A 57671-nucleotide genomic window follows, 5' to 3' on the forward strand; every position below is an offset into this window, starting at 1 on the left:
TCAGTCTCTTTCGTCGATGCAGATATAAAGGAAGTTATTAATACAGTGAGTAAAAACATAAATAAGACGATAATTATAGATCCTAAAGTCCAAGGTTTGGTCAGTGTCCGTAGCTATATGTTATTAGATGAAGAAAAGTATTATCAATTCTTCCTTAATTTACTTGATGTCTACGGATACACACTGGTAGAGATGCCTAATGATATCTTAAAAGTGATACCATCAAAACGCGCTAAAGGTTCGATTGTTCCCATGCTAAAGGAGAACGGAGAGATTCATGGTGATGAGATAATTAATAGAGTTTTTACGCTTAAACATATCTCAGCAAAAACCCTGGTTCCACTGTTACGCCAGCTAAATGATAATGCTGAATTTGGCACTATTATTCATTATGAACCCTCAAATGCGATATTAATTACAGGTCGTGCCGCTGTAGTTAATCATCTCCATTCAATTATTAATACATTTGACCATGCTGGAGATACTGAGGTTGAACTCTATAAGCTAAACCATGCAGTGGCAACTGAAGTTGCTAAACTGGTTAATGAACTCATCACTTCAATTAATAACAGCAAGAAAGAGACATTTAATATAGGAAAAATTATTGCTGATAACAGAACCAATTCAATATTGGTGAGTGGCGATAGTAGTGTCAGAAAAAAAGCCATTCAAATGATAAAGGATCTTGATCATGAAGAAAGTAGCTTTGAGAATACAAAAGTTATTTATATGAAGTATGCCCAAGCATCTAAGTTATTGGATGTGTTAAATGGGATTAGCCAAGGTCAGCGGAGTGATAAAAAAGCAAGTGTGGTAAGTAAGAGTCAGAGTGGGAATATTGCTATTAAGGCATATGATCAGACCAACGCTTTAGTTATTACGGCAGATCCAAGGATGATGAAAGAGCTTGAGCAGGTTATCGAAAAACTAGATGTCAGACGTGCACAAGTATTAGTTGAAGCTATTATTGTTGAGACCCAAAACGCCGAAGGATTGAATCTTGGTATCCAATGGGCGAATAAATATTCTGGAGGTATTAATCTTCTTCCTCGTCCTGGTCATGCAAGAAGCCACAGTGAACAGCCAATGCCCACGGTTATAGCTGGGTTAACCGCTGGTTTTTACAAAGGAAATTGGAACGGACTATTTACTGCACTAGCCACTAATTCTAATAACAATATCCTTGCTACACCGAGTATTGTCACATTAGATAATATGGAAGCTGAGTTTAATGTAGGGCAGGAAGTTCCAGTACTGACATCGACACAAACAACAGCGACAGATAAAGTATATAACTCCATTTCAAGGCAATCTGTTGGTATTATGCTGAAAGTAAAACCACAGATCAATAAAGGTGACTCAGTTCTTCTTGAAATCAGGCAAGAAGTATCCAGTGTGGCTGACAGTTCTAATACTAATACCAATAATTTAGGCTTTATCTTTAATAAAAGAGCCATAAATAATGCAGTTTTAGTTAAAAGTGGTGAAACTGTTGTGGTCGGTGGACTATTAGATGAAAAATTAAGCAAAACGGTGAACAAAATACCGTTGCTGGGTGATATTCCATTTATAGGCGGGTTATTCAGACAGAGCAAAGAGAAGGTCGACAAAAGTAATCTTATTTTATTTATTAAGCCAACGATACTGAGAGAAACGAATGACTATAGTGTAGTAACAATAGATAAGCATACTAAATATAAAGATAGTAATTCCCAGGAGAATACTATTAATAATAACAGACTCTATCATGATCTCTTAGCAACTGAAATTAAGAGTGATAGTTATAATCAGATTAAAAAAGACATTATGAGTTTTTATGATAATGCTGAGATGCGCTTATGATTAAGGAGCAAATAGAATCAACCTTATTAAGTTTCACATGGGTGAGGGATAATGGTGTTGTTTTATTACCAGTAGATCAAGGTTATCAAATTATTTGCCGCCATACAGCCTCCCTTGAGGCAATTCTTGAAGGTAACAGAATCGCTAATCAAGCAACAGGACTTGATTTTGTTACTGATGATGAGTTTGATACCTACCTTGTGACTGTATATCAGAATAGCTCCCAGAGATCACATACCATAATTAATGCAATCAGTGATGAAATTGAAAATTATTCATTTTCAGGTGAACTACCGGATAGTGAAGACTTACTAGATACGAGTAATGAGGCTCCTGTAATTAGATTAATAAATACAATATTAGCAGAAGCAATTAAAGAGTTGGCCTCAGATATCCATATCGAATCCTTCGAAAAAAAACTGATCATAAGATTTCGTATCGATGGTGTATTAAAGAATATATTAGAGCTACAGAGAGGTGTTGCGCTATTATTGATTTCACGAATTAAAGTTATGGCAAAGCTGGATATTGCAGAAAAACGCACACCACAAGATGGGCGAATTGCTCTGAATTTAGCAGGACGGGCGCTAGATGTACGTGTTTCTGTATTACCGTCAAATCATGGCGAACGAGTCGTTATGCGATTACTGGATAAAAACAGTATTAAGTTGGATTTGCTGTCTTTGGGTATGTCGAAAATAAACTGTGATGCTATGAAAAAAGTTGTACTTAAGCCCCATGGAATCGTGCTAATTGTCGGCCCAACTGGGGCGGGGAAAAGTACCACTCTTTACGCAGCCTTAATGGAAATAAATTCACATGAACGGAATATTATGACAGTAGAGGACCCTATAGAGTTTGATATTGATAGAATTTCTCAGACACAAGTTAACTCAAAGATTGGTATGACATTTTCCCGTAGTCTAAGAGCTATATTGAGACAAGATCCCGATGTTATTCTGATTGGTGAGATACGAGACGTAGAGACGGCTCAAATAGCAGTACAAGCTTCGTTAACTGGGCACCTAGTTTTATCAACGCTACATGCTAACAGCGCAGTAGGTGCGGTAACCAGGCTAAAGGATATGGGCATTGAACCCTTTATGCTGGCAAGCTCATTATTAGCTGTGCTATCTCAGCGACTGATCCGAAAATTATGTTGTGAGTGTCGACAGAAGTATTTATTGACACAAGATGCGCTAAAGGATTTAGAGATAAATTATCGGATAATGATGAAACCATATGGGTATCGGGCACTGGGTTGTAGCCACTGTAATACAACAGGTTACCATGGACGAATAGCGTTGCATGAACTCTTGGTAGTAGACAATACTTTACGTGAAGGAATATATAAAGGCGCCAGCGAATTCGATTTGGCCAATTTGGCTCAGAGAACGATGTGCAGCATTAAGCAAGATGGAGTAAGTAAAATCATTGCTGGCTTAACCACTATTGAGGAGGTGATCAAAATAGGTTTAGAGGATAAATATGACACTATTTAAGTATGTCGCGATAAGCCATAATGGGATGAAAATAAGAGGTAATGTTGAAGCTGAAAACATACGGGAAGCTAGATATATTCTCTACCAAAGAAAAATAAGTATATTAAGCATTAAAGTAAGAAGAGCAACAGATAACTCAATGGTTATGAGTTTTTTTAAAACAGTTAATAGCGCTGATTTAGTATTACTTACCAGACAAATGTCTATATTAGTAAGTTCTGACATACCATTAGATGAGACACTCAAGATAATTGAGAAGCAAAGTAAGAAGAGATATGTCAGTACAGTGATTCATGATGTAAGAAAAAAGGTTGTTGAGGGATACTCATTATCTGATTCTCTCTCATATTTCCCTAGAGTATTTAATGTGTTATATAGATCCATGATTGCTGCTGGTGAGTTATCAGGTCATCTGGGGCTAGTGCTATCACAGCTTGCTGAACATATTGAACAGACACAACGATTACAAAGAAAAATAGTTCAGGCGCTTATCTATCCTGCAATATTAATTTTTATATCCGCAGGTGTCATAATCATACTTTTATCTGTTGTAATACCGAACATAATAGAGAGTTTTTCTTTTGATAATCAAGAGTTGCCATTGTCGACTAGGGCCATTATGAATATTAGCTATTATTTGAAAAATAACATGTTACTAATAGTCATAATAGCAGTAGCACTCTGGATTGGATTGCGTAGGGCGTTGAAGATAAAAGCGGTAAGCTATCTATTTGAATGTTATTATTTGAAAATTCCAGTGTTAGGTAAAGCAATTTCCAGAGTCAATATATCACGATATCTGAAAACATTGACAGTTTTGACTTCTAACGGCATTAGCTTAATACCAGCCATGAAAATTAGCAATCAAGTTATAACTAACTACTTCATTAAAGAAAAGTTAGTTAATTCGACTAAATTGGTTGGTGAAGGAAATAGCTTATCCTCATCACTCTCTTTAAGCCGGGTGTTTTCACCCATGATACTGCATATTATTTCATCAGGTGAGTGTAGCGGAAAACTAGACGTAATGTTAAAGAAAGTTACCTCCATTCAAGAAGAGGAGCTTGTCACTCAGATTAATATTTTCATAACATTATTAGAACCAATAGTAATGATTATCATGGCCGTTTTTATATTTATTATTGTCTTGGCTGTTTTTGAGCCAATACTACAAATTAGTAGTTTAACTATTTGACTATTATCAACGGGGTTTTATGAATGATACCAAGGTCAGTGGATTTACATTGTTGGAAATTATGATTGTTATTATCATACTCGGGCTTCTTGCTAGCCTAACAGTTCCTAGTTTGATGTCCAATAAAAATAGAGCTGATAGGCAGAAAGCACTGAGTGATATCGCCGCCCTGGAAAATGCATTGGATCTGTATAAATTGGATAATGGATATTATCCCACCGAACAGCAAGGTATTGATTCGTTGATTATCAAACCAACAGTGTTACCTATCCCGAAAAACTACCCTCAACATGGGTATATTCGTCGGCTACCACAAGATCCATGGGGGAGTTCATATCAGTTAACTAACCCCGGAAAATATGGAGAGATAGATATATTCTCTTCTGGGCCAGATAAAATCGTTGGAACTGAAGATGACATTAATAATTGGTTGGAGCCATCGGCAGCAGAGAAATAGACAGTGGCACTTGGGATTTTTTATATTATGAAAAATAATTAGGTGAGCACTTGTGTAATAATAAAGGGTTTACTTTATTTGAACTTATGGTTTCATTGGCTATTTTTGCATTTTCTGCCATTGGTGTTATGAAGGTTATCAGTGAAAAATTAGTATTGGCAAAAAACTTAGAAAATAGAATGGTATCTTCTTGGGTAGCAGAAAACATTTTGTCTGAAATTAAAATTATGAGAATAGCTCAAACCGACAACTGGCTGAAAGGGCAAGAGTTCATGATGGACAAATTATGGTATTGGCAATCGAAAGAAATTAAATACCAAGAAGATACTATTATCACTATTATTGTTGAAGTTCGGGAACGGGAGGATAAAATAACACCTGATTTTATATTAGCAGGATATCGTGTTATTAATAAGTAAAACCACACATTGTGGTTTTACTCTACTTGAAATGTTACTTTCTGTGGCTATTTTTACTATGATGAGTTTGATGGCGTATCAGGTTCTTATGATTGTGACTAAGAGTAGTGTTGCTATAAATAAAAAATATAAGCAAATTAGTGAATTGGAAAGTGTAATTAATAAGCTAGATCACGATATATCACATATCACAATCCACCAGAACTCCTCGAGTAATCATAATGATTATCTTGATATAAGAAATAAGCTACTGGAGAGTGATGAGTTTGGGCTGTATTTGTTATGTGAAGATAATAATAGTGAGGAGATTCTGTTTCACTATCAATCAAATACTTTAGGTTATAGATTGAAAAATAAAAAATTAGAGAGAATATCAGCTAGTAATTCAGATGATTTGAACATATCGGATCCTGAGGTTTTTACTATGGTCAATAGCATTGTAGGGTTTCGTATGCGTATTTATCATAAGGGTAAGTGGGTAAATGAATGGAATAGTGGATCTATTCTGCCTCGCGCTGTAGAAGTGACGATTGAGTTTGAAGGTATAGGCACAATAAGGCGTGTTATTATATTATTAAATAGTCAAACAGAGCTTTTGAGTTGAGGATGTTAGTGAAACAGTGTGGTATTGCTTTACTGCTTGTTCTTGGTGTTCTACTGTTGATGGGGGGAGTAGTAATAGCATCGAAATATCATTGGTCAGTAATATATATCTTGTCAGAAAATAGCAAACAAAGAAAATCAGAGAAGTTGTTGCTACTTGGTGCGGAAGAAAGTCTATTGTCTGAAATGATGAGAGAGAAGAGCATCAGTAATGATGTAGCCGATATATCAGCAGGGGTATTTAACAAACCTAGATCTATAAAAATAAATAATATAGATGTACATTATAAAATAATCGATCAAACAAACTGTTTCAATGTTAAGTCATTACAGTCATCTTTATCTTTTAATAAAGATAGTGAAATATATTATCTGACAGTTTTAAATAATATAGCGGGTGATTTAAATTTGTTATTTTCTGATGTTGATGAAATCAAAGATGTTATTTTGAGTTACTTTAAGAAAAAATCAAATTGGGATGCTATCAATAGTGATATCTATTCTAAAATGACCCCATTGTTATGTGTCAGATATGATAATTTATTAGTCATAAATATCAATGCACTCGGAATTCAACATAGTAAGCTCATACAGGAAATTCTTATGAATTTAGTCGATGAAGAAAACATTATGAGGACCATCTTGTCTAAACCTGATAGTGGTTGGGGGGATGTTCAAATTTTTCTGGATACATTGATAGATAGCTCTGAAATAAAAATTGAGAACGTACAGAGAGTAAAAGATATTGTCATGTCAATATTTTCCCATGATAGATATTTTATATTATTGGTCTTTTGGTTGAGTAATGAGTATAGACATTATCAATTAACGAGTTTACTTGATGTAAGGGCGAGGGGAATTACGGTGCTTCACCGAAGGTTTGGTATTAGTGATAAATATATTAAACAGATCAACCACTCAAAATAACCTCATCATCAGGCTGGGTAGTTATGCAACAGATCCTATTTACTGGTGCATGGAGATACAAGGTTCTGAGGGAATAACTCATGGTAAACTAGACAATCACTGTGAATTGATTAAAATTGCAGCATATGATTATACTAGAGTTAAAGTAATAGTCTCATCAAACAGAGTTGTTTTTCGTAAAGTTGATGTCAAGAATATAAAGATAAGAAATATAATTAAGGCTATTGCATTCACTATCGAGCAATCAATAGTAGGTAATATAGATGACTTTCACATCATCATATTGAAGCGCGATGATGATTTCTGCTATGTAGCGGCCGTCGAGCACTCACTGATAAAAGTTTGGCTGGGATGGTTACAAAATGCAGGGATATATACAGAAATTATCATGCCTGATGTTTTGATATTACCATTTAACCCAGGGGAGTGGTATGCAGTTAATTTAGGCAATGAGTGGCTAATAAGAGACCATGAGTTTTCAGGCTTTTCAGTCCAGGAGGCGGTACTAAAAAAATTAGTTCTATCAAGGTTCATCTCTATATCTAAAGATCTATTTAGTACTTCTAATGATAAACCGATAGATCACCATCTTGTATCTTATTGCGATGTGCTGCGCATTATGTCCGAAAATATTGAAAATTGTAGTGCTAACTTTCTTCGTGGGAAGTATGCTTTCTGTCACAACCAGGGGAGTAAAAGTAACTATAACTTTAAGTTTATATGGCTATTGTTTTTACTCTCTACTTTGATATGTTCTGGTTACTTAATTGAGAACTATAAAATAGGAAAGAGTATTGATGCATTAACTTTGATGTCAGATGATTTTCATAATGACTTTTTCTGGAATAATAGAGTTGGTACCACTGAAATAATTGATTTTAGCTATTATACTTATAGTTACAATAGACGAGTTATGAATTTTAACTTAATTGCTCTGTTACATGACTCTAGCCACATAATTAATGATTTAGATTTAAGTATTAATAGTATTTATCTTGATAATGAGAGACAGACCATCTCTTTCAATGTCACCACAATAGTCGAGGAGAGTATTATAGGTGAGATGCTAAAAAAACGAGAGAAAGATTTTTCGACCTCAAACTTAAATGCAGTTACCATTGATAATGATAATGATAATGGAACCTATGACGTTATATTTAAGTGTTGCCAATGAATTGGATAATTCTCTTCATTTCCTCTATTAAAAATAGATTGGCTGTTTTTTCTCTACTATTTATGTTGATTGCTACTGTTTTTTACTTAATCACACTGGTGCTGGATAGTGTTCTATTGACACAAAAAAATGACTGGTTAGCTAGCAAGATTACATATTACTCATTTGTGACTGAAAAGCTAAAAATGAGGAAAACCCCGAAAGTATGGAACAACCATGGCTCAAATGAAGGAGTTGATAATGAAGTGACTGATCTTCTCATTGAAGATGATACCGTGTTTAATATTTCCATGTTAGATGATGAGAGTATATTAATTGATATTAAAAATGTAAGTTTCTCTAGGCTGTTGGATGTTGTTCTTATTCTATCTTATTATCAGGATGTAGAGATTAATAATATTAATATCTATAGAGCGAACAGTGATGCGAACAGTGACGATAGTGGCGATCTTCTAAGTGGTATTATTTGTATCAAACACTTATCTAAAGGGATGTAATAAAATCATGATGGATGTGTATAGCTTAGGATGTATGTTGTTTTATATTATTATTGGATCGTGTGTAGGGAGTTTTTTAAACGTCATAATATATCGACTACCCATTATGTTGACTAGTGTGATGTTGAAAAACCCAGTGAAGTATAAAGAAGCTGAAGTATTTAACCGTAAGATTACACTATGCTATCCAAGATCATTTTGTCCAAAATGTTATAACCCTTTGCGGGCCTGGCATAATATACCTGTTTTTAGCTGGTTATTTTTAAGAGGCATAACACATTGTTGTAATCAAAAAATAAGCCCTCGCTATTTAATTGTGGAGATAATAACAGCTGTATTAACACTGGCAGTTATATACTGCATAAAAAATGATTATATAATGATTGCTAGCCTGTTTTTGGTTTGGGCACTTGTTGCACTCTCTTTTATAGATCTTGAGTGTTATCTTCTTCCTGATTGTATTACATTTCCATTATTATGGGCTGGGTTGCTATTTAATATAAATAATGGGCTATCCTCTTTGTCTTTTGCTGTAATTGGTGCAGTGACTGGCTATCTTATTCTATGGATGCCCTATTGGTTACTTAAGTTTTTTAAGGGTGTTGAGGGGATGGGACATGGTGACTTTAAATTAATGTCTGCGTTGGGAGCGTGGTTTGGTTTGTCTGCCATTCCTGTTTTGGTTTTACTATCTTCCTGTCTCGGTATTATGGCTTATATTATTCTTCATAAAATATCAAAAAAGAGGGAGAAGTACATCGCATTTGGTCCCCATATTGCTCTGGCAGGTGTTATTTATCTGTTCTTAAATGGGTAAATGACAGTTTTTTGAACCAAGAAAAGTTAAAAAATTAGCTGTATTTTATACTTATAACTCTCCTATGCTATAAAATTGATGTCTATGTATTTTTCTATGGATAATATTTTTTTATTGATAGATTTTTACTTAATTGAGTTTGTTTTTGATGATGCTTATTAGATTTCCATAGAAACTATTACTTTTAATTTTATTAATGTTTGTAGGTAACACACTCTTAGTGCTATCTCTGTTACTCTAATCAGCGATAACTGTAGGGTAAGAGGATGGATGAGATAATTATTGGCAACATTATATTTACTCCGACAAAAAGAGCAATTAATAAAGGGGGGGCTATTGTAAAAATAAGAAATAAAGAATCTGAGGTGCTCTCTTTATTGTGTCACCACTATCCTTCATCACTCTCTCGTGAGGATATTGAGAGGGAAATATGGGGCGAGAGTTATGTCACTGATAATACATTAACACAAACCATTAGTAATTTACGTAATGCACTTGATGATAAAGATCATGAGATAGTGACGACAATCCCTAAAAAAGGATACTCTATTGGTATTAAGCCTAGCTTCATCTCATCTGGCTCTCCGCAAGATTTGAGATTCACCCATGCTGATTCAACAGTAGGTGTTAAGCCTAAATCTATCTCTTTATCCCTCAGGTTTCTAAGTTTTCGTTATAAAGCTATTATGCTGGTAGTCTCTGTTGTTTTATTTTTTATTTCATTTGAACTAACATCAAATTACTATCAAATTAAAATTAACGAGGTGAAATCTTTACCCATATTAGTTGGTTTAGATAAGGTTCGAGATAAGGAGTTTTTATCCTTATATCAAAAAGACCCCTATGTTTTTTTGAAAAGAAGGAGTCATGGTGAATATATTGCATGCAAATATTGTGAGGGAGAGTTAATTTGCGAAAAGAAATAGTGGTTCCTGCGCTTCTTTTTTTATTTTTAGGTCTGTGTACCGGATATGTTTCAGGGCGAGTGTATTCTTATATTCACCCAATGAAAGATATTGAAGGCTATTGGGAGGTGAATAGTCGACTTAGTCATGGGCTTAGTGCTTATCATATATATTCTCGGATAAGTATTATAAATAGAGAGGTCAATTCATCTGTTGATGTTTATGATGATAATCACTATATAAAAGCAAGGCGTAATATTGTTTTTGATGTTATGGATACGGGTAGTAATATTTTAACTGGCAAGATATTATCTGTATCAATCATGAATGATGATGATCGTGACTTAAATGATTTTCTTAATACCCCTTACACGATAAGTCATCCGTCTATCTATAGGTTAAATGAAAATACTATTTTTATAGAGCAATCCCAAGGGCATCCTGTAAATAGTTTGCGATTATTGACACGTATTAATACATGATTATATATTTTTATCATTTCATTTTGCTATCAGGTGACAGTAAACTACTTGTTTTATAAGTAATAGCTGCATTTTTTGAAATATTTTATCCTAATTGATAGGTAATGTTGATATATCAACCATAACTAATTGTGAAAATAGTGTTCAACATATTTTTGTTTGCTTGGCTATTACCCGTTGGATTATCAGATTACTCAATTATCTTATTTCACATATTAATGTTATTGCTGCCGGAGCTTTGCCGCATCAACATCCTGATAAGGAGGTCGCCATCAATTTTTAGAGCGCGATACTGTTTTGCAGCATCTCGGCCCAGGCGGATGGATTGCCATAGTAGTCACTTGCGGGTAGCACACTCATTTTTCCCTGTTGGTCTTGCAGTACAAATGTTGGAAATCCATGTCCGCGCACTTTCGCCAGTAGAGCGCGGCTTTCAGCAATATGCTGGGTGGATGTTGTCTGAGCGGTGTGAAATGCGTCGATAAACCCATCACTGCTCAGGCCAATATCCGAGGCAAGTTCAGCTAATACTTCTGGGGCAGCAATATGCCGGCCTTCTATATAATGCGCTTGCTGAATACGATGCAGCATATTGGCTCCGCGCCCAGCCAGTGCCTCTGCTGCCAGAATGGCAACAATAGGTGGCGTGGAGTCCATGACGGCTGAAGTATCATTCAGTAAATGATTATAGTAAGCGTCACCAAAGGTTTGCCCGGTTAACTGGGCAATCCGTTGGTCGTGGGGCATAACATAACCGCGCCATTGGCTATCAATCTGGCGGCGATTGGCCCCAGACATCATCCCGCCGCCGTGCAATACCAGTGTTAGATTAGCAATATTTTGCGCGGCTTGAACCAATGGAGCAGCACCATAGCACCAGCCACATAATGGGTCGAAAATGTAATGCAATTTTGTAGCGGCCATGATGGCTTCCTCTATTCTATTTACTGGCATATATGTTATTTAATGGAATATATGCTATTTGCTGGCATAGCAGTTCAGCGTCGATTAAATTTAGCTGCCTCTACTGAGGCCATTTCATCTCGTTTTTTAATACTTTGGCACTTAATTCCAGGCTGGATTTATCTTTTAGCTCAGGATAATGTTTTTCCATCGCCCCTATCAGCTCAGCGGAATCTTTTGCTTTAGGAATCTCTGCATTTAATGTGGTTAAATAGTTCTGAGTGAAGGTCACTGATGCCAATGTTTGTGGCGCATTATCCAGATAGTGCCCCGGAACCACAGTCACAGGTTTTAAAGCTTTAATCTTTTCTAATGTTGTCAGCCAGTGCTGGCGTGATTCTGCTGTTTGGGTATCGGCAACCCATAAGTGGATATTACCGGAGACCGCAACTCCGCCGACTACCGCTTTTAATGATGGGATCCAGACAAAGGTTTTTTCTGGTGATGGGCCGTCTAAGCCTTCAACCTCAATCTGGTGTCCATCAATGGTAAAACTCTTACCTTGCAGCGGTTGCGGAACAATCACTTGGGTCGGCGCGTTCTCTTTCAAAATTGGCCCCCAATAGGCCATTTTACCCGCCTGAGTGGCCTCTATCTCTTCGATAGTTTGCGGCGTCGCGAGCACTTTGGCGTGTGGGAACGCTTTGGTAATCACCTCCAGACCAAAGTAGAAGTCGGGATCTGCCTGGCTGATGTAGATGGTGGTCAGTTTTTTACCACTTTGCTGGATTTTCTTCACCAGCGCTTCGGCGTCATTGCGCTGAAATTGGGCATCAATTAAGGCCACTTCAGTTTTGCCGCTGATAATTTCCGACGACACCGGGAAGATACTTTTTTCTCCGGGATTGTAGACCTCCATTTTTAGGGTGTCAGCAGCATTAGCCGTTGATACCATAGCAAAAATAGCCATGCTGGCGAGGGTCATTTGTAATAGTTTTTTGTTTAACATGTTGCTTGTCCTGAGAGTGACTGGGTATGGGCTAGATAATAGATTGCATATATCGATAGAAAAACCCGATAATGGACAATTGTTTGTTGCGTAAATCGAGCTAATCATGGATAGAATCACCGCCGCAGAGGTCTTTGTCGCGATTGTTGAGCGGGGCAGTATGATTGCCGCCGCCGAGTCGTTGGCGATGTCACGCGCCATGGTGACACGCTATCTGGCGCAGATGGAGCAGTGGGCAGGGGTGAGATTACTGCACCGGACAACCCGAAAGTTGAGTCTGACTCACGCGGGGGAGACGACACTTGAGCGCTGCCGACGGATGCTGGAGTTTGCTCAGGATATGAATGCCGTGGTGGGGCCGGAGAGCGGCGGCCTGCATGGCTTATTGCGCATCAGTTGCTCTCAGTCACTCGGGCAGAGCGCGCTGGTGATTGCCGTCACTGACTATCTGCGCCGCTATCCGCAGGTTGCAGTTGATTTGCAAATGAATAATCGCGCGGTCAATTTAGTCGAAGAACGTATTGATCTGGCGTTACGTATTACCAATGAGCTAGATCCTAACCTGATAGCCCGGCCACTCGCTACTTGTCACTCAGTGGTCTGCGCCTCACCCGCTTATCTATCTGCCAAGGGTGTGCCGAAAGATCCATCTGACCTGGCGCTACACAACTGCCTGACCTACTCCTATTTCGGCAAAAGTTTATGGCATTTTGACCAGCAGGGCGTGAAGTCATCTGTTGCCGTCGGGGGGAATTTGAGCGCCAATGAGTCGGTCGTTTTACTTAGCGGGGCGCTAGAGGGGGCGGGTATCACCTTGCAGCCCAGCTACTCTGCCGCGCCTTATATTGCCCGTGGGGAGCTGATAAAGTTATTACCTGATTATCAACCGCAGGCTATGGGTATTTACGGTATCTATACTTCTCGGCGACAAATGCCCGCAACATTAAGGACAATGTTAGATTTTCTGGTGGAGTGGTTCGCCACACATCCGCTGCCTAACTAAAGTTACAGCGCTACTAACCATTACTGGTAATAATTTGATTTGCCTGCTACCTATATGGCGGGTGGATATTGTCTGACTGGGAGCTTCTATTATGCCTGTTGCGCTGTTGGCATTAGCACTGTGTGCCTTTGCTATTGGAACCACCGAATTTGTCATTATGGGGCTGCTGCCTCAGGTGGCGGATGATTTACACATCTCGATTCCGACCGCCGGTTGGTTAATCAGTGGTTATGCGCTGGGGGTGGCGATTGGCGCTCCTATCATGGCGGTGCTGACGGCTAAGTTACCGCGTAAAAAGACATTATTGCTGCTGATGGTGATCTTTATCATCGGTAACCTGATGTGCGCCATGGCATATAGCTATGATTTCCTGATGCTGGCGCGGGTGATTACCGCGTTGTGCCACGGGGCTTTTTTTGGTATTGGGGCGGTGGTGGCCGCCAATCTGGTCGCGCCCAATCGTCGAGCTTCAGCGGTAGCACTGATGTTTACTGGCTTAACCCTCGCCAATGTGCTCGGCGTACCATTGGGGACTGCGCTGGGGCAGACTTTTGGCTGGCGATCCACATTCTGGGTAGTTTCGGTTATCGGCTTATTCTCTCTGGCCGCGCTCTACCGCAAGTTACCCTCATCTTTGGAAGAGGCTCCGACCGAATTACGTAAGGAAATTGCCGCATTACGGGGCGGCGGGATCTGGCTCTCTCTGCTGATGACGGTCTTTTTTGCCGCCGCGATGTTTGCTCTCTTTACCTATATCGCGCCTATTTTGACCGAAGTGACACAGGTTTCTGAGCAGGGTGTCAGTTGGACACTATTGCTGATGGGGGTGGGCCTGACACTGGGGAATATTGTCGGTGGGCGGCTAGCCGACTGGCGCTTATCTGTCAGTTTGACGGTGACATTCTTGCTCATTGCGGTGCTATCAGCCCTGTTTAGTTGGACCAGTTACTCCTTATTAGCGGCGGAGGTGACACTGTTTCTCTGGTCAGCGGCGGCATTCTCGGCGGTGCCGGCCTTGCAAATTAACGTGGTCACCTATGGCAAAAAAGCGCCTAATTTGGTGTCGACACTGAATATTGCGGCGTTCAATGTCGGCAATGCATTGGGCGCGTGGGTGGGCGGTATGGTCATTGCGCGCGGACTCGGTTTGACGGCGGTTCCACTGGCAGCGGCAGGGCTGGCGGTTATCGGGCTGCTGCTGTGCCTGTTTACCTTTTCCCGCGCGCGGGCGGGTAAGATGAAGGCAGCTTAGTTAAGTCAGTATCAGTTGACTATTGCTGGGTGATCACCTTGGCCAGCCGCTGTTGGAAGGTGATTGCCTGCTGTTTTAAGTGCTCGATAAAGGTATCTACCAAGGTGGATGATGGCCGATGTATCGGCTGTATCAGGCTGATAGTAAAGGGGATCTCGACACTGAAAGGCCGCACGCAAACCCCTTCCTCCATCCCTTTGCTGATATAATCCAATGCCGTCAATGGGTTAACGATTGATACGCCCACCCCTTCCCGCACCATGGCACACACCGATGCGGCGCTGTGAGTCTCCAGCACTAGCCTGCGGCTAATACCTTGTTCAGTAAACAGATTATCCAGCAGTTGGCGATAACTATCGGTGACTGACAGACTGATAAAGTTTTCGCCATGAAAATCTTGTGGCGTCAGCACGGATTTTTCCCGCAATGGATGGTCGCCAGGCAATACACAGACCTCATTGACTGTCATCAGTGCATGGCGCAATGTTCCTGCTGGCGTCTGAGTATTCTCGGTCAGCCCCAAGTCATAGCGCTGGGCTGAAAGCCACTCCTCCAGTAAAGGGGACTCCTGCGGGATAACACTCAGACTCACTTCCGGGTAGCTTTCAATAAAGGGTTTGCACACGGCGGGTAGCAGTGATTGCGAAAACACCGGCAGACAGGCAATCGACAGCTGCGCCTGTTGAAATTGGCGGATCCCTTCGGCGGCTTGCCGGATGCGGTCAAGGCCGTAATAGGAGCGCTGTACCTCTTCAAATAGCCGCAAGCCTTGTACTGTTGGGTAAAGGCGGCCCCGCACGCGATCAAAGAGTTTTAGTTGGACTAATTGCTCGAAGCGGGCCAGTTCACGGCTGACCGTGGGTTGTGACGTTTGCAGTAGCAACGCCGCTTCCGTCAGGTTGCCAGTGGTCATCACACCATGGAATATCTCGATTTGTCGTAGGGAGATGGCGGGCATCACGGCGCTCCTGCGGTGGCGTAAAAATAGTCTAAGCCATATCATAAATGAATAGACTCTGGCTAAATAGATATTTTCATAACAAGAACAGGATTGTTAATAATAAGGTATCAGCGAAACCGTTTCTTTCGCTCAACATATTGATTGACCCAATTATTAGGAAAACCCTATGCCGCGCGCACTTAACGACACCTCTTCGGCCCTGACCGCCCAAAACCTGATTGCTCTGCCTGCGCGTTTTGGCTGCCCAGTGTGGGCCTATGATGGTGACATTATTACTCAGCGTATCAATCAATTACGCCACTTTGATGTGATCCGTTTTGCGCAAAAAGCCTGTTCGAATATTCATATTCTGCGCCTGATGCGTGAGCAGGGGGTCAAAGTGGATTCAGTCTCGTTGGGTGAAATTGAGCGCGCACTAATTGCTGGTTTCCAGCCGGGGCAAGAACCGGCCGAAATTGTGTTTACTGCTGATCTGCTGGATCAGGCCACCCTATTGCGGGTGACGGAGTTAGCTATTCCGGTCAATGCTGGCTCCATCGACATGCTGGATCAACTGGGGCAACAGGCGCCCGGCCATCCCGTTTGGCTGCGCGTCAACCCAGGTTTTGGTCATGGTCACAGCCAGAAAACCAATACGGGGGGGGAAAACAGCAAGCACGGTATCTGGTATCAAGATCTACCGCAGGCTATCGAGAAAATAGCGCAGTACGGTTTAACCCTGGTCGGTATTCACATGCACATTGGCTCGGGTGTTGACTACCAACATCTGGAGCAGGTCTGTGACGCGATGGTTGAGCAGGTGGTAACACTGGGGCAGGATATCAGCGCAATTTCGGCAGGCGGCGGCTTGTCGATCCCTTATCAGTTTGGCGATGATGAGATTGATACCGAGCATTACTACGGCTTATGGAACAGCGCCCGTGAGCGCATCGCCGCCCACTTGGGTCATCCGGTCAGCCTGGAAATTGAGCCGGGCCGTTTTCTGGTGGCGGAGTCTGGTGCGCTAATCGCGCAGGTGCGGGCGGTTAAAGAGATGGGTAGCCGTCACTATGTGTTGGTGGATGCGGGCTTTAACGATTTGATGCGCCCTGCGATGTACGGCAGCTACCACCATATTTCGCTGCTACCGGCGGATGGGCGCTCACTCAGCGCTGAACCGCTTATTGAGACGGTGGTCGGTGGCCCGCTTTGTGAGTCAGGTGATGTCTTTACTCAGGAAGCGGGGGGCGGGCTAGAGACGCGGCCACTGCCTGCGGCCCGAATTGGCGACTATCTGGTGTTCCATGATACCGGCGCTTATGGCGCGTCGATGTCATCTAACTACAACAGCCGCCCGCTATTGCCGGAAGTGCTGTTCGAGCAAGGGCAGCCGCGTTTAATCCGCCGTCGGCAAACCATCGAGGAGCTGATCGCGTTAGAGTTGGTTTAATGACGGCAGTCCACCGCTTCACTCCTCGACCACGGTTTGCGGGCTGGCGACAGAGTGGCGGCGCACCAGTGTCGGGCTAAACATATTGGTTATCTCTGGCAGCGGAGTATGGTTGGCCAGCGCCAGTGCTAACTCCGCCGCTTGTGTTGCCATCGCCACTACCGGGTAGCGGATGGTGGTCAGTCGTGGTCGCAAATAGCGAGAGATCAAAACATCGTCAAAACCGATCAGTGAGATCTCTTGCGGCACTTCGATGCTGTTATCACTGAGAACCGACAGGGCGCCTGCGGCCATGGAGTCGTTATAACAGGTGACGGCGGTGAAATGTTTGCCACGGCCAAGCAGGTCGGTCATGGCTTGTTCGCCACCGATCTCATCCGGTGTACCGTAAGAGATCAAACGATCATCAACGGCGATATCAAACTCTTTTAGTGCATCCAGATAGCCTTGCAGGCGGTCAATGGCATCGGAAATCTGATGGTTGGAGCAGATAATCGCTATCCGCTTATGGCCTTGCTGAATCAGATGGCGAGTGGCCAACCAGGCACCGTAACGATCATCTAATGCGACACAGCGGGTTTCGAAGCCGGGCAGAGTGCGATTGATCAGCACCATGCCGGGAATTTGTTCCATTAGTGAGGTCAATTCTTCATCAGATAATTTTTTGGCGTGAACCACCAGCGCGGCGCAACGATGGCGGATCAGTTGCTCGATAGCCTGGCGCTCTCTCTCCGCATCATGGTAACCGTTACCAATCAGCAGGAAATTACCGGTGGCATAGGCCACTTGTTCTACCGCTTTTACCATGGAGCCAAAGAAGGGATCTGACACATCAGAGACAATCATACCGACAGTTTCGGTGGATTGCTGGGCCAACGCGCGGGCATTGGCATTGGGGTGATACTGCAACTGCTCCATGGCGCTAGATACCGCCACACGTGATGCCTCACTGGCCTTAGGCGAATTATTGATAACACGAGATACCGTCGCGACGGAAACACCCGCCAGCTTGGCAACATCCTTAATAGTGGCCATTTTTCTTCCAGAAATTTTTAGGGTAATCGCTTACATCACTCAGTTTTGCGGAAAACCGCCTTGCCCGCAAGGGGGGATGATCGCAACTTGGTGAGAAAAAACTAAAGAAAAAGCAATTAGGCGTATTAGCGGTTGCTTTCGCGACTCCAGATGCACTATTGCCCCCTATCGCTGGCATTTTCCTTAGTACCAAAACATCATATTTAGTCGAAATTGTGCTTTGGTTTTATGACCTGATGGGTGTTAAGTTTACCTTCTAATCAATCGTCTGAGATACCCATGTCCATCATCCGTTACCCCCAGCTTGCCCACTGGGGCGCTTATACTGCTGTCGTCGAAGATGGTAAGTTAATCCGCTGTGAGCCTTTTGCCGATGACTCCAACCCTTCGCCACTACTGGCATCCATCACGCCGATGGTTTATTCCGACAAACGTATTCGCAAACCAGCAATACGGCGTTCATGGCTACAACAGCGGGAGAGAAGTGATCGCACCCTGCGCGGGCGGGAGGATTTTGTCGAGGTAGATTGGGATGTGGCGCTGGATTTAGTGGCCGAAGAGAGTCGCCGGGTGCGGGATCGCTATGGCCCTTCAGGGCTATTTACCGGCTCATACGGTTGGTCTTCTGCTGGGCGTTTACATCACGCACGCTCATTAGTCCGGCGTTTCTATTTCGCTGGCGGTGGTGGTGTCGATCAAATGGGCAATTACAGCTGGGGATCGGCACAGTTCTTCCTGCCCTATGTGATTGGGACTTTTAGCCCGCTGACTGGCAGGGTGACATCATGGCCGAGTGTGGTTGATCATTGCGAGCTGTTTATCGCCTTTGGTGGGCTGGCACTGAAAAATGCCCAAGTCTCTTCTGGCGGCTCGGCGGAACACTCACTAAAACCCTGGCTGGAGAAGCTGGCGCAAAAAGGCACGCCGGTTATCAACATCAGCCCGATGCGAGACGACTGCCCGGCTTTTGTCAATGCGGAGTGGATACCAATCCGCCCGAATACCGATGTGGCACTGATGCTGGCGCTGGCTTATGAAATCCAACGCTTTGATGGGCAGGATGAATCTTTCCTCGCCACCCACTGTGTGGGCTATGAGCAATTAGCGGATTACATCCGTGGCGTGAATGACGGTGTGGCGAAAACACCGGATTGGGCCAGTGAGATTACCGGCATTCCGGCGGCAAGAATTAGCCAATTAGCGCAGCAACTTATTGGTGTGCGCAGCTTTATGACCTGCTCCTATTCAGTACAGCGCGCCCATCGCGGCGAACAACCTTACTGGATGGTGATTGCGCTATCGGCCATGTTGGGGCAAGTGGGGCTGCCCGGCGGCGGCTTCTCATTTGGTCACGGCTCGATGAATGGGGTGGGTAACCCGCGTATCGACACCCCTGGGCCAACAATGCCTGTCGGCAAAAATCCCTCCGGGCTGGCGATCCCAGTGGCGCGGATTTGTGACATGCTGCTGCAACCGGGGCAGCCTTATCAGTTTCAGGGCGAAACCCACACCTATCCCGATATTCACCTGGTGCATTGGGCGGGCGGCAATCCATTCCACCATCATCAACAGCTGAATCGGCTGGTGGAGGGGTGGCAAAAGCCGGATACGGTGATTGTGCAGGATATCTGGTGGACACCGGCGGCTAAAATGGCGGATATCGTGCTGCCAGTGACCAGTTCGCTGGAGCGCAATGATATTGGCGGCTCATCACGGGATCGCTATGTTCTGGCAATGCATCAGGCGATTGCGCCACAGCATCAGGCCCGCAACGACTTTGATATCTTCGCCGATCTGGCTGAACGGCTGGGTTATCGCGACGACTTTACCGAGGGCCGCGATGAGATGGCGTGGATTCGGCATATCTACCAAGAGTGCGGTGTTGCCCAACAGCCGCATGGGGTTGAGTGGCCAGATTTTGCGACATTCTGGCAGCGGGGCCATGTTGATCTTCCGGCACCGCAACAAGAGTTCGTGTTCTTCGATAACTTCCGTAGCGATCCACAGGCGCATCCGCTACAGACACCCAGTGGCAAAATTGAGCTGTTTAGTGAGAAGATCGCCAGTTACCAATATGCCGATTTTGCGCCACATGCCGAGTGGAAACCGCCGGTAGAGTGGCTGGGCGCGCCCGAAGCTGGGCAGTGGCCGCTGCATTTGATCTCGATTCAACCGGCAGATCGCCTGCACAGTCAGCTCGATCCCGCGCCATTAGCGCAGGGCAATAAAACTGCGGGCCGTGAAACACTCTATATGCATCCACAAGATGCGGCCAGCCGCGAAATTACCGATGGCAGTCAGGTGCAAATCAGCAATTTACGTGGCAGCTGCCTGGCGGGGGTACGGATTACTGATGGTGTGACCCGTGGCGTGGTGCTGATGGCAACCGGTGCTTGGTTTGATCCCGGTTTTGGTGGCAAGCAGCATAAAGTTGAGCAATCGGGTAATCCTAATGTTCTGACTTTGGATATTGGAACCTCTCCCTTGACCCAGGGGCCGAATGCGATGAGTTGTTTAGTGGAGGTCGCACTTTGTGAATAGGGGCGCTACTGCAATGAATTACAAACCTTTTCGCCTTTTTGACAATGTTCACTGCTGGTTACACTTTGCACGCAAATGTTTCGATTGCTAGCTAGCTGTGGCAGCACACAAACGGCTATCCTGATTGTCCCAGAGGTATTAATTGGTGAGTAATCAACATACGCTGTGTGTTAAAAACCAGTTTTTGATTTGCACCGACCTACGCAGATGCGTAGGTTTTTTTTTATTTGTTCGCGCCCGCCACTTTCAGCTTCTCCCTACAGATAAATCCGCCACTATTATAGTATTCTCTCTTTATCGGATTCATTGACTTATAGAGAGACAGAGATGGTTTATCGCTTGCTGCGCACTCTTTTTCGTGGGTTATTTCGTGTCACCATTGAGGGGGTAACTGACCAGTTTACGCATCAGAAACTGATCATTACGCCCAATCATGTCTCCTTCCTCGATGGTATTTTGTTAGCACTCTTTCTGCCGATTAAGCCGGTTTTTGCGGTCTACTCCAGTGTCACCGAGAGCTGGTTTATGCGCACTCTCAAGCCATACGTCGATTTCGTCGCCCTCGATCCCACCAAACCCATGGCCATCAAACAGTTGGTCAGAATGGTCGAACAGGGCAGGCCGGTGGTGATATTCCCTGAAGGGCGCATCACCGTGACCGGTTCATTGATGAAAATCTATGATGGTGCTGCATTTGTTGCCGCGAAATCCGGTGCAGCGGTGGTTCCCATCCGGTTGGAAGGCCCCGAATTTAGCCGCTTTGGCCGATTAGCTGAGGTACTGAAAGTCCGCTGGTTCCCGAAAATCAGCATTTATGTCTTACCCGCCACCCATCTACCGATGCCGCAAGCGCCGCGCGCCCGTGAGCGCCGGGTTCTGGCTGGTGAGCGCTTACATGCCATTATGATGGCGGCCCGCATGGCTATTGTGCCACGAGAAACCCTGTTTGAAGCGCTGCTGGCGGCCCAAACTCGCTATGGGCGCTTTAAGCCCTGTATCGAAGATATCTCCTTTAAGGAGGATAGTTACCAAACGTTGCTGAAGAAGATCCTTGGTGTCAGCCGTATCTTGCAACGTTTTACCGCGCCGGGGGAGCACGTTGGCATGTTACTGCCAAACGCGACCATCACGGCGGCGGCTATTTTCGGGGCTTCAGTGCGCGGGCGCATTCCGGCGCTGCTAAATTACACCTCGGGTGCCAAGGGGCTGAAGAGTGCGATGACTGCGGCCTCATTGAAAACTATCGTCACATCGCGCCAGTTTCTGGAGAAAGGTAAGCTGACACATCTGCCGGAACAGGTGACTGAGGCCAGTTGGGTCTATCTGGAAGATCTCAAAGATACCGTGACACTCGCAGATAAATTATGGATTTTATTCCACTTATGCTGCCCGCGCCGGGCGATGCTGCCACAGCAGGCTGATGACAATGCCCTGATTTTGTTTACCTCCGGCTCTGAAGGCAATCCGAAAGGGGTGGTGCATTCGCACGCCAGTTTATTGGCGAATGTTGAACAAATCCGCACTATTGCCGACTTTACGCCCCGTGATCGCTTTATGTCGTCACTGCCGCTGTTCCATGCCTTTGGCTTGACCGTTGGGTTATTCACCCCGCTGATGACCGGTAGCCGCGTATTTCTTTACCCCAGCCCACTGCACTATCGTGTAGTCCCCGAGCTGGTGTATGACCGTAACTGTACCGTGCTGTTTGGCACCTCAACCTTCCTGGGCAACTATGCCCGCTTTGCGCACCCCTATGATTTTGCTCGCTTGCGCTATGTGGTGGCGGGAGCCGAGAAATTAGCCGATAGCACCAAGCAGATTTGGCAGGACAAATTCGGCATTCGCATTTTGGAAGGTTATGGCGTCACTGAGTGCGCGCCAGTGGTGGCAATAAACGTGCCGATGGCGGCGAAAGTGAATAGTGTCGGCCGCATTCTGCCGGGGATGGAGTCTCGATTGATTAAGGTGCCGGGCATCGATCAAGGGGGGCGTTTGCAGCTACGCGGCCCCAATATCATGCGCGGCTACCTGCGGGTAGAAAATCCCGCGGTACTGGAGCCGCCTTCGGCTGAAAATGCGCAGGGTGAACGGGAGGCCGGTTGGTATGACACCGGTGATATTGTTGCCATTGATGAGCAGGGGTTCTGCGCGATTCGTGGTCGAATGAAGCGTTTTGCCAAATTGGCGGGCGAAATGGTTTCACTAGAGAGCGTGGAGCAACTGGCACTGCGAATCTCGCCAGAGGGGCAACATGCTGCGGCGGCTAAAACCGACAGTGCCAAAGGTGAGGCCTTGGTGCTGTTTACCACCGACAGTGGGATGACCCGCGAGCAATTGATAAAAGCCGCGCGCGCGAGCGGCGTGCCTGAGCTGGCCGTCCCGCGGGATATTCGGGTGGTGAAAGCATTGCCACTGCTCGGCAGTGGTAAACCTGACTTTGTGACGTTAAGCAAAATGGCGGAAGATCCGGAGATGAGCGTATGAGTCAGCAAGCAATAGCCGATAAACCTTTGTTATCCCGAGGGATGATTGCGGTACTCTGCGCCCAGTTTTTCTCGGCATTTGGCGATAATGCGCTGCTTTTTGCCACCCTGGCGCTCATTAAGCAGCAGTTATATCCCGACTGGAGCCAGCCCATTTTGCAGATGGCTTTTGTCGCGACCTATATCATTCTGGCACCTTTTGTCGGGCAGTTTGCTGACAGTTTCGCGAAAGGGCGAGTGATGATGGTGGCGAACGGCTTGAAGTTAGCTGGCGCGCTGGTGATCTGCTTTGGTTTCAATCCCTTCTTGGGCTATAGCCTGGTGGGGGTTGGGGCTGCGGCTTATTCACCGGCTAAATATGGCATCTTGGGTGAGATCACCTCCGGCGAGCAACTAGTGAAAGCGAATGGCATGATGGAAGCCTCGACTATCGCCGCTATTTTACTGGGTTCAGTGGCCGGCGGTGTGCTGGCCGACTGGAATTTGATGGCCGCCTTAGGGGCCTGTGCGCTGGTGTACGCCATTGCGGTGGTCGCCAACTTATTTATTCCCCGCTTAGCGGCTGCCCGAGCGGGCAGCTCATGGCGGCCTCGGGCGATGACGAGCAGCTTTTTTACCGCGTGTCGACTCCTATGGCGTGACGGCGAAACTCGCTTCTCACTGGCGGGAACCAGCCTGTTTTGGGGGGCGGGGGTCACGCTGCGCTTTCTACTGGTACTCTGGGTGCCTATCGCGCTAGGGATTACCGATAACACCACGCCGACCTTACTCAATGCCATGGTGGCGATAGGGATTGTGGTTGGCGCTGGAGCAGCCGCGCGCTTTGTTACCCTTAAAACTGTGAAACGCTGCCTACCCGCAGGTGTGTTGATTGGGGTGGTGGTGGCCATTTTCGCCCTGCAACACAGTATGCCAATGGCTTATTTGCTGTTGATTATCATCGGGATTTTGGGCGGATTTTTTGTGGTGCCACTCAATGCCTTGCTACAAGAGCGCGGTAAACAGAGTGTTGGTACGGGTAATGCTATCGCCGTGCAGAATCTGGGTGAGAACACCGCCATGTTGCTAATGCTGGGTTTGTTCTCAATGGTGGTCAAACTTGGGGTGCCCGTGGTGGCAGTCGGCGTGGGGTTCGGTGTGATATTTGCACTGGCTATCGCACTACTTTGGGGCTGGCAGTGGTGGCAACTGCGGCATAAAACGGTGGAGTGACGACAGCCAAACCAAAGAGCGCATTAATGCTGCAGGTGAATGCAAGGGGCGGATCAATCAGGGAGTTTTGTCAGTATTGGCTCAGGGGTTAAAGCGCCCCGGAGCCAGATATTATTGGCCTTCAGGGGCGTCGGTTAATGGCCCTTGGCCGCCTCTTCAATCAATGCGATGATCTCATTGGGATGGGAAGCCAGAGAGGCATGGCTGGAGTCGAGACGAATGGTTTTCTTCGGTTTCATCCGCTCAGTAAACCACTGCTGAGTTTCTGGCGGGATCATATTGTCCTGATTGGAAATCTGATACCAACTGGGTTTAGTTTTCCACGCCGGTTCTGCCGAGACGTCTTCAAAGCAGTGGCCTGAGGTCGGTTTCTGCGCGACAGCCATCACGATGGCTTCGGTTTTGTCTAAGTCGTGACAGAAACTTTCGTGGAATTTATCCCGCTTAATCCAAAGAAAACCATCTTGATCCGGAACCAAATTGGCTGCACCGGAAGGGAGGTCGCGCAGTTGGAAAATAGAGCCGAGGCTTTCACCTTTATCTGGCGCAAAGGCGGCAATATAGACCAGCCCGACAACCTGCGGCAGGTCGCCAAGTTGCGAAATCACCATCCCGCCATAGGAGTGGCCTACCAGAATCGTGGGGCCTTCCAGTGATGCCGCCAACTTTTTCGTACGTTCCACGTCATCTGCTAATGATGTCAATGGGTTTTGTACCGCGTAGACAGGATAGCCCTTGTCGTGTAGCGCAGGAATAACATGACGCCAGTGAGAGCCATCACCCCATGCGCCGTGTACCAATAGGATATTCGGTTTTTTTGCCATTTTATGCCCTGTATTATCAGTAAAGAACATTAAATAGGGATGTGGATAGGCTGATATCAGCTCTACCACAGACCCCTAAAGTATAGTTCAGGCATAGCTTTCCTGGAAACGTCGGCCGATATCACGGGCGGATGGCCTCGTTGATCCGCGAAGCTGAGCGGCCTTCTGTCATTTGAATTCAGGCGCTTATGGTGCAGGAAAAGTGAAGCGAGTATGAATCTCTTCCAATGCATCTAACACTTCCTGACTCAACACCACATTCTGGCTATCAATATTACTTTTCAGCTGCTCCAGTGTGGTTGCACCTAACAGTGTGCTGGCTACAAAGGGTTGTTGCCGCACGAAGGCCAATGCCATCTGCGCCGGATCGAGGCCGTGACGTTTTGCCAGCGCCACGTATTCAGCGACAGCTAACTGAGGTTGGCTGCCGGTATAACGGGTGAAACGACTGAACAGAGTATTGCGTGCACCAGCAGGTTTTGCGCCATTAAGGTATTTGCCGCTCAGGGTGCCGAATGCGAGGCTGGAGTAGGCCAGTAGTTCAACTCCTTCGTGCTGGCTAATCTCAGCTAAACCCACTTCAAAGCTGCGGTTAAGCAGGCTGTAGGGGTTTTGAATCGACACAATGCGCGGGAGATCATGTTTCTCTGCCAGTTGCAGATAACGCATTACTCCCCACGGCGTTTCATTCGAGACACCAATATAACGAATTTTACCGGCCCGCACTTGCTCATTCAGCGCTTCCAGGGTTTCAAGCAGGGTCACAACGGCGGTTTGTTCGCTATAGCGATAGTTCAGCTTGCCAAAACAGTTGGTCTCCCGCTGTGGCCAATGTAATTGATAAATATCGAGATAATCGGTATTGAGCCGCCGAAGGCTATCTTCCAGTGCGATGCGAATGTTTTTCCGATCCAGCGCCATATTCGGACGAATCGGCTGATCGCTGCCGCGAGATGGCCCGGAGACCTTGCTGGCTAAGATGATTTTATCCCGGCTACCGCGTGCTTTTATCCAATTCCCGATGTATTGCTCGGTTAACCCTTGGGTTTCTGGCCTTGGGGGAACAGGGTACATCTCTGCGGTATCGATTAAGTTAATACCAGCTGCAACGGCATAATCCAGTTGAGCATGGGCATCGGCTTCACTGTTTTGCTCACCAAAAGTCATGGTGCCCAGACCCAACAGGCTGACTTCTAGTGAACTGTGGGGGATACGATGATATTGCATTGCCGACCTTCCTTAATGTCTAAAATTATCAGGCCATACCCTGGGGACTTGGCGTTGCTGTCCCGCCAATGATTTGGGTATAAGTCAAACCCGCCTTATTCGACTATAACGAAGCGCAGCAGTAGGGGGAAGCCTGTAAGGCGAAAGTGTAAAAAAAAGTGAGAAACGGGTGCGTTGAACCGCACCCGGAGGTGATTATGCTTTTTTATCAGCAGGCTTACTTTTCTTTCCGCGCATCAGATTCAGGGTTTCAACACCCATTGAGAAGAACATTGCGAAGTAGATGTAGCCTTTTGGAATGTGGATCTGGAAACTTTCCAGCATCAGCGTGAAACCGACCAGAATCAGGAAAGAGAGCGCCAACATTTTGACTGATGGGTGACGGTTTACAAATTCACCAATCGGTCTGGCAGCAAACATCATCACACCCACAGAAATAATTACCGCAGCCATCATAATGAACAGATGGTCCGACAGCCCAACCGCTGTGATGACCGAATCCAGACTAAAGATGATATCCAGCAGCATGATTTGCACGATGGCACCGAAGAATGAGCTAACGTTGCTGCTGTGCTCAGTATCGCTGCCCTCGATGGTTTCATGAATTTCTTTACTGGCTTTCCAAATCAGGAATAACCCACCTAACAGCAGGATCAAATCCCGCATGGAGACACCATGACCCGCTAGGGTAAATAGCGGTTCAGTCAGGCGAATCACCCAAGCTATAGACGCCAGTAATGCCAAGCGCATTAACATTGCCCCAGCCAAACCTATACGGCGGGCTTTGTTCTGCTGCGCTTTAGGTAATTTTGCGACTACCAAAGAGAGGAAAATAATATTGTCTATCCCGAGAACGATCTCGAGGATAGTTAACGTGCCCAGGGCCAACCAGGCATTTGGATCGGCAATCCATTCAAACATTGCGCCTTTACACCTTACGGAAACACAAAAATACAATTATACGCTTTTATTTATCAATCGGAACATCTCTGAGGTGATTGGTGTGGTGACTTAGCCGCCAACAACATCTACTTCGGTGATATTTTACAATAGGAAGTGGCGAGCCAGCATAGGTCCGGTAAAGGTTTTTTTCAGATAAAATCCACGGGGTAAGGTCATGATAGGCTGCCCCTGCTCGCCGATGGCTTCGGTCAATGCGCGGCTATTGGCCGCCTTCGGGCGTAACTGCAACACCTCGCCATGGCGCGCTGTGATGGTTTCGACTCTACCTAAAACAATAAGGTCCATTAACTCTTCCCAGTCGCGACGTAGCAACTCATCTTCTTGCGCATTCGGGCTCCACAATAGAGGGGCACCAACCCTGCGTTCCGCCAGCGGAATGTGCCGCTCTCCTTCGACCGGCACCCACAAGACTCTGGCCAATTTATGCCGCACATGGCTATTTTCCCAAGTGATACCGCTATTTCCGGTCAATGGTGCGACGCAGACGAAGGTGGTTTCCAACGGCTTGCCTTGGCCGCTGATCGGAATGGTTTTCAGCTCAATCCCAATATCCGCAAAATCCTGCTCAGGTTTGCTGCCCGCGCTGGCCCCCAGATAGAACTCCAGCAACATGCCAACCCACCCCTTGACGCGTTTTAAGTCTGCTGGGATGAGCCATTGTGCACGTGCGGCCAACTCACCTAGGGTAAAACCCGACAAAGCTTGGGCGCGCTGAAAAAGTTGATGTTCATCGGTAGGAGGGGCTGGTGGCAGTGAATAAACAGACATTGATGGAAACCTGCTAAAGTCGGTTAAAAAACAAACTGAATTAAAAGTGGCAGTATATGTGTTGTTGCTTAGCGCAGTATAAATGAATAATAGCATGATTTAACGGAAGTTTTCTTGGCTTCGGCGAAGGAAATACTTTTACTCTGGCTATCTTGTGCACCTACTGACAGTAATAATGAACAGGATCTTACACCTATTTATCCACAGATTTCTTGGATAACCTCAGTAAATCACGATCACTGGTTCAATTTACAGCCTTGACGAGCGCTTTTTTTGCGAGTTTTGCTATTTTTTGCATAACTTTGCTTCATTATCTGTGGATAAAAACTGCATTGATGGATCTTTAGCCAGCACCAGATTCAAAACGGATATAGATCACATTTTGGGGGTGTGGATACCTGTGGGAAACCTGTTACTTGATTGAAATTAATCATTTATTTTTTTAGATATTTTTATCGTATTATTAGTTTAAAATGAGTTGTACCCGCTTTACCCTAGAGTTCTGCACACCTATATCCACAGAAAAAGTGAATAAAACAGTGTGTCGGTTCCTTAGGGTGTTTATAACTTTGCTAATATCTGTGAGTTATCCCAAAGTTATCAGGTTTTATTGCCTGATAAGCAGTGGTTTACCGCCTGTTCCTAGTGTGAAACAATCAGGGTATCTTTGCGTTTTTAAGCTTATCGAGGTAGTCCGGTGATCGATGATGATGGCTACCGCCCGAACGTGGGTATCGTAATTTGTAATCGGCAAGGCGAAGTGTTGTGGGCCAGGCGCTACGGCCAGCACTCTTGGCAGTTTCCTCAAGGGGGGATTAACCCCGGTGAAACACCAGAGCAGGCTATGTATCGCGAACTTTTTGAAGAGGTAGGACTGAACAAAAAGGATGTCCGAATTCTGGCTTCAACCCGTAACTGGTTACGTTATAAATTACCGAAACGTTTGGTGCGTTGGGATACAAAGCCGGTGTGCATCGGCCAAAAGCAACGATGGTTTCTGCTACAGTTAATGTGCAATGAAGCCGATATCAACATGCAACGCAGCAGTACCCCGGAGTTTGATGGCTGGCGATGGGTCAGTTATTGGTATCCGGTGCGTCAGGTGGTCTCTTTTAAACGTGATGTTTATCGTCGAGTAATGAAAGAGTTTGCTCCAACCGTCATGCCTGTACAGGAGATTGCTCCGCCACGGGTGCCGCCTGCTTATCGCCGTAAAAGAGGTTAAGTTAAGCCGATCATGCTCATGCGTTTGCGAGAAATAGTTGAGAAAGTGGCGATGGCAACCAGCCTGACGGATGCGTTAGAGCTGTTGGTCAATGAAACCTGTCTGGCGATGGACACGGAAGTTTGCTCGATTTATCTGGCAGATAATGACCGCCGTTGTTACTACCTGATGGCGACGCGGGGTTTGAAAAAACCTCGTGGTCGCATTATTACGCTGGCTTTTGACGAAGGTATCGTTGGGCTGGTGGGGCGTTTGGCCGAGCCAATTAACCTGGCTGATGCTCAGAGTCACCCCAGTTTTAAATATGTTCCGCAAGTCAAAGAGGATCGCTTCCGCGCGTTTCTTGGGGTGCCTATTATCTATCGCCGCCAGCTCCTTGGCGTGCTGGTGGTTCAGCAACGTGAGCATCGTCAGTTTGATGAGAGCGAAGAGTCGTTCATGGTCACGCTGGCGACACAGCTGGCGGGCATTCTTTCTCAATCTCAGCTTAATGCCATTTTTGGTCAATATCGTCAAACGCGAATTCGCGCTCTGGCTGCGGCACCCGGCGTGGCTGTTGCTGAAGGGTGGCAGGACACCTCCCAGCCCTCCCTCGATTTGGTTTATGAAGCCTCAACGCTTGACACTGTCCAGGAGCGCGAACGCCTAACTCAGGCGTTGGAAGAGGCCGGGGCTGAATTCCGCCGCTTTAGTAAGCGCTTTGCTGCCAGCTCACAAAAAGAGAGCGCGGCAATTTTTGATCTCTACTCCCACTTGCTAAATGACGCCCGCTTAAAGCGTGAGCTTTTCGCGCAAATTGATGCCGGTTCTGTGGCCGAATGGGCGGTGAAACAGGTGGTTGAACAATTTGCGGCGCAATTTGCCAACTTGCAAGACACCTACATGCGCGAGCGTGCTAGTGATCTGCGGGCATTAGGTTTGCGTTTGCTGTTTCACCTCGACGACAGCACTTCCGGGGCCAGCCAATGGCCTGAGCGGTTTATTCTGGTCGCCGATGAGCTAACCGCAACATTATTGGCTGAGGTGCCACAGGATCGTCTGGTCGGTGTGGTGGTGCGTGACGGTGCGGCTAACTCCCACGCCGCTATTTTGGTGCGCGCCATGGGGATCCCGACGGTAATGGGCGCGGATATCCAGCCAGCACTGCTGAGTCAGCGGCTATTGATTGTCGATGGCTATCGTGGCGAGGTGTTGGTCGATCCTGAGCCTGTGCTGATCAAAGAGTATCAGCGGCTGGTCACCGAAGAGATTGAACTCAGCAAGCTGGCTGAGGATGAGGTCGAACAACCTGCAGCCCTGAAAAGTGGTGAACGGATTCAGGTCATGCTGAACGCCGGTCTTAGCCCGGAACATGAAAAACTGCTGGGGGGACGAGTCGATGGCGTGGGCCTCTACCGCACTGAAATTCCATTCATGTTACAAAGCGGTTTCCCTTCAGAAGAGGAGCAAGTCGCGCAATATCAAGGCATGTTGCAGCTTTATCCCAACAAATCCGTGACTTTGCGTACCCTGGACATTGGCGCAGATAAGCAACTGCCCTACATGCCCATTAGCGAAGAGAACCCTTGTCTGGGCTGGCGCGGCATCCGTGTTACCCTCGATCAGCCGGAGATCTTTTTGATCCAGGTCAGAGCGATGCTTCGCGCCAATGCAGGCACCGGGAATCTGGGTATTTTATTACCGATGATCACCAGTCTGGAAGAGGTCGATGAAGCCAAACGTCTGATTGACCGCGCCGGGCGCGAGGTTCAGGAAGTATTGGGTTATGAGTTACCACAGCCGAAATTGGGCGTGATGATTGAAGTCCCGGCGATGATCTTTATGTTGCCTTACCTGAAATCTCGAGTCGATTTCATCTCGGTGGGTACCAATGATCTAACACAATATTTGCTGGCAGTAGATCGCAACAACACTCGTGTTGCCTCGCTGTATGACAGCCTGCATCCGGCAGTGCTGCAAGTGCTAAGCCACATTTTGACGCAAGCGACACAAGCAGGTTTGCAGGTGAGTTTGTGTGGTGAAATGGCTGGCGATCCTATGGGCGCGCTGCTGCTGGTTGGATTGGGCTATCGCAATCTCAGTATGAATGGCCGCAGTGTGGCACGAATTAAATATCTGCTGCGTAATATTGATTTGGCAGATGCACAAGCATTGGCTGAGCGGGTATTAACCGCACAAATGACCACTGATGTGCGTCACTTAACAGCGGCGTTTATGGAACGCCGAGGGTTGGGTGGGTTGATTCGCGGCGGTAAGTAACTTTATCCGTTGAAACTCATCGGCATTCATAGGTTTGTTCGATGTCAACAACCTCAATGAGTTCGGGGATATCCATAAAAGCTTTTGGCGGATAATCCTCACTTTCAGGATCACTGTTGTTTACAGAACTTTTCCTTCCGGTGCGCCCCTAAGTGACCGCCTATGCTATTATGCGCAACTTGTGGCCCTAACCGGCAAGAACACCTGTTTTCCCAAAAACAATAGACATTCCGTGGTGATAGATGAGCAATAGCTATCTGGCGTTTCCTAAATTCGATCCGGTCATTTTCTCAATTGGCCCGGTTTCACTTCATTGGTATGGCCTGATGTACCTGGTCGGCTTCGTCTTCGCCATGTGGTTGGCGGTTCGTCGGGCCAACAAGCCAGGTAGCGGCTGGACTAAAGAAGAGGTCGAAAATCTCCTTTACGCCGGTTTCCTCGGTGTGTTTGTTGGTGGCCGTGTCGGTTATGTTCTGTTCTACAACCTGCCGATGTTCCTCGATAACCCCCTCTACCTGTTTAAAGTCTGGGATGGCGGTATGTCATTCCACGGCGGTTTGATTGGTGTTATCTGCGTAATGTTGTGGTTCGCCCGCCGTACCAAGCGCCATTTCTTCCAAGTTGCCGACTTTATGGCACCGCTGATTCCCTTTGGTTTAGGTGCCGGTCGCCTCGGTAATTTTATCAATGGCGAGCTATGGGGCCGTGTCACGACCGATACCCCGTGGGCGATGCTATTCCCAACTTCCCGTGGCGAAGACATTGCGATTGTTGCTGCTGATCCGGCAAAATGGCAGGCAATATTTAACCAATATGGCGTATTGCCGCGTCACCCTTCGCAACTGTACGAAATGCTCCTTGAGGGGGTGGTGCTGTTTATCATCCTAAACCTGTTTATCCGCAAGCCGCGCCCGATGGGCAGTGTTTCTGGCCTGTTCCTGATTGGTTATGGTGTATTCCGCATTATCGTGGAGTGTTTCCGCCAGCCAGATGCTCAGCTTGGCTTGTTCGACGGCGTGATCAGCATGGGGCAGATCCTCTCTGTACCTATGATTCTGGCCGGTATCATTATGATGATTTGGGCGTATCGCCGTCCTGCGCAACAACTTTCGTGAGGTAACATGAAACAGTATCTGGATTTGATGAAAAAAGTGCTGGAAGAGGGCACCCCTAAAGATGACCGTACCGGTACAGGTACAGTATCGATTTTTGGGCATCAGATGCGTTTCAATTTACAAGACGGCTTCCCGCTGGTAACCACCAAACGCTGCCATTTGCGTTCGATCATCCATGAGCTGTTATGGTTCCTCAATGGCGATACCAATATTGGTTATCTGAAGGAAAATAGTGTCTCAATCTGGGATGAGTGGGCCGATGAGAATGGTGATCTTGGCCCGGTATATGGCAAGCAATGGCGTGCCTGGGGCGCTGCCGATGGGCGTCAGATTGACCAACTGAGCAACGTAGTAAAGCAGCTTAAGCAAGATCCTAATTCACGTCGCATTATTGTCTCCGCCTGGAATGTGGGTGAACTGGACCAAATGGCACTAGCACCTTGCCATGCTTTCTTCCAGTTCTACGTGGCTGATGGCAAGCTCTCTTGTCAGCTATATCAACGTTCTTGTGATGTGTTCCTTGGCTTGCCATTTAACATTGCCAGCTATGCATTACTGATACATATGATGGCGCAACAGTGTGATTTGGACGTTGGTGATTTTGTCTGGACGGGTGGCGATACTCACTTATACAGCAACCACATAGAGCAAACGCACCTGCAATTGAGCCGCGAACCTCGGGCATTGCCGAAGTTGATTATCAAACGTAAGCCTGACTCCTTATTTGATTATCACTTCGATGACTTTGAAATTGAAGGATATGATCCGCATCCGGGGATTAAAGCTCCGATCGCTATTTAATCTTCTGACCTTCTGACCGGAGCCGCAATGGCTCCGGTTTTATATCTGCTATCTTCATAACACCACCCCCATAATTGTCCTCTATCCTGCAATAAAAATGCGAGCCGTGCCGCACTCTTTTCTGCATTTATGTCATCGTAAATAAAATTTTGCGCACCGTTTCCAACCCTGATAATGAGTCACTAGACCTCAAATTTTAACGCCGTAAACTTGCGGCATGAAAATCGACATTGCACTCAATAAAATAGGGTTCATAAAGAACAATTTCCTGATAAAACAAAAAGGTATCAGCCTGATTGAAGTATTGCTGGTTATTGCATTGGTCGGTGTTATGGCGACATGGGGGGCGCAAAGTTGGCACCAATATCGGCAACGGGAAAGGCTGGCTGATAGCGCACGCCAGCTACTTGCCTTCTTAACACATTTGCAGGTACAGGCTAATCGCAGCAACGACACGGCATTATTGTGGATACAACAACATGGGCAAGGGTGCCTGGGCAGTGGTGATAAACCCACAGCGCCTTGTTCCGTATTAACCGGCAGAGTGTTTATTCCACCTTATCCTGATGTGGCTATCACTATGTCATTGCAAAAGAGTATTGGTTTCTATGGGGTAAGAAACACCGCGCAAGCAGGAAGCATCCTACTCAATAACCCCGCAGGGCGTATCCGGTTGATTATTTCCAGTCGGGGGCGAATGAGGCTATGTGGTGAAGGTCAGTCAATATCAGGTATTCACGTATGCTAAGGGTAATCATAAAGCCGATTGGGTCAATGCCGGAACAGACTTGGCATAAATCTATTTCAGGTTTTACATTGCCGGAAATGATGCTGGCATTAAGCATTGGCAGCATGATTGTGTTTGGCTCGGCACAGATTTTCCCCAAATTACGCCAACAGATATCAATATTACAGCAACACTATCGGTTGGAATTGGCACTTAGTCAGGCGATGGCGATGCTGGAAAAAGATTTGCGGCGAGCGGGTTTTTGCCATGGAGAGTGTCAAGGGAAGGCTATCACCACACATCATTATCCAGGTGAAGCCACCGACTCTTGCCTGATAGTTGCGTATGACCTTAACCGTAATGGCCGTTGGGAGGGGGAAAAGCATCAGGAATCCGAATACTTTGGCTATCGTTTGCGAAATAAGGCATTGGAAGCCCAGCGTGGGGAGCTGAATTGTGTTGGCGGTAGTTGGGAGCGAGTGTTTGACCCAAAAGAGGTCACCATAACGCATTTTTCTATTAGTCGATTACCCGAGCCAACATCTGCTCAGATTTACAAAGTGCAATTAGCTGGGCAAAGCACAGGTAATGCAACAGTCCATCATCAGCTTATTTATATGATTCGTGGGAATAATCTATGAAGCAGAATCGTCAACAAGGGGCCAGCACCTTAGCTGCTGTCGCCACACTTTTTGCTCTTGGTTTATTTCTACTGTCAGCTTTACACCGCCAATTGGACAATATTCAGCAAATCACAGCTGAAGAGCAGCGCCATTTACGGGCTTTTAATCAGGCGACCTCATCATTAGCCTGGGGAATAAACCAGCGTTGGTCATTCACTCTGCCATGGAGTGCTGGAGCAGCATGGCACTGTAATGAGCATCCACACTATGGCTTAAAAGCTTGTATTAAACCGGCATCGCTGACTGGATTTTTTATCTTGAGAGGGGAGAGCCAACCCTTTGGCGCACAGCCACCCTTGATGCTTTATCAGCGGGTCAAACTGGATGCTAATAAAATAAATAGGAAAAGCTATCAATTGGTTAAAGCCGCTCATGGCTGGTTGGACTTTTGCCCGGATAAGGATGCACAGTTTTGTCTTTATTAAGATGTTGCCACAGACCGCAATTTACCAAGGGGTTAGCCCATTCGCGGGAGTCGTCAGGATTTAGCCTGCCAGAAGCCTTAATAGCAGCACTGTTTTTCTCAGTTTCTCTGTTGGGATTGCTGCAATACCATCAGGCACTTTTACAGGGTTTTTCTGCTTTGTGGCAACAACGTCAGGCTTGGTCTCTGCTCCATCAGCATATTGAAAGTATCGGAGACGACACGCCTGATAGGCCTCTTATCTCTGGAATGAAGCCTAACTGGCTATATCGTCAATCGGTCGGCAGAGTTGAAGGGGAGTGCACCGAGTTTAATTTCACTATTGTGGTACGGCACAACCAACAAGCAGAACTAAGCCGTTGGTTTTGCCCGCTGAGTGAGATCTAGCCTCTGTCACGTCATGTACCAAGGGTGATAATGACGATAACCTATTGCACTCACTTATTATCAAGTTAGAGTATTAAACCTCAGGATTGATTCACAAGTGATAATCAGGTGGTTTAATCATTTATGAATGTTATCCATAGTGCCTTAAGGGAGTCATCATGTTCACGGTTTATCATTCTAATCAACTGGATTTACTCAAAGCGCTAACTACTGCGCTGATAGAACGAGAGCCGTTGGACAACCCTTTCCAGCAAGAAGTCGTGCTAGTTCAGAGCCCTGGTATGGCCCAATGGCTACAAATGCAACTGGCACAGCAGTTCAGTATTGCAGCCAATATTGAGTTTCCACTGCCCGCGACTTTTATCTGGGATATGTTTACCCGTGTCTTGCCGGGAATTCCCAAAGAGAGCGCATTTAGCAAAGACGCCATGACGTGGAAACTTATGTGGTTACTGCCAGATTTGCTGGATGATCCCGTGTTTGCGTCTATGAAACGCTACTTAAGTGATGACGGCGATAAACGTAAGATTCACCAACTTGCGGCACGGGTAGCCGACCTTTTTGACCAATATTTGGTGTATCGTCCGGAATGGCTTGAGGCTTGGGAACGTGGTCAACTCATTGAAAAACTGGATGATGCCCAGCTATGGCAAGCCAAATTATGGGTTAAACTGACAGACTATACCCGTGAATTGGATCAACCTGAATGGCACCGCGCTAATCTCTATCAGCGTTTTATCCGCATGCTACTCGACTCGGATATTTGCCCTGTTGGGCTACCAAAACGAGTATTTATTTGCGGTATATCGGCACTGCCTCCCATCTATTTGCAGGCGCTACAAGCACTGGGTAAGCATATTGATATCCATCTAATGTTTACCAACCCTTGCCGCTATTTCTGGGGGGATATTCAGGATTATGCCTTTTTGGCTAAGTTGCAAAGCCGTAAACGCAGGCATTATCGTGAATCGATTGAAGGCAAATCGATCGAAGTAAAACTGTTTCGTCATCCAGAACAAGCCGAACAACTATTCAATGCTGATGGAGAGCAGGATCTCAGTAACCCGCTATTAGCTTCATGGGGGCGGTTAGGCCGGGATCACATGTATCTATTGTCACAAGTTGATGATATCCAAGAGGTACATGCTTTTGTCGATATTGAGGCAGACAATTTATTGCATGGTATTCAGCACGATATGCTGGAGCTGGAAGATCACGCCATCATTGGTACCACACCGGAAACCTTAGCCCATAGCGACCAAAAACGGGTATTAGATCCAGCTGATCGATCTTTGAGTCTACATGTTTGTCACAGCCCGCAAAGGGAAGTTGAGGTTCTACAAGATAACCTGTTGAGATTATTAGCCGCCGATCCTGAGCTAACCCCACGCGACATCATTGTGATGGTCGCCGACATTGACAGTTATACCCCCTATATTCAGGCTACATTTGGTAATGCGACGGGGGGGCGTTATCTGCCCTTTGCTATCTCTGATCGTAAAGCCAGTCAGGCCCATCCGGTGTTACAAGCTTTTATTACCTTACTTGATCTCCCCCATAGCCGCTTTACCTCCGAGCAAGTATTGGCGCTGCTGGAAGTTCCTGCCTTAGCCAATAAATTTGCTATTACCGAAGATGGATTGCGTCGCTTGCGACAATGGGTGGGGGAGTCGGGTATTCGTTGGGGGTTGGATGATGACAATGTTCGAGAGCTATCTTTGCCCGCGACGGGGCAGCACACTTGGCATTTTGGCATAACCCGCATGTTGCTCGGTTATGCCATGGACAGTGGAGCCGGGGATTGGCAAGGTGTCTTGCCATATGATGAATCAAGTGGTTTGGCGGCGGAACTTGCCGGGCAACTGGCTGATATGTTGATGCACTTGAGCCAATGGCGGCTACTGTTAAGTGAATCACGTTCACTCAGCGACTGGTTACCATTATGCCGCAGCTTATTGGATACTTTCTTCGAGTCCGATAATGATACTGAGGCTGTTTTGGTGCTGATTGAACAGCAGTGGCAGAAGGTTGTCAGCTATGGTATTGCCGCTCAGTATCCGGATGTTGTGCCGCTTAATTTGTTACGTGATGAACTGGCCTCACGTTTGGACAATGAGCGCATCAGCCAGCGTTTCCTCGCGGGGCCAATCAACTTCTGTACCCTGATGCCAATGCGCTCTATCCCGTTTAAAGTCGTTTGCTTATTGGGCATGAACGACGGTATTTACCCACGAACACTTCCGCCGCTGGGATTTGATTTGATGGCAAAACAGGTTCGGCGTGGTGATCGCAGCCGCCGTGATGATGACCGTTATCTGTTCCTCGAAGCACTTCTTTCTGCCCAGCAACAGCTTTATATCAGTTATATCGGGCGTTCAATTCAAGACAACAGCAAGCGCTACCCTTCAGTGCTGGTGAGTGAATTGATTGAATATATTTCGCAAAGTTATCATTTGCCGGGAGATGAAGAGCTTAGTGCTGATGACAGCGCTAAACGAGTCATTAAGCACCTGCTCTGTTTACATGCTCGCATGCCATTTTCGGTAGGAAACTTCATCGAAAACAGTGAATTACAGAGTTACGCTGCGGAGTGGTTACCCTCCGCTGAATCCAAAGGGCTGGCACATCCAGAGTTTAATCAACCTCTGTCGCCTGAACCCTTACCTGAAATTACCTTAGATGAGTTAATTCGTTTCTTTCGTCATCCTGTCAGGGCATTCTTCCAGCTACGGTTAGGGGTGAATTTTGTTATTGAAGAAACGGAATTGCCAGATGAAGAGCCATTTACCTTAGATAACCTCAACCGTTACCAGTTTAACACCCAGTTGCTGAATGCACTTATAGATGATGGTGATATTAGCACCGTATTTACTCGTGCCCGAGCAGCTGGCAGCTTGCCTTATGGGGCCTTTGGTGAGCTTTACTGGGAGAGTCAGCAAGAGGAAATGGTGCCATTAGCTGAACAGATTAGTACTGAACGTAAAGAGAGCCATAGTATTGAACTTAATATTGAATTTGGTGACACCACTCTTACGGGCTGGATTCATCAGGTTCAGGAGGATGGACTTATTCGTTGGCGACCAGCGGCATTGACAGCTGTCGATGGGCTTTTATTGTGGGTTGAACATTTGGTGTATTGCGCCGCAGGTGGTGAGGGTGAAAGCCGAATGTATGGCCGCAAAGGAACCGCCTGGCGCTATGATTCTTTGGGTTGCGATGAGGCTCGGCAATATTTACAGCAGCTAATGACGGGATATCAGCAAGGGATGTGTGAACCTCTGCTACTGTTGAGTAAAAGTGGTTGGGCATGGCTGAGTCACTGCTTTGATAGCGAATCTGGTCAGATTCTGTGGGATGAAGAAACGCAGACTAAAGCAATAATGAAACTTTTACAGGTCTGGCAAGGGGATCTGCGAGTTGCCGGAGAGGGGGAGGATTACTACGTAAAAAGGGTGCTCCGCCTGATGGATAACCAACATCTGGACATGATATTGCACGAAACGGAACGTTATTTATTACCGATTGCCCGCCATAATAAGGCATGAAAACTGCGCGTCACTCAAGTAGATGATCGTACATATTCAATACAAAAGAGCTGGATATGTGTTTTAGCGGCAATTTTAAAGGGGTTAGGGGAGAAACGGAATGCATAAACAGTTTGCCCGCACTATTGGCATATTTTTCTTATTAAGTTTGCTGGCACCACTGAGCTGGGCGGCGGCACCTGCATGGCAACCACTGGCAGAAGCTATTCACAAAAGTGAACATGATTTACGTAAATATCAGGCAATAAAACTGCCAAATGGTATGACCGTATTATTAGTTTCTGATGCACAAGCACCTAAATCATTGGCCGCGCTGGCATTGCCGGTCGGTTCATTGGAGGACCCTAATAATCAGCTAGGTTTGGCTCATTATCTGGAGCACATGTTATTGATGGGATCTAAACGTTTTCCTGAACCAGGTAGTTTCTCTGAATTTCTGAAGAAACATGGTGGCAGTCATAATGCGAGTACCGCCTCTTATCGAACCGCCTTTTACCTTGAAATTGAAAACGATGCATTAGCTCCTGCAGTTGACCGACTGGCGGATGCCATTGCCGAGCCCTTGCTAGACCCAATTAATGCTGATCGCGAACGTAATGCAGTCAATGCAGAATTGACGATGGCCCGCTCCCGCGATGGGATGCGTATGGCACAGGTTAATGCTGAAACCCTTAATCCAGCACATCCGAGTGCACGTTTCTCTGGCGGTAATCTCGATACGCTGAAAGATAAGCCTGATGGCAAGTTACATGATGAATTATTGAGTTTCTATCATCGCTACTATTCTGCCAATCTGATGGTGGGAGTGCTGTATAGCAATCAGTCACTGGAACAATTAGCACAATTAGCGGCTGATACATTTGGTCGAATTCCTAATCGGGATGCAAAAGTACCACCGATTACAGTACCGGCAGTCACCCCTGATCAAACTGGAATTATTATCCATTATGTTCCGGCCCAGCCTCGTAAACAGCTAAAAATAGAGTTTCGCATTGAGAACAACAGTGCAGAGTTTCGCAGTAAAACAGATACCTACATTAGTTATTTGATCGGCAATCGCAGCAAAGACACACTATCTGACTGGCTGCAAAAACAGGGATTGGCAGATGCAATTAATGCCGGCGCTGACCCGATGGTAGACCGCAACGGAGGGGTATTCTCCATCTCTGTATCACTCACCGATAAAGGCTTGGCCAAACGTGATGTAGTGGTTGCGGCCATCTTCGATTACATCAATATGTTGCACAAAGACGGCATTAAAAAGAGCTATTTTGATGAGATCGCTCATGTCTTAAATCTTGATTTCCGCTATCCCTCAATCACGCGAGATATGGATTACATCGAGTGGCTGGTGGATATGATGCTGCGAGTGCCTGTCGCACATGTACTTGATGCGCCTTATCTGGCTGATCACTATGATCCTAAGGCCATTGCCGCCCGCTTGGCTGAAATGACACCAGAAAATGCACGAATCTGGTTTGTTAGCCCTGAAGAGCCTCACAACAAAGTAGCGTATTTTGTCGATGCACCTTATCAGGTCGATAAAATAAGCCCTAAAGAGATGAAAGAGTGGCAACAATTAGGTGGGGATATCTCGCTGAGCCTACCGGCACTTAACCCTTACATTCCGGATAATTTTGAGCTGATTAAAGCAGATAAAAATATTACCCATCCACAAAAAGTGGCTGAACAACCGGGCTTACGGGTGTTTTACATGCCAAGCCAATACTTTGCTGATGAACCGAAAGCTGATATCTCAGTTGCTTTTCGTAATCAGCACGCCTTGGATACTGCCCGTAATCAGGTTCTGTTTGCCCTAACCGACTATTTGGCCGGCCTTTCACTCGACGAACTGAGCTATCAAGCCTCTATTGGTGGGATTAGCTTCTCAACGGCACCAAACAATGGTTTGTATGTTAGTGCTAACGGCTTTACGCAGCGGATGCCGCAGTTGTTAACCTCACTGGTTGAAGGCTACTCCAATTTCACACCAACGGAAGATCAACTGGTGCAGGCCAAGTCTTGGTATCGTGAGCAGTTGGAAGTTGCCGAAAAGGGCAAAGCTTATGAACTGGCGATCCAGCCGGCCAAGTTGTTATCTCATGTGCCCTATTTTGAGCGCAATGAGCGGCGTGAATTGCTCAATACGATTAGCGTGCAGGATGTCGTGACCTACCGTAATAGTATGCTCAAGCAATCTGCCATTGAGGTATTGGCGGTGGGTAATATGACGGCCCCACAGGTTACTGCGCTGGCGGAGTCATTGAAGAAACAACTAGGTTTGACGGGAACCACTTGGTGGACTGGCGAAGATGTTGTGGTCGATAAGGCCCAGTTGGCCAATATGGAACGAGTTGGTAGCAGCTCTGATGCTGCGCTGGCTGCAGTTTATGTACCTACCGGTTATTCAGAAATTGATGGTATGGCGCATAGCGCCTTACTGGGGCAAATTGTTCAGCCGTGGTTCTATGATCAACTGCGCACGGCGGAGCAACTTGGTTATGCGGTATTTGCTTTCCCAATGTCTGTTGGACGTCAGTGGGGTTTAGGATTCTTACTGCAAAGTAACAGTAAACAACCTGATTACCTTTATCAGAGATATCTGGCTTTCTATCCACAGGCTGAAAAACGGCTGCGTGAAATGAAGTCGACTGATTTTGAACAATATAAGCAGGGGCTAATCAATCAATTGCTACAACGTCCGCAAACACTGGATGAAGAAGCTAGCCGTTATAGTAATGATTTTAATCGTAATAATTTTGCTTTTGATAGTCGTGAGAAAATGATTGCTCAAGTGAAGTTGCTAAATAGCGCCGCGCTGGCTGATTTCTTCCAGCAAGCAGTCATTAAGCCGCAAGGACTGGCACTGCTTTCTCAGGTGAAAGGCCAAGGGCAAACGACGGGCGGGTATGCGGTGCTTAAAGGATGGACTACCTATCCAAGCGCCTCCGCCTTGCAGGCGACCTTGCCGCAGAAGGTATTGGCTCCATGACATCAATGACCCCCCAGCGGCTAGAGCCGCTAACGCTCCCCCTATATGGCGAGAGGCTAATTGAAGCTTCAGCCGGAACGGGTAAGACTTTTACCATTGGGGTACTTTATCTAAGGTCGCTACTTGGCTTGGGTGGAGAGGCTGCGTTTAGTCGCCCCCTTATGGTCGAGGAGATCCTGGTGGTGACCTTTACCGAAGCAGCAACTGAAGAGTTAAGGGGGCGAATCCGCGACAATATTCATGAGTTGCGAATAGCTTGCGTGCGGGGAGTCAGCGATAACCCAATGCATAAGGCCTTATTAGCCGAAATCATTGATTTAAGTGAGGCCGCCGCACAACTGCTGGCGGCTGAGCGCCAGATGGATGAAGCTGCAATTTATACCATCCATGGCTTTTGTCAGAGAATGCTGGCTAATAATGCTTTTGAATCTGGCATTTTGTTTGAACAAACACTGGTGCAGGATGAACTGCCATTACGCAGACAAGCCTGCGCCGATTTTTGGCGGCGTCACTGCTATCCGCTCCCTTTAGCTGTCGCTCGAGCTGTCAGTCAGGAGTGGAGCGGGCCAGAAGCACTACTCAAAGATCTTTCAGCCTATCTACAGGGCGAAACGCCAAAGTTTCGGCAAGCGCCCGGTGATGATGAAACGATAGTTAGTCGGCATCAGCAGATCATAGTGCAAATTGATGCGCTCAAAACGCAATGGTGCGAAGCCGCGCCTGAATTAGAGGCCTTGATCAGCAGCTCTGGTGTTGATAAACGTAGCTACAGCGCTCGATATTTACCTAGCTGGCTGGAAAAAGTCGGTGCATGGGCAGAGCAGGAGACGACCGATTATCAGTTACCTAAAGAGCTGGAAAAATTCCGTCAGTCAATATTATCTGAAAAAACTAAAAAGGGTGCAGCTCCACAACATGCCCTATTCGGTGCCATAGACCGCATATTCGAGCAACCACTGACGTTAAGAGATTTAATTTTAGCCCGTGCAATCAGTGAGATACGAACATCCGTTCAGCAGGAAAAACGGCAACGTGCGGAGCTGGGATTTGATGACCTGCTTAGCAAACTGGATGTGGCATTACAGCAACCGGGTGGTGAGCTATTGGCCCAATCTATTCGTAGCCGTTATCCTGTCGCAATGATTGATGAGTTTCAGGATACCGATCCTCAGCAATACCGTATCTTCCACACGCTTTATAGTGGGCAAAAAGAGTGCGGCCTACTACTGATTGGTGATCCTAAACAGGCTATTTATGCTTTCCGTGGTGCAGATATCTTTACCTATATTCGTGCCCGTTCTGAAGTAAGCGCCCACTACACACTAGAGACAAACTGGCGCTCCTCCTTCCCGATGGTGCAATCAGTTAATCGGCTGTTTAGTTTGGTCGACGTGCCTTTCCTGTTTGAACAAATTCCTTTTATAAATGTGTCTGCTGCGGAAAAAAACAGCCGCTTATCTTTCGAAATTAAAGGAAAAAAGCAGCCCGCTATCTCTTTTTGGTTGCAGCCAGGAGAGGGCGTCGGAGTGAGCGAGTACCAACAATTGATGGCGCAACAGTGTGCGGCTCAAATCCGTGACTGGTTAACCGCAGGCCAAAATGGGCTGGCTCAATTAGTGACAGTCGATGGCTCAAGACCAGTTCAAGCATCTGATATCACTATTTTGGTGCGCAGCCGGGCAGAGGCCGCATTAGTGCGTGATGCACTGAGTGCATTAGCCATCCCATCGGTTTATTTATCTAATCGTGACAGTGTGTTTGATACCGCAGAAGCTAAAGATCTGCTGTGGTTGTTGCAAGCGGTGCTGGCTCCAGAGCAGGAGCGGGCACTGCGTAGTGCAATGGCGACAGGAGTGCTCGGGCTGGATGCAAAAATGCTGGATGCATTGAATCACGATGAGCGAGCTTGGGATGCTTTGGTAGCGGAGTTCGATGGCTATCGCCAACATTGGCAGCGCCGCGGTGTACTGCCTATGTTGCGGGAGATTATGGCTCACCGCCATTTAGCTGAAAACCTGCTCGCGACACCAGGTGGCGAGCGTCGGCTGACAGATGTGCTGCATTTAGGTGAGCTATTGCAAGAAGCTGCATCACAGCTTGATAGTGAGCACGCACTTATCCGCTGGCTGGCACAACAAATAGCGCAACCCAATCATCAGTCAGATAATCAACAGCTGCGCTTGGAAAGTGACCGCCATTTAGTGCAGGTCATCACGATCCATAAATCGAAAGGGTTGGAGTATCCACTGGTTTGGTTACCCTTCGTTGGCAATTTCCGCCAACAGCAGGAGGTGTTGTACCACGATCGCCTCAGCTTTGAAGCATTACTTGATCTGAATGCGGATGCAGAGAGTCAGGCTCTGGCAGAGGAGGAGCGGCTGGCGGAGGATTTACGGTTACTCTATGTTGCGCTGACCCGTGCGGTTTACCATTGCAGTGTGGGCATTGCCCCGCTGATTAAAGGCGGGCGGAAAAAGCAGGGCGAAAGCGACATGCACCGCAGCGCGTTAGGTTATCTGGTGCAACAGGGGCTGGCGGGTGATGCACAATATTTGGCCGATAAATTAGCAGAATTAACCGCCGTAACAGACGGCGATATTTCTGTTTCACTGGCAGAGCGTCCGGACGATACACCGTGGCAGCCGCAGCCGGAGATTTTGCCGGCGCTTGCTGCGCGCCAGTTTAACCGACAAGTACAGGATTATTGGCGTGTCACCAGTTATTCTGGCTTACAGCAGCATGGCTCCGGTAAAGGTGGCGCATCACAGCCCCTTAATGTGCCACTGCAAGAGTTGCTTCCACGGCTAGATACCGATGCTGTTGGTGAGCAGGCACTAATCACCGAAGCGAATTTAACCCCCCATACTTTCCCACGCGGCGCAGCACCGGGGACTTTCCTACATGACTTACTCGAGCAGATGGATTTTAGTCAGCCTATTGAGCAAAGCTGGTTGGCAGAGCAGTTGCAGTTACAGGGTTTTGGCGAGCAATGGTCGCCAATGCTGTATCAGTGGCTAAATGACACTGTACAGGTTCCTCTCAATACAAGCGGTGTGACCTTGGCTGGATTAACGCCACAGAGCAAGCAGGCAGAATTACAATTTTATCTGCCAATCGACACTTTGCTCCGAGCCAGTGAATTGGATGCTTTAATCAAAAGCTTTGATTCACTATCTCGACAGTGCCCAGCGCTGGATTTCCTGCAAGTTAGAGGGATGCTTAAGGGGTTTATTGACCTGGTTTTCTGCTGGCAGGGCAAGTATTACTTATTGGATTACAAATCAAACTGGTTAGGTGAGGAGAGTAGCGCCTATACCCAAGAGGCGATGGCGCAAGCTATGGCTGAGCATCGTTATGATCTGCAGTATCAGCTCTATACACTGGCATTGCACCGCTATTTGCGCCACCGATTGGCTCATTATGATTATCAGCGCGACTTTGGTGGTGTCATTTATCTCTTCCTGCGTGGTGTCGATAAGCAACATCCGGGTAACGGTATTTTTAGTTGCCGTCCTGAACTGGGGTTGATTGAAGGAATGGATTGTTTGTTCAGTGGTCGTGAAATTAATCGTGATGCTATCCAGGCAGATGGGAGGGTATCACTATGATGGCGTTACTGAATCAGGCGGTTGGTAACCACTTACTGCGTCCGCTGGATCTTCAGTTTTCACTCATGATCGCGGGCGACAATGATCCAATGCTGCAATTGGCCGCCGCTATTCTCAGTGCAGAAGCGGGGGCTGGGCATGTGTGTCTACCATTAAGCTATTTGCAGCCCGATCAGCTATTTGGTGGGCGACAGTCGGCGTTATCACAAGCACTGTGGCAGGCTGCGGGTGCGCCAGATGAGTCGTGTTGGATACAGGCATTTAATCACTCTCCAGCTGTGAGTGACGGCTCACAGCCAACGCCGCTGGTTTTGCAAAATGACCGTTTGTATCTGCAACGAATGTGGCAGTACGAAGGGGATGTAGTCCGATTTATTGCCAGCGACAGTACGGCGGCATGGGCTAATGAACCTCGAGAGGTAAACGAAGCGCTATTAAGAACCACACTAGACCGCTTGTTCGGCCTAGCGGAGTCTGAGGTTGACTGGCAGAAAGTGGCCGCCGCCGTTGCTGCTACCCGTCGTATTTCCGTGATCTCCGGTGGGCCAGGAACAGGGAAAACGACCACAGTAGCAAAGTTACTGACCGCGCTGATACAGCTGAGTCAAGGGCAACGTTTACGTATCCAACTGGCCGCACCAACCGGTAAAGCGGCTGCTCGATTAACCGAGTCACTGGGCAATGCCATTCGACAACTTCCGCTGACGGATGATGAGCGCAAACTATTGCCAGATCAAGCATCCACGTTACACCGCTTGTTAGGGGCGCAACCTAACAGCCAGCGCTTGCGTTACCACCGTGGCAATCCGTTAAATCTTGATGTGCTGGTGGTCGATGAAGCATCAATGGTGGATTTACCGATGATGGCGCGGTTAATTGCAGCTCTGCCCGCGAAAGCTCAAGTTATTTTTCTTGGCGATCGTGACCAGTTGGCCTCGGTTGAGGCCGGTGCGGTATTGGGTGATATTTGTCGTTTTGCTGAATGGGGTTATAGCGAATCACGGGCTGAACAATTAGTGCGGTTAACCGGGTGTGCATTAACTGATAGTAGATTGATCGATAGTAGATTGATCGATAGTACATTGACCAATAGTACATTGACCGGAATCATCCCCATTGGTGATGTGCCAAAAGATACACTCAATGTCCGTGATAGCTTGTGTTTACTGCGCAAAAGCTACCGTTTTGATGAAAAATCAGGTATTGGGCAGCTCGCTTTAGCCGTTAATGCCGGGAAGTATCACAATGCATTATCAGTTTTAAGTGGCACCTATTCTGACATCGAATGCTTCTCTCTGGCCGATTCAGATGACTACCAGGTATTGCTGGAGGATTGTGCCGCTAGCTATCAGCACTACCTTCAGTTGGCGACATCCGGTGCTCATGCGGTTGATGTATTGGCGGCATTTGGCCGCTACCAGTTGCTGTGTGCATTACGCACCGGGCCATTTGGGGTCAGCGGCTTAAATGAGCGGATTGAGCAGTTGTTGCATCGCAAGCGGTTAATTGAGAGAGCATCTGGGCCTGCGGGGCGTTGGTATGTTGGCCGACCAGTAATGATTGGGCTCAATGACAGTGCTCTGGGCCTGTTTAATGGGGATATTGGTATTGCGCTATATGACTCAGAGGGCGAGCTTCGGGTGCATTTCCAGTTGCCCGATGGCAATATCAAGTCGGTACAGCCTAGCCGTCTTCCCACTCATGAGACCGCTTATGCCATGACAGTTCATAAATCTCAAGGATCGGAGTTTGAACACACGGCATTAGTATTGCCCAACACCTTTATGCCAGTGCTCACCCGTGAATTGGTTTATACCGCGATCACCCGTGCTCGTCAGCGATTAACACTCTATTGCAGTGATACCGTGCTGAGTCATGCGATACGGACACCCACGCAGCGTCGTAGCGGGTTAGTTGATCGTCTGAATGAGTTGAATAAATAAAACCAATGGGGGCAGCCCCTCAGACTGTGGACAAACCCCGATGACTCGATTTGGAACGGCGAGGACGGGTGGAAGAGTCAAGCGTCCGCGCCAGGGATGGCGCGGCACGAGCCTCCAGAGAGGGATTTACGGCGTCTTGATGATCTACCCGTTCTCTCTGCACAGACGACTTTGTCAATAACCTCTGGGGACAGCAGCTCCCTTGATGTCATCGACTAATCGTTACAAGTCGGCCAGCAGAATCTTTGAGCGCCGTTGATAGTTATATAACTCCTGCTTCTGAATCGGTAAAACTTCGACCTCCGCTGGAGTAAAGCCGCGCTCTTGGAACCAGTGAATGCTACGGGTGGTTAACACAAACAGCTTTTTAAGGCCCATTTGGCGCGCCTGATTCGCGACTCGTTTGAGAAGCATCTCCCCACGGGAGGAGCTGCGATAGTCCGGGTGCACGGCCACACAGGCCATTTCACCGATTTGCTCCTCGGGAAATGGATAAAGTGCAGCGCAGGCAATCGTCAGGTTATCTCGCTCAATAATGGTGAACTTATCGATCTCCATCTCAAGCTGTTCCCGTGAGCGGCGCACTAAAATCCCTTGTTGTTCCAGTGGGCGAATCAGCTCCAGTATGCCGCCAATATCATTAATGGTTGCACGGCGCACTTGTTCCGCACTCTCCATAACAATTTGAGTACCGATACCATCACGGGAGAAAAGCTCTTGCACTAGCGCGCCATCTTCCTGATAACTCAGCAAATGGCTACGGCGCACACCGCTGCGGCAGGCTTTTACTGCCCCACGTAGAAAACGTACTGTACCTGAGTTGTAATCACCCTCGTGCTCAAGATCCTCGATCCGTTTTTGAGCATCATTGGGGAACAGTTCGGAAATAATATTGCCTTCGCTGTCCGTCACCCCTTGGGATGAGCAGAAACCGATCATTTTTTCAGCTTTGAGTTTGATGGCTAATTGTGTCGCCACCTCTTCTGATGTGAGATTAAAACTCTCGCCAGTCACCGAGACAGCAACCGGCCCCAGCAATACGATAGCGCCATTATCCAATTGACGATGGATAGCCTCTTCATCGATCCGCCGAATGCGTCCGCTATGGCAATAATCAACACCGTCATCAACGCCTAATGGTTGAGCAATAATAAAGTTGCCGCTAACCACATTAATATGCGCACCTTGCAGCGGAGTATTATTTAAGCTCATTGATAATCTGGCGGTGATATCCAGCTGCAATAAGCCCGCTGCCTGCTTAACCATTTCCAGTGTTCGGGCATCAGTGACTCGGGTATGCTTGTGATAAATAGGTTCGTAGTGATGCTGCGCCAGATTACTATCGATTTGTGGGCGTGCGCCGTATACCACGACCAGCCGAATGCCAAGACTATGCAGTAAACCGATATCGTTGACGATGCTAGAGAAATTCTCATGTTCAATCGCCTCACCACCCAACATGACGACAAATGTCTTGCCACGGTGTGCGTTGATATAGGGAACTGAGTGACGAAATCCCTGGACCAGTTCAGTACTACGTTCCTTCACGGCAGACCCTCATTGAATTTTTATTCGCTATTTTTGTATTTTTATTCTTTTTTGATCAAGATGGCAAGCAACAAATTACGATCAATTGCATATGTATGGTGCATAGCTATTAATAAATTGAATAACATAAAAATGTTTTTCTAATGACAGCATTGAATTGATTGGTTAAAGTTTTTCCTCATAAAACTTTTTTGTTTGTTTTTTATTCATATTTTGGTAGTTATTTTGGAGTTACATGGCAGATTCAAATCATAATTCTGGGCGTCGCCGTCTATTACAAGGTGCTGCCGCAGCCTGGATGCTGAGTGTCAGCCGGGTTGGATTTGCTGCTTCTTCGCACATTATCGCCGTCAGGATCTGGCCCTCTTCAACTTATACTCGGGTGACGCTGGAATCCAATACCCCGCTGAAATATCGTCAATTCGCGCTGAAAAATCCTGACCGCATTGTGGTTGATATTGAGGGTGTGCATCTCAATAGTGTACTAAAAGAGATTAGTGGTCAGGTGCAGTCCGGCGATCCTTACCTCAAGCAAGCCCGGGTTGGGCAGTTTGATAAAAATACTGTCCGCTTGGTTTTGGAGTTGAAACAGAGTATCAGCCCACAACTATTTACACTGAAACCCTTTGCTAAGTTTCGTAACCGCTTGGTAGTGGATTTATATCCTGAACAGGGCAGTACCTCGATTGAAGACGATCCCTTACTGGCATTATTGGAAGATTATAATAAGGGCAACGTGGAGCGTAATTTACCCGCAGAGACAGCCAAAGTGGGTAAAGCGGGGCGGGATAGGCCGATTGTTATCATGCTAGATCCTGGGCACGGTGGTGAAGATCCCGGTGCTATTGGACGAAATAAGACTCGCGAGAAAGATATTGTGTTGCAAATTGCCCGTCGGCTGCGGGCGTTGATTCAGAAAGAAGCAAATATGCGGGTGTTTATGACCCGCAATGAAGATGTCTTTATCCCGCTGAAAGTGCGAGTAGCAAAAGCCCGTAAACAGCGCGCGGATTTATTTATTTCTATTCATGCCGATGCATTCACCAGTCAGGCCGCCAGAGGTTCCTCTGTTTTTGCGCTATCGACCAAGGGCGCAACCAGTACCGCCGCACGTTTTTTGGCCCAAACACAGAATGAAGCAGACCAAATTGGTGGGGTCAGTAAAAGTGGGGATCGCTACCTGGACCATACCATGATTGATTTGCTGCAAACGGCGACCATCAATGACAGCCTGAAGTTTGGTAAAGAGGTGCTTAACCGCATGGGCAAAATTAATAAGCTGCATAAGAACAGTGTCGATCAGGCGGGCTTCGCTGTTTTGAAAGCGCCTGATATTCCATCCATTTTGGTTGAAACAGCATTTATCAGCAATCTGGAAGAAGAGCGGAAATTGCGCACCAGCCATTTTCAGCAGCAAGTGGCTGAATCTATTTTCGCTGGCATCAAAGCCTATTTCGCTAATGGTGGGGCGCTGGCACGGGTGTAATCAGTCGGGGAGTTACTATTGATAGCCGCAGGGGTGAGATAGCCCTTGCTGGGGGAGTTCTCGATACTCATTGGAGGCCAGAAACAAAAAAACACCCTTTAGGGTGCTTGATGTTGATATGAAGATGATTAAGAATTGGTTGCGGGGGCCGGATTTGAACCGACGACCTTCGGGTTATGAGCCCGACGAGCTACCAGGCTGCTCCACCCCGCGTCCGTCTTAATACAATTTTCTATCTTACTATTTAACTCTTGTTGCACAATGTGTAATTGGTTGCGGGGGCCGGATTTGAACCGACGACCTTCGGGTTATGAGCCCGACGAGCTACCAGGCTGCTCCACCCCGCGTCCGTCATTACACTTTTACTTCTGTTGCTGTTTTCACAGCTGAACCGCTATTCTACCTAATTAGTCTTAATTTTCAAGACCATCGGACGACATTTGATACTGCTGGTAGCCAGTATCGGTTGGTTGCGGGGGCCGGATTTGAACCGACGACCTTCGGGTTATGAGCCCGACGAGCTACCAGGCTGCTCCACCCCGCGTCCGATTGAGCGCACTATACTCTGGATGAGATCTGTTGCAAGTAGTTTTGCCACTTAATTTAGGTAAATAGGTTTTTTCGATTAATTTATCCACTATCTGTTCCCTTTTTCCTCACAACGGCAGCAGGGGATTTTTTTCCACCTGCTGATTCCTTTATCCATAGGCGTTTGTTATGGTTCGCCGGTAGATAAAATAAGTAAGAGAAGGCGTGAAATGACAAGTCGTTGGGGCAAATACCTATTGAGTGGAATAATGATTGCTGTTCTGGCTGGCTGCCAATCACGGCCAACCGATCGTGGACAGCAATATAAGGATGGGCATCTGGAGCAGCCACTGGAGTTGGTGAATGAGCCAAATGCGACAGGTAAGCCAGTCAACGCAAAAGATTATTCTGATCAGGTGAAAGTGATTAACCAATCCTCACCAGGTCTGTATGGCCGCAATAGTAGTACATTTAATGCGGTAGAAAACTGGATGTTAGCGGGTGCTGACACCAGCAAATTAACTCTATTTGGTCTAAATGCCTACCAGATGGAAGGCGTGGATAACTTCGGCAATGTGCAATTTACCGGTTATTACACCCCAGTGCTGCAGGCGCGCTATACCCCACAAGGCGAATTCCGTTACCCACTTTATCGTATGCCTGCTAAGAAAAAGGGGCGCTTACCCGATCGCGCTTCAATATATGCTGGCGCATTAGATAGCCGTAATTTAGTTATCGCGTACACCAATTCATTGGTGGATAACTTTATGATGGAAGTACAGGGCAGCGGCTATGTCGATTATGGTGATGGGCGACCACTGACTTTCTTCGGCTATGCGGGTAAAAACGGCCATGCTTACCGCAGTATCGGTAAGGTATTGATTGATCGCGGAGAAGTTGCTAAAGCCGATATGTCGATGCAGGCTATCCGTCACTGGGCTGAAACTCACAGCGAAGCTGAAGTCAGAGAGTTATTAGAGCAGAATCCCTCTTTTGTCTTCTTTAAACCGGAAATGTATGCGCCGGTAAAAGGGGCCAGTGCAGTTCCTTTGATAGCCAAAGCCTCGGTTGCTTCTGACCGTTCGCTGATCCCGGCGGGTACTACGCTGTTGGCTGAAGTTCCCTTACTGGATAAGCAGGGGAAATTCACCGGCCAATATCAGATGCGGCTGATGGTCGCACTGGATGTAGGTGGGGCAATTAAGGGGCAACACTTTGATATCTATCAGGGAATTGGTCATGAGGCAGGGCAGGCCGCTGGTTTCTACAACCATTATGGTCGTGTTTGGGTGCTGAAAAATGCCCAAAGTAATGGCCCACTATTTACTGCTTATCAAGGTGGTGCTAAAACAGCACCCGCTGGCAATGGTTCATCATTATTGGTGAGCAATCAAAGTCAGTAAGCCGATGGTTTGATGTAATAGAGTCACTATTTATCAGGCGGCCAACTGGCCGCTTTTGCATTTTCTCCACCAATTTATTAGAGCCATTTATTATTTCTAAGTTATTAAGGTAACAACTCTATGAGCACAGCCTTTTCCGAAGCTTACCAGCAGCGTTTTGGTGGTATCGCGCGCCTTTATGGGCAGCAGGCGCTGACACTTTTTTCACAGGCGCATGTTTGTGTGATAGGCATTGGCGGCGTGGGATCTTGGGCGGCGGAAGCATTGGCACGAACTGGTATTGGCGCAATCACGCTGATTGATATGGATGATGTTTGCGTCACCAATACTAATCGCCAGATCCATGCACTGCGGCACAATGTCGGGCAGGCTAAAACCGAAGTGATGGCGGAACGCATTCTGGCTATCAATCCTGAATGCCGAGTGACTTGTATCGATGATTTCATTACTGCAGATAATGTTGCTGAGCTTTTAAATAATAATTTTAGCTATGTCATTGATGCGATAGATAGTGTTCGCCCAAAAGCAGCACTGCTCTCCTACTGTCGCCGCTATAAAATCCCGGTAGTGACCACCGGTGGTGCGGGTGGGCAAATCGATCCAACCCGCATTGAAGTGGTTGATCTGGCGAAAACCATTCAGGACCCACTGGCGGCAAAGCTACGCGAAAGGCTGAAACATGATTTTAACGTGGTAAAAAACAGCAAAGGTAAACTGGGGATCGACTGTGTTTTCTCCAGTGAACCATTGGTTTACCCGCAGGCCGATGGTTCGGTCTGTGCATCCCGCACTACCGCTGAGGGGCCAAAGAAAATGGATTGCACTTCCGGCTTCGGTTCGGCAACCATGGTCACCGCGACCTTTGGTTTTGTTGCGGTATCCCATGCATTGAAAAAAATGATGGCGAAAGCGGCACGTCAGGCGTAATTATTCTCTGCCGTTTATCGCGAGATATATTGGGCCGCGATCGCCCGCACTCCCTGCGCCAGTGCTTGCAGACCACTGGCGCGTGAGCTACTTAATTGCTGGCGTAAGCCGAGTTGATCAAACAGAGCCAAGGGGTCTTCTGCCAGGACCTGCTGTGGTGTTTGGCCTTCCACTGCGGTTAATATCACCGCCAATAACCCACGAACAATACGCCCTTCACTGTCGCCGTAGAAATGTAAGCGCCCATCTGGCAGATGCTGATGCCCCAACCACACTCGGTTTTCACAGCCGGTCAGTTCCAGTTCATTTTGTTTCAATGATTCTGGTAATGGCGGGAGTTGCTTAGCCAGCAAAATTAACTGGCGATAACGATCTTCCCACTGTTTATGGGCACTGAATGTCTCGATAAGTTGAGCTACAGTAATATCGTGACCAAAAGGGTGTGGCGCAATCATCATTTTCTCGTTTTATTGCATGTTGATATTTATCGAAATTATCATCTGTTGATGCTTAATCTTGCAACAGATCCAGTGCTTTAGCGATCGCGGCGCAAAGCATTTCAACATCGTCAGCGGTATTGTATGGCGCGAATGATGCCCGCAGGCTGCCATTTATCCCCAGTGCTGCCATAAGTGGCTGTGCGCAGTGCTGCCCTGCGCGTAACGCAATACCTTGTTCCGCCAGCAATGTCACCAAATCGCTGTGATGAATGCCATCGAAAGTGAAGGCTAACAAGCTCGATTGCTGGCAACGGAAGCTGCGAAAGCCCGGTAATTCAGCCAACTTATTCTCAGCCATCGTGGCTAAACTTTGGCTATATGCCTCAGCCTCTTCCAGATCAATATATTCAAGCCAACTGAGCACCGCTGATAAGCCAATCACACCGGCAATATTTGGCGTGCCCGCTTCAAAGCGGTAGGGCACCTCGTGGGGGGTGAAACCACCGAATGAAGCATGAGTGAGCATTTTCCCGCCACCTTGCCAGGCGGGCATCTCTTCCAGTAATTCTGATTTACCGTACAGCACCCCAATACCGGTCGGGCCGTAGAGTTTATGAGCGGAAAAAGCATAAAAATCAATATCCAATGCTTGAACATCAGCCGGACTGTGAACAATACCTTGCGCGCCATCCACCATAACCACACACTCATATTGATGAGCGAGTGCTATTGCATCCGCCAATTCAGGACTACCACCAGTGACATTAGACATCTGCCCCAGCGCTAAGATGCGCGTTTTACCATTTAGCAACTGTGGAAGTTGTGATAAATCGGGTAGATGGTCAAGACCGATAGGTAACTTAATGATTCTGGCACAGGTCTGTTCTGCAACCATAATCCAGGGGATTAGGTTTGCATGATGTTCTGCTTCGCTGACAATAATTTCATCTCCAGCTTGCAGGCGAGGGCGAGCATAACTTTGCGCCACGAGGTTAATCGCTTCGGTGGTGCCGCGGGTCCAAACGATATTTTCTGCTGCGGGAGCATTGATAAAGTCAGCCACCTGTTGGCGAGTCTCTTCAAAGCGGACCGTCAATGATAATGCCGATTGATGCTGACTGCGATGCACTGTCGCGGAGTCCTGCTGATAAAACAGCTGGGTTGCCTCAATCATGGCGCGGGGCTTCAGGGCAGTTGCCGCGCTGTCCAGATAGATAATCTCATCGCTAATTGCCGGAAATTCCTGACGAAAATTCGTTGGATTAAAAGCCTTCATACCGTTTTTTATATCCTTGGGTTCACTTCGGAACTGTCTCATTCTGGCGCATTTTGCTCATAAATTACCCACTAATGGCCCTGATGGCTGGAAATATGTCATAAGCGGGTTATGCTAAATAGTAACGGACACAACCATTTGTCTGGTAATTGAATCGAGTTTTTCAGCATTTTAATCTGCAAGGAGTCACCTATGAAGAAGACAGCTGCCGCAATTTCTGCACTTATGCTCACTTTTACTCTAGCAGCCTGTTCAAGCAACTATGTTATGCATACTAATGATGGTCGCACTATCGTTGCTGATGGTAAACCTAAAGTAGATGATGAGACAGGAATGATAAGTTACACCGATGCTAATGGCACCGAGCTGCAAATTAATCGTTCAGAAGTCAAAGAGATGGCTGAGGGTAATTAGCTTTATGCTAAGTCATTGTTGAAATGATATCTAAAAAACTGTGATAACAACTTAAATGTAAGCTCTGACTGATGTGCCATACCAAGTGGCGCTTACATTTAAGCTCTAAAAACTAAGTAAACTCTAAAATTTGGGTAAAAAAAAGCACCGCGAAAGTGGCGGTGCTGCATAAAATCACTATGGACAGACAGGGTAAATGTACAGGAAGTGAAAAAAAAACAGTAGCTTAGCTACTATGTCTGGTATACCAGACCATTTGCAAACACAACATCACAACCACAAAGCCAAAAGCATTTCAGTACCTGGATACTAAACCTACTTTTCGTTCCGGCTTGGGAAGTGCCGCCACTATAGGTATTTGCTGGCACATCATCAACGGACAATTTATAATGCCTCGGATTATAAAAACTAATAAGTAAACAAAGGGTTTCATCTGAGGATGAACCGTTATAAAAAAGTATCCAACTCATGTCAAAACGACTACCACCCTTGAATGCTTTGCGGGTTTTCGATGCGGCCGCACGCCACCTAAGTTTTACTAAAGCGGCTGACGAGTTATTTGTTACCCAAGCTGCGGTTAGCCACCAGATAAAGTCCCTGGAGGATTTTCTCGGGCTAAAATTGTTCCGCCGCCGCAACCGCTCTTTGTTGCTGACCGAAGAGGGGCAGAGCTATTACCTCGATATCAAAGAGATTTTTACCTCCATCAATGAAGCCACCCGCAAATTACAGGCCCGCAGTGCGAAAGGTGCATTGACGGTAAGTCTGCCCCCCAGTTTTGCTATCCAATGGCTGGTGCCACGTCTTTCTGGATTTAATGCTGCTTATCCGGGCATTGATGTCAGGATTCAGGCGGTGGATCGGGAAGAGGATAAACTCGCTGATGATGTCGATGTCGCGATATTTTATGGTCGGGGCAATTGGACCGGCTTGCGCACTGAACGTCTGTATGCTGAATTCTTACTCCCGGTCTGCGCTCCTGGCTTATTAATGGGTGAGCATGGATTAAAAGTACCGGCAGATCTGGCTTATCATACGCTGTTGCATGATACTTCCCGCCGAGACTGGATGGCGTATACCCGTCAACTGGGGGTGCCGCAGATTAATGTGCAACAAGGGCCGATATTCAGCCATAGCGCCATGGTGGTTCAGGCTGCCGTTCATGGGCAAGGCATTGCGTTGGTGAATAATGTGATGGCGCAGTCTGAGATTGAAGCCGGGCGATTGGTGTGCCCATTTAATGACGTATTGGTCAGTAAAAATGCTTTTTATCTGGTTTGCCATGACAGTCAGGCAGAACTGGGTAAAATAGCCGCCTTTCGTCAGTGGATACTGGCAAGAGCTGCCAGTGAGCAGGAGAAATTGCGTTTTCGTTATGACAAATGATTGATCATGGTGTTAAGCGATCACCCTCTCTGCACAGTCATGACCACCCATTCACGATGGTCGCTGGCTACGATAAAATAGGTTATTGCCTGATATCACGACATACCTAAAGTTATGGGTGTTG

Annotated in this window: 46 protein-coding genes and 3 tRNA genes (1 of these 49 running past the window's edge); 35 read left to right on the forward strand and 14 right to left on the reverse strand. The window is 46.9% G+C overall.

What is annotated here, in order from left to right; translation table 11 throughout:
* From gspD to FFE93_RS04595, 12 genes are all read left to right on the forward strand, one after another.
* A protein-coding gene (gspD, locus tag FFE93_RS04540; RefSeq protein ID WP_261369044.1) for a type II secretion system secretin GspD crosses the window boundary here: on the forward strand, nt 1-1842 show its 3' portion. 132 nt of this gene lie to the left of the window's left edge; the window shows 1842 of its 1974 coding nt (coding positions 133-1974); its start codon lies beyond the left edge, outside the window; the stop codon is at nt 1840-1842.
* On the forward strand, nt 1839-3344 hold the full coding sequence (gene gspE / locus FFE93_RS04545; RefSeq protein WP_138774853.1) for a type II secretion system ATPase GspE: 1506 nt from the start codon (nt 1839-1841) through the stop codon (nt 3342-3344). Before gspD ends, gspE begins: the two co-directional genes overlap by 4 nt.
* A complete protein-coding gene (locus FFE93_RS04550) occupies nt 3331-4539 on the forward strand; it encodes a type II secretion system F family protein (RefSeq protein WP_057647746.1) in 1209 nt (402 codons plus the stop codon). The genes gspE and FFE93_RS04550 overlap by 14 nt, the downstream gene beginning before the upstream one ends.
* A gap of 19 nt (nt 4540-4558) precedes the next feature.
* The gene (gene gspG, locus FFE93_RS04555; RefSeq protein ID WP_138774854.1) at nt 4559-4996 is read left to right on the forward strand and encodes a type II secretion system major pseudopilin GspG; all 438 of its coding nucleotides are present in this window, start codon (nt 4559-4561) and stop codon (nt 4994-4996) included.
* 50 nt (nt 4997-5046) lie between these two features.
* On the forward strand, nt 5047-5415 hold the full coding sequence (gene gspI / locus FFE93_RS04560) for a type II secretion system minor pseudopilin GspI (protein WP_072188449.1): 369 nt from the start codon (nt 5047-5049) through the stop codon (nt 5413-5415).
* The gene (gspJ, locus tag FFE93_RS04565) at nt 5399-6019 is read left to right on the forward strand and encodes a type II secretion system minor pseudopilin GspJ (protein WP_080375782.1); all 621 of its coding nucleotides are present in this window, start codon (nt 5399-5401) and stop codon (nt 6017-6019) included. Before gspI ends, gspJ begins: the two co-directional genes overlap by 17 nt.
* Before the next feature lie 2 nt (nt 6020-6021).
* Complete coding sequence (locus FFE93_RS04570; RefSeq protein ID WP_138774855.1) at nt 6022-6945, forward strand: type II secretion system protein GspK; 924 nt, start codon at nt 6022-6024, stop codon at nt 6943-6945.
* Nucleotides 6908-8119 carry a type II secretion system protein GspL gene (gene gspL / locus FFE93_RS04575; protein ID WP_186367696.1) on the forward strand — a complete coding sequence of 404 codons (1212 nt, stop codon included), beginning with the start codon at nt 6908-6910 and terminating at the stop codon, nt 8117-8119. The genes FFE93_RS04570 and gspL overlap by 38 nt, the downstream gene beginning before the upstream one ends.
* Nucleotides 8116-8616: a hypothetical protein gene (locus FFE93_RS04580; protein ID WP_049602539.1), complete on the forward strand. Its 501-nt coding sequence runs from the start codon at nt 8116-8118 to the stop codon at nt 8614-8616. Before gspL ends, FFE93_RS04580 begins: the two co-directional genes overlap by 4 nt.
* Nucleotides 8617-8623: 7 nt before the next feature.
* Nucleotides 8624-9433 (forward strand): prepilin peptidase, encoded by an 810-nt coding sequence (locus FFE93_RS04585; protein ID WP_138774857.1) that lies wholly within the window; start codon nt 8624-8626, stop codon nt 9431-9433.
* Between the two features lie 266 nt (nt 9434-9699).
* Nucleotides 9700-10359: a transcriptional regulator gene (locus FFE93_RS04590; RefSeq protein WP_057647734.1), complete on the forward strand. Its 660-nt coding sequence runs from the start codon at nt 9700-9702 to the stop codon at nt 10357-10359.
* Nucleotides 10344-10820: a hypothetical protein gene (locus tag FFE93_RS04595; protein ID WP_032897279.1), complete on the forward strand. Its 477-nt coding sequence runs from the start codon at nt 10344-10346 to the stop codon at nt 10818-10820. The genes FFE93_RS04590 and FFE93_RS04595 overlap by 16 nt, the downstream gene beginning before the upstream one ends.
* 279 nt (nt 10821-11099) lie before the next feature.
* On the opposite strand, the gene FFE93_RS04605 is transcribed toward FFE93_RS04595, so the two are convergent.
* A complete protein-coding gene (locus FFE93_RS04605; protein ID WP_138774859.1) occupies nt 11100-11744 on the reverse strand; it encodes a DsbA family protein in 645 nt (214 codons plus the stop codon).
* 100 nt (nt 11745-11844) lie between these two features.
* Nucleotides 11845-12732 (reverse strand): MBL fold metallo-hydrolase, encoded by an 888-nt coding sequence (locus FFE93_RS04610; RefSeq protein WP_057647727.1) that lies wholly within the window; start codon nt 12730-12732, stop codon nt 11845-11847.
* Between the two features lie 106 nt (nt 12733-12838).
* Between FFE93_RS04610 and FFE93_RS04615 the strand changes: the two genes are divergently transcribed.
* On the forward strand, nt 12839-13735 hold the full coding sequence (locus tag FFE93_RS04615) for a LysR family transcriptional regulator (protein WP_138774860.1): 897 nt from the start codon (nt 12839-12841) through the stop codon (nt 13733-13735).
* Between the two features lie 91 nt (nt 13736-13826).
* Nucleotides 13827-14987: an MFS transporter gene (locus tag FFE93_RS04620; protein ID WP_138774861.1), complete on the forward strand. Its 1161-nt coding sequence runs from the start codon at nt 13827-13829 to the stop codon at nt 14985-14987.
* Between the two features lie 19 nt (nt 14988-15006).
* Here FFE93_RS04620 and FFE93_RS04625 read toward each other — a convergent pair whose 3' ends face one another.
* The gene (locus FFE93_RS04625) at nt 15007-15945 is read right to left on the reverse strand and encodes a LysR family transcriptional regulator (protein ID WP_032897283.1); all 939 of its coding nucleotides are present in this window, start codon (nt 15943-15945) and stop codon (nt 15007-15009) included.
* A 169-nt stretch (nt 15946-16114) separates the two neighbouring features.
* Here FFE93_RS04625 and lysA point away from each other — a divergent pair, with 169 nt between their 5' ends.
* A complete protein-coding gene (gene lysA, locus FFE93_RS04630) occupies nt 16115-17377 on the forward strand; it encodes a diaminopimelate decarboxylase (protein WP_138774862.1) in 1263 nt (420 codons plus the stop codon).
* A gap of 18 nt (nt 17378-17395) precedes the next feature.
* Here lysA and galR read toward each other — a convergent pair whose 3' ends face one another.
* The gene (gene galR, locus FFE93_RS04635) at nt 17396-18412 is read right to left on the reverse strand and encodes an HTH-type transcriptional regulator GalR (RefSeq protein WP_005272873.1); all 1017 of its coding nucleotides are present in this window, start codon (nt 18410-18412) and stop codon (nt 17396-17398) included.
* Nucleotides 18413-18691: 279 nt separating this feature from the next.
* Here galR and FFE93_RS04640 point away from each other — a divergent pair, with 279 nt between their 5' ends.
* The 3 genes from FFE93_RS04640 to lplT all read left to right on the forward strand — a co-directional run bounded on the left by FFE93_RS04640 (nt 18692) and on the right by lplT (nt 24648).
* Nucleotides 18692-20953 carry a molybdopterin guanine dinucleotide-containing S/N-oxide reductase gene (locus FFE93_RS04640; protein WP_005272875.1) on the forward strand — a complete coding sequence of 754 codons (2262 nt, stop codon included), beginning with the start codon at nt 18692-18694 and terminating at the stop codon, nt 20951-20953.
* Nucleotides 20954-21280: 327 nt separating this feature from the next.
* A complete protein-coding gene (gene aas / locus FFE93_RS04645) occupies nt 21281-23437 on the forward strand; it encodes a bifunctional acyl-ACP--phospholipid O-acyltransferase/long-chain-fatty-acid--ACP ligase (protein ID WP_138774863.1) in 2157 nt (718 codons plus the stop codon).
* Nucleotides 23434-24648, forward strand: a complete 1215-nt coding sequence (gene lplT, locus FFE93_RS04650) for a lysophospholipid transporter LplT (protein ID WP_138774864.1) — start codon at nt 23434-23436, stop codon at nt 24646-24648. The genes aas and lplT overlap by 4 nt, the downstream gene beginning before the upstream one ends.
* A gap of 134 nt (nt 24649-24782) precedes the next feature.
* Here lplT and FFE93_RS04655 read toward each other — a convergent pair whose 3' ends face one another.
* The 4 genes from FFE93_RS04655 to mutH all read right to left on the reverse strand — a co-directional run bounded on the left by FFE93_RS04655 (nt 24783) and on the right by mutH (nt 28430).
* Nucleotides 24783-25472, reverse strand: coding sequence for an alpha/beta hydrolase (locus tag FFE93_RS04655; protein ID WP_032897319.1), 690 nt, complete (start codon nt 25470-25472; stop codon nt 24783-24785).
* Between the two features lie 186 nt (nt 25473-25658).
* The gene (locus FFE93_RS04660) at nt 25659-26699 is read right to left on the reverse strand and encodes an NADP(H)-dependent aldo-keto reductase (protein WP_005272884.1); all 1041 of its coding nucleotides are present in this window, start codon (nt 26697-26699) and stop codon (nt 25659-25661) included.
* Nucleotides 26700-26894: 195 nt separating this feature from the next.
* The gene (locus FFE93_RS04665; protein WP_005272887.1) at nt 26895-27620 is read right to left on the reverse strand and encodes a TerC family protein; all 726 of its coding nucleotides are present in this window, start codon (nt 27618-27620) and stop codon (nt 26895-26897) included.
* 123 nt (nt 27621-27743) lie between these two features.
* Nucleotides 27744-28430 (reverse strand): DNA mismatch repair endonuclease MutH, encoded by a 687-nt coding sequence (gene mutH / locus FFE93_RS04670; protein WP_057647716.1) that lies wholly within the window; start codon nt 28428-28430, stop codon nt 27744-27746.
* A 697-nt stretch (nt 28431-29127) separates the two neighbouring features.
* Here mutH and rppH point away from each other — a divergent pair.
* From rppH to recD, 12 genes are all read left to right on the forward strand, one after another.
* Nucleotides 29128-29655, forward strand: a complete 528-nt coding sequence (rppH, locus tag FFE93_RS04680) for an RNA pyrophosphohydrolase (RefSeq protein ID WP_005272897.1) — start codon at nt 29128-29130, stop codon at nt 29653-29655.
* Between the two features lie 12 nt (nt 29656-29667).
* The gene (gene ptsP / locus FFE93_RS04685) at nt 29668-31914 is read left to right on the forward strand and encodes a phosphoenolpyruvate--protein phosphotransferase (protein WP_049602550.1); all 2247 of its coding nucleotides are present in this window, start codon (nt 29668-29670) and stop codon (nt 31912-31914) included.
* A gap of 242 nt (nt 31915-32156) precedes the next feature.
* Complete coding sequence (gene lgt, locus FFE93_RS04690) at nt 32157-33029, forward strand: prolipoprotein diacylglyceryl transferase (protein WP_005272902.1); 873 nt, start codon at nt 32157-32159, stop codon at nt 33027-33029.
* Between the two features lie 6 nt (nt 33030-33035).
* Entirely contained in the window at nt 33036-33830 is a 795-nt protein-coding gene (thyA, locus tag FFE93_RS04695; RefSeq protein WP_005272904.1) for a thymidylate synthase, read from the forward strand.
* A gap of 217 nt (nt 33831-34047) precedes the next feature.
* Nucleotides 34048-34578 (forward strand): prepilin peptidase-dependent protein, encoded by a 531-nt coding sequence (locus tag FFE93_RS04700; protein ID WP_054872590.1) that lies wholly within the window; start codon nt 34048-34050, stop codon nt 34576-34578.
* Nucleotides 34572-35198, forward strand: coding sequence for a prepilin peptidase-dependent protein (locus tag FFE93_RS04705; protein WP_054872591.1), 627 nt, complete (start codon nt 34572-34574; stop codon nt 35196-35198). The genes FFE93_RS04700 and FFE93_RS04705 overlap by 7 nt, the downstream gene beginning before the upstream one ends.
* Nucleotides 35195-35665 (forward strand): YgdB family protein, encoded by a 471-nt coding sequence (locus FFE93_RS04710; protein ID WP_032897291.1) that lies wholly within the window; start codon nt 35195-35197, stop codon nt 35663-35665. Before FFE93_RS04705 ends, FFE93_RS04710 begins: the two co-directional genes overlap by 4 nt.
* On the forward strand, nt 35653-36051 hold the full coding sequence (locus FFE93_RS04715; RefSeq protein WP_032897293.1) for a prepilin-type N-terminal cleavage/methylation domain-containing protein: 399 nt from the start codon (nt 35653-35655) through the stop codon (nt 36049-36051). Before FFE93_RS04710 ends, FFE93_RS04715 begins: the two co-directional genes overlap by 13 nt.
* A gap of 158 nt (nt 36052-36209) precedes the next feature.
* The gene (gene recC, locus FFE93_RS04720; protein ID WP_049602552.1) at nt 36210-39596 is read left to right on the forward strand and encodes an exodeoxyribonuclease V subunit gamma; all 3387 of its coding nucleotides are present in this window, start codon (nt 36210-36212) and stop codon (nt 39594-39596) included.
* Between the two features lie 100 nt (nt 39597-39696).
* Nucleotides 39697-42588, forward strand: coding sequence for a pitrilysin (ptrA, locus tag FFE93_RS04725; protein ID WP_049602553.1), 2892 nt, complete (start codon nt 39697-39699; stop codon nt 42586-42588).
* A complete protein-coding gene (recB, locus tag FFE93_RS04730) occupies nt 42585-46196 on the forward strand; it encodes an exodeoxyribonuclease V subunit beta (RefSeq protein ID WP_138775205.1) in 3612 nt (1203 codons plus the stop codon). Before ptrA ends, recB begins: the two co-directional genes overlap by 4 nt.
* The gene (gene recD / locus FFE93_RS04735) at nt 46193-48139 is read left to right on the forward strand and encodes an exodeoxyribonuclease V subunit alpha (protein ID WP_138774865.1); all 1947 of its coding nucleotides are present in this window, start codon (nt 46193-46195) and stop codon (nt 48137-48139) included. The genes recB and recD overlap by 4 nt, the downstream gene beginning before the upstream one ends.
* Before the next feature lie 222 nt (nt 48140-48361).
* Here recD and argA read toward each other — a convergent pair whose 3' ends face one another.
* Nucleotides 48362-49687 carry an amino-acid N-acetyltransferase gene (argA, locus tag FFE93_RS04740; protein WP_032897301.1) on the reverse strand — a complete coding sequence of 442 codons (1326 nt, stop codon included), beginning with the start codon at nt 49685-49687 and terminating at the stop codon, nt 48362-48364.
* 235 nt (nt 49688-49922) lie between these two features.
* On the opposite strand from argA, the gene amiC reads away from it, so the two are divergent.
* Nucleotides 49923-51173, forward strand: a complete 1251-nt coding sequence (gene amiC, locus FFE93_RS04745; protein WP_005272930.1) for an N-acetylmuramoyl-L-alanine amidase AmiC — start codon at nt 49923-49925, stop codon at nt 51171-51173.
* A gap of 136 nt (nt 51174-51309) precedes the next feature.
* Here amiC and FFE93_RS04750 read toward each other — a convergent pair.
* The 3 genes from FFE93_RS04750 to FFE93_RS04760 form a co-directional block, all read right to left on the reverse strand.
* Nucleotides 51310-51386: transfer RNA gene (locus FFE93_RS04750), tRNA-Met, on the reverse strand.
* Nucleotides 51387-51443: 57 nt separating this feature from the next.
* Nucleotides 51444-51520 (reverse strand) — tRNA-Met (locus tag FFE93_RS04755).
* A 120-nt stretch (nt 51521-51640) separates the two neighbouring features.
* Nucleotides 51641-51717, reverse strand: a tRNA-Met gene (locus FFE93_RS04760).
* 214 nt (nt 51718-51931) lie between these two features.
* On the opposite strand from FFE93_RS04760, the gene mltA reads away from it, so the two are divergent.
* The gene (gene mltA, locus FFE93_RS04765; protein WP_049602556.1) at nt 51932-53104 is read left to right on the forward strand and encodes a murein transglycosylase A; all 1173 of its coding nucleotides are present in this window, start codon (nt 51932-51934) and stop codon (nt 53102-53104) included.
* Nucleotides 53105-53224: 120 nt separating this feature from the next.
* A complete protein-coding gene (gene tcdA / locus FFE93_RS04770; RefSeq protein ID WP_005272934.1) occupies nt 53225-54031 on the forward strand; it encodes a tRNA cyclic N6-threonylcarbamoyladenosine(37) synthase TcdA in 807 nt (268 codons plus the stop codon).
* A 14-nt stretch (nt 54032-54045) separates the two neighbouring features.
* On the opposite strand, the gene csdE is transcribed toward tcdA, so the two are convergent.
* Both csdE and csdA read right to left on the reverse strand, forming a co-directional pair.
* Nucleotides 54046-54489, reverse strand: a complete 444-nt coding sequence (gene csdE / locus FFE93_RS04775) for a cysteine desulfurase sulfur acceptor subunit CsdE (RefSeq protein ID WP_005272938.1) — start codon at nt 54487-54489, stop codon at nt 54046-54048.
* Between the two features lie 52 nt (nt 54490-54541).
* Nucleotides 54542-55747, reverse strand: a complete 1206-nt coding sequence (gene csdA / locus FFE93_RS04780) for a cysteine desulfurase CsdA (RefSeq protein WP_005272941.1) — start codon at nt 55745-55747, stop codon at nt 54542-54544.
* 192 nt (nt 55748-55939) lie between these two features.
* Between csdA and FFE93_RS04785 the strand changes: the two genes are divergently transcribed.
* Together FFE93_RS04785 and FFE93_RS04790 are read left to right on the forward strand one after the other, a co-directional pair.
* The gene (locus FFE93_RS04785) at nt 55940-56161 is read left to right on the forward strand and encodes a YgdI/YgdR family lipoprotein (protein ID WP_032897306.1); all 222 of its coding nucleotides are present in this window, start codon (nt 55940-55942) and stop codon (nt 56159-56161) included.
* A 468-nt stretch (nt 56162-56629) separates the two neighbouring features.
* Nucleotides 56630-57547, forward strand: coding sequence for a transcriptional regulator GcvA (locus tag FFE93_RS04790; protein WP_032897308.1), 918 nt, complete (start codon nt 56630-56632; stop codon nt 57545-57547).
* Nucleotides 57548-57671 lie beyond the last annotated feature (124 nt).

Source organism: Yersinia sp. KBS0713 (genome assembly GCF_005937895.2).
In the GTDB taxonomy this organism is placed as follows: domain Bacteria; phylum Pseudomonadota; class Gammaproteobacteria; order Enterobacterales; family Enterobacteriaceae; genus Yersinia; species Yersinia bercovieri.

Bases quoted from the DNA above. Each gene is read 5' to 3' on its own strand.
- recB (WP_138775205.1), top strand. From the start codon at position 42,585: ATGACATCAATGACCCCCCAGCGGCTAGAGCCGCTAACGCTCCCCCTA.
- FFE93_RS04585 (WP_138774857.1), top strand. From the start codon at position 8,624: ATGATGGATGTGTATAGCTTAGGATGTATGTTGTTTTATATTATTATT.
- recC (WP_049602552.1), top strand. From the start codon at position 36,210: ATGTTCACGGTTTATCATTCTAATCAACTGGATTTACTCAAAGCGCTA.
- lysA (WP_138774862.1), top strand. From the start codon at position 16,115: ATGCCGCGCGCACTTAACGACACCTCTTCGGCCCTGACCGCCCAAAAC.
- FFE93_RS04705 (WP_054872591.1), top strand. From the start codon at position 34,572: ATGCTAAGGGTAATCATAAAGCCGATTGGGTCAATGCCGGAACAGACT.
- lgt (WP_005272902.1), top strand. From the start codon at position 32,157: ATGAGCAATAGCTATCTGGCGTTTCCTAAATTCGATCCGGTCATTTTC.
- FFE93_RS04590 (WP_057647734.1), top strand. From the start codon at position 9,700: ATGGATGAGATAATTATTGGCAACATTATATTTACTCCGACAAAAAGA.
- mltA (WP_049602556.1), top strand. From the start codon at position 51,932: ATGACAAGTCGTTGGGGCAAATACCTATTGAGTGGAATAATGATTGCT.
- FFE93_RS04580 (WP_049602539.1), top strand. From the start codon at position 8,116: ATGAATTGGATAATTCTCTTCATTTCCTCTATTAAAAATAGATTGGCT.
- FFE93_RS04570 (WP_138774855.1), top strand. From the start codon at position 6,022: ATGTTAGTGAAACAGTGTGGTATTGCTTTACTGCTTGTTCTTGGTGTT.
- csdE (WP_005272938.1), bottom strand. From the start codon at position 54,489: ATGATGATTGCGCCACACCCTTTTGGTCACGATATTACTGTAGCTCAA.
- galR (WP_005272873.1), bottom strand. From the start codon at position 18,412: ATGGCCACTATTAAGGATGTTGCCAAGCTGGCGGGTGTTTCCGTCGCG.
- recD (WP_138774865.1), top strand. From the start codon at position 46,193: ATGATGGCGTTACTGAATCAGGCGGTTGGTAACCACTTACTGCGTCCG.
- FFE93_RS04550 (WP_057647746.1), top strand. From the start codon at position 3,331: ATGACACTATTTAAGTATGTCGCGATAAGCCATAATGGGATGAAAATA.
- csdA (WP_005272941.1), bottom strand. From the start codon at position 55,747: ATGAAGGCTTTTAATCCAACGAATTTTCGTCAGGAATTTCCGGCAATT.
- FFE93_RS04625 (WP_032897283.1), bottom strand. From the start codon at position 15,945: ATGCCCGCCATCTCCCTACGACAAATCGAGATATTCCATGGTGTGATG.
- mutH (WP_057647716.1), bottom strand. From the start codon at position 28,430: ATGTCTGTTTATTCACTGCCACCAGCCCCTCCTACCGATGAACATCAA.
- ptrA (WP_049602553.1), top strand. From the start codon at position 39,697: ATGCATAAACAGTTTGCCCGCACTATTGGCATATTTTTCTTATTAAGT.
- FFE93_RS04655 (WP_032897319.1), bottom strand. From the start codon at position 25,472: ATGGCAAAAAAACCGAATATCCTATTGGTACACGGCGCATGGGGTGAT.
- aas (WP_138774863.1), top strand. From the start codon at position 21,281: ATGGTTTATCGCTTGCTGCGCACTCTTTTTCGTGGGTTATTTCGTGTC.
- gspE (WP_138774853.1), top strand. From the start codon at position 1,839: ATGATTAAGGAGCAAATAGAATCAACCTTATTAAGTTTCACATGGGTG.
- lplT (WP_138774864.1), top strand. From the start codon at position 23,434: ATGAGTCAGCAAGCAATAGCCGATAAACCTTTGTTATCCCGAGGGATG.
- FFE93_RS04660 (WP_005272884.1), bottom strand. From the start codon at position 26,699: ATGCAATATCATCGTATCCCCCACAGTTCACTAGAAGTCAGCCTGTTG.
- FFE93_RS04615 (WP_138774860.1), top strand. From the start codon at position 12,839: ATGGATAGAATCACCGCCGCAGAGGTCTTTGTCGCGATTGTTGAGCGG.
- thyA (WP_005272904.1), top strand. From the start codon at position 33,036: ATGAAACAGTATCTGGATTTGATGAAAAAAGTGCTGGAAGAGGGCACC.
- FFE93_RS04710 (WP_032897291.1), top strand. From the start codon at position 35,195: ATGAAGCAGAATCGTCAACAAGGGGCCAGCACCTTAGCTGCTGTCGCC.
- FFE93_RS04700 (WP_054872590.1), top strand. From the start codon at position 34,048: ATGAAAATCGACATTGCACTCAATAAAATAGGGTTCATAAAGAACAAT.
- ptsP (WP_049602550.1), top strand. From the start codon at position 29,668: ATGCTCATGCGTTTGCGAGAAATAGTTGAGAAAGTGGCGATGGCAACC.
- FFE93_RS04785 (WP_032897306.1), top strand. From the start codon at position 55,940: ATGAAGAAGACAGCTGCCGCAATTTCTGCACTTATGCTCACTTTTACT.
- FFE93_RS04620 (WP_138774861.1), top strand. From the start codon at position 13,827: ATGCCTGTTGCGCTGTTGGCATTAGCACTGTGTGCCTTTGCTATTGGA.
- gspG (WP_138774854.1), top strand. From the start codon at position 4,559: ATGAATGATACCAAGGTCAGTGGATTTACATTGTTGGAAATTATGATT.
- amiC (WP_005272930.1), top strand. From the start codon at position 49,923: ATGGCAGATTCAAATCATAATTCTGGGCGTCGCCGTCTATTACAAGGT.
- FFE93_RS04790 (WP_032897308.1), top strand. From the start codon at position 56,630: ATGTCAAAACGACTACCACCCTTGAATGCTTTGCGGGTTTTCGATGCG.
- tcdA (WP_005272934.1), top strand. From the start codon at position 53,225: ATGAGCACAGCCTTTTCCGAAGCTTACCAGCAGCGTTTTGGTGGTATC.
- FFE93_RS04610 (WP_057647727.1), bottom strand. From the start codon at position 12,732: ATGTTAAACAAAAAACTATTACAAATGACCCTCGCCAGCATGGCTATT.
- FFE93_RS04665 (WP_005272887.1), bottom strand. From the start codon at position 27,620: ATGTTTGAATGGATTGCCGATCCAAATGCCTGGTTGGCCCTGGGCACG.
- FFE93_RS04640 (WP_005272875.1), top strand. From the start codon at position 18,692: ATGTCCATCATCCGTTACCCCCAGCTTGCCCACTGGGGCGCTTATACT.
- FFE93_RS04605 (WP_138774859.1), bottom strand. From the start codon at position 11,744: ATGGCCGCTACAAAATTGCATTACATTTTCGACCCATTATGTGGCTGG.